Source organism: Paenarthrobacter sp. MSM-2-10-13, from assembly GCF_011605365.1.
In the GTDB taxonomy this organism is placed as follows: domain Bacteria; phylum Actinomycetota; class Actinomycetes; order Actinomycetales; family Micrococcaceae; genus Arthrobacter.
On record NZ_JAAOXO010000008.1, the window covers coordinates 1 to 57,536 of the forward strand.

The 57,536-nt window shown below is 61.6% G+C and carries 52 protein-coding genes and 1 pseudogene; 24 read left to right on the forward strand and 29 right to left on the reverse strand.

What is annotated here, in order from left to right; all coding sequences use genetic code 11:
• Positions 1–311: 311 nt before the first annotated feature.
• Together HAV21_RS15010 and HAV21_RS15015 are read left to right on the forward strand one after the other, a co-directional pair.
• Positions 312–764 (forward strand): SRPBCC domain-containing protein, encoded by a 453-nt coding sequence (locus HAV21_RS15010; RefSeq protein WP_166842291.1) that lies wholly within the window; start codon positions 312–314, stop codon positions 762–764.
• Positions 765–883: 119 nt separating this feature from the next.
• Complete coding sequence (locus tag HAV21_RS15015; RefSeq protein WP_062068115.1) at positions 884–1,285, forward strand: YccF domain-containing protein; 402 nt, start codon at positions 884–886, stop codon at positions 1,283–1,285.
• 13 nt (positions 1,286–1,298) lie between these two features.
• Here the strand turns inward: HAV21_RS15015 and HAV21_RS15020 are convergent, their stop codons facing one another.
• Positions 1,299–2,960, reverse strand: a complete 1,662-nt coding sequence (locus tag HAV21_RS15020; protein ID WP_166842292.1) for a sialidase family protein — start codon at positions 2,958–2,960, stop codon at positions 1,299–1,301.
• A gap of 59 nt (positions 2,961–3,019) precedes the next feature.
• Here HAV21_RS15020 and HAV21_RS15025 point away from each other — a divergent pair, with 59 nt between their 5' ends.
• Positions 3,020–3,526, forward strand: a complete 507-nt coding sequence (locus HAV21_RS15025) for a hypothetical protein (RefSeq protein ID WP_142937879.1) — start codon at positions 3,020–3,022, stop codon at positions 3,524–3,526.
• 35 nt (positions 3,527–3,561) lie between these two features.
• Here HAV21_RS15025 and HAV21_RS15030 read toward each other — a convergent pair whose 3' ends face one another.
• Together HAV21_RS15030 and HAV21_RS15035 are read right to left on the reverse strand one after the other, a co-directional pair.
• A complete protein-coding gene (locus tag HAV21_RS15030; RefSeq protein WP_166842293.1) occupies positions 3,562–4,431 on the reverse strand; it encodes a DUF4031 domain-containing protein in 870 nt (289 codons plus the stop codon).
• 132 nt (positions 4,432–4,563) lie between these two features.
• Positions 4,564–5,898 carry an FAD-binding oxidoreductase gene (locus HAV21_RS15035; protein ID WP_166842294.1) on the reverse strand — a complete coding sequence of 445 codons (1,335 nt, stop codon included), beginning with the start codon at positions 5,896–5,898 and terminating at the stop codon, positions 4,564–4,566.
• A 286-nt stretch (positions 5,899–6,184) separates the two neighbouring features.
• Here HAV21_RS15035 and HAV21_RS15040 point away from each other — a divergent pair, with 286 nt between their 5' ends.
• From HAV21_RS15040 to HAV21_RS15055, 4 genes are read left to right on the forward strand one after another with little or no spacing between them, the layout of a single operon-like run.
• Positions 6,185–6,595, forward strand: coding sequence for a TOBE domain-containing protein (locus tag HAV21_RS15040; protein ID WP_142937882.1), 411 nt, complete (start codon positions 6,185–6,187; stop codon positions 6,593–6,595).
• Complete coding sequence (gene modA, locus HAV21_RS15045; RefSeq protein WP_166842295.1) at positions 6,592–7,392, forward strand: molybdate ABC transporter substrate-binding protein; 801 nt, start codon at positions 6,592–6,594, stop codon at positions 7,390–7,392. The genes HAV21_RS15040 and modA overlap by 4 nt, the downstream gene beginning before the upstream one ends.
• Before the next feature lie 15 nt (positions 7,393–7,407).
• A complete protein-coding gene (locus HAV21_RS15050) occupies positions 7,408–8,220 on the forward strand; it encodes an ABC transporter permease (protein WP_166842296.1) in 813 nt (270 codons plus the stop codon).
• Positions 8,217–9,290, forward strand: coding sequence for an ATP-binding cassette domain-containing protein (locus HAV21_RS15055; protein ID WP_166842297.1), 1,074 nt, complete (start codon positions 8,217–8,219; stop codon positions 9,288–9,290). Before HAV21_RS15050 ends, HAV21_RS15055 begins: the two co-directional genes overlap by 4 nt.
• 9 nt (positions 9,291–9,299) lie before the next feature.
• On the opposite strand, the gene HAV21_RS15060 is transcribed toward HAV21_RS15055, so the two are convergent.
• The gene (locus HAV21_RS15060) at positions 9,300–9,917 is read right to left on the reverse strand and encodes an MSMEG_1061 family FMN-dependent PPOX-type flavoprotein (RefSeq protein WP_166842298.1); all 618 of its coding nucleotides are present in this window, start codon (positions 9,915–9,917) and stop codon (positions 9,300–9,302) included.
• A gap of 147 nt (positions 9,918–10,064) precedes the next feature.
• On the opposite strand from HAV21_RS15060, the gene clpB reads away from it, so the two are divergent.
• Entirely contained in the window at positions 10,065–12,728 is a 2,664-nt protein-coding gene (clpB, locus tag HAV21_RS15065) for an ATP-dependent chaperone ClpB (protein ID WP_166842299.1), read from the forward strand.
• Positions 12,729–12,732: 4 nt separating this feature from the next.
• On the opposite strand, the gene HAV21_RS15070 is transcribed toward clpB, so the two are convergent.
• Positions 12,733–13,662, reverse strand: coding sequence for a septum formation family protein (locus HAV21_RS15070; RefSeq protein WP_243753315.1), 930 nt, complete (start codon positions 13,660–13,662; stop codon positions 12,733–12,735).
• A 243-nt stretch (positions 13,663–13,905) separates the two neighbouring features.
• Here HAV21_RS15070 and HAV21_RS15075 point away from each other — a divergent pair, with 243 nt between their 5' ends.
• From HAV21_RS15075 to HAV21_RS15085, 3 genes are all read left to right on the forward strand, one after another.
• Positions 13,906–14,130 carry a DUF3073 domain-containing protein gene (locus HAV21_RS15075; RefSeq protein WP_011776148.1) on the forward strand — a complete coding sequence of 75 codons (225 nt, stop codon included), beginning with the start codon at positions 13,906–13,908 and terminating at the stop codon, positions 14,128–14,130.
• A gap of 184 nt (positions 14,131–14,314) precedes the next feature.
• On the forward strand, positions 14,315–15,097 hold the full coding sequence (locus tag HAV21_RS15080; RefSeq protein WP_208096939.1) for a VOC family protein: 783 nt from the start codon (positions 14,315–14,317) through the stop codon (positions 15,095–15,097).
• Positions 15,094–15,864 (forward strand): VOC family protein, encoded by a 771-nt coding sequence (locus tag HAV21_RS15085; RefSeq protein ID WP_166842301.1) that lies wholly within the window; start codon positions 15,094–15,096, stop codon positions 15,862–15,864. Before HAV21_RS15080 ends, HAV21_RS15085 begins: the two co-directional genes overlap by 4 nt.
• A gap of 62 nt (positions 15,865–15,926) precedes the next feature.
• On the opposite strand, the gene purM is transcribed toward HAV21_RS15085, so the two are convergent.
• The 6 genes from purM to HAV21_RS15115 form a co-directional block, all read right to left on the reverse strand.
• Positions 15,927–17,075: a phosphoribosylformylglycinamidine cyclo-ligase gene (gene purM, locus HAV21_RS15090; RefSeq protein ID WP_166842302.1), complete on the reverse strand. Its 1,149-nt coding sequence runs from the start codon at positions 17,073–17,075 to the stop codon at positions 15,927–15,929.
• On the reverse strand, positions 17,072–18,703 hold the full coding sequence (gene purF / locus HAV21_RS15095) for an amidophosphoribosyltransferase (RefSeq protein WP_142937892.1): 1,632 nt from the start codon (positions 18,701–18,703) through the stop codon (positions 17,072–17,074). Before purF ends, purM begins: the two co-directional genes overlap by 4 nt.
• A 136-nt stretch (positions 18,704–18,839) precedes the next feature.
• Positions 18,840–19,172 carry a hypothetical protein gene (locus HAV21_RS15100; protein WP_142937893.1) on the reverse strand — a complete coding sequence of 111 codons (333 nt, stop codon included), beginning with the start codon at positions 19,170–19,172 and terminating at the stop codon, positions 18,840–18,842.
• Positions 19,173–19,261: 89 nt separating this feature from the next.
• Entirely contained in the window at positions 19,262–19,603 is a 342-nt protein-coding gene (gene uraH / locus HAV21_RS15105; RefSeq protein WP_017199951.1) for a hydroxyisourate hydrolase, read from the reverse strand.
• Positions 19,600–20,109, reverse strand: coding sequence for a 2-oxo-4-hydroxy-4-carboxy-5-ureidoimidazoline decarboxylase (uraD, locus tag HAV21_RS15110; RefSeq protein WP_187697097.1), 510 nt, complete (start codon positions 20,107–20,109; stop codon positions 19,600–19,602). Before uraD ends, uraH begins: the two co-directional genes overlap by 4 nt.
• Before the next feature lie 155 nt (positions 20,110–20,264).
• Complete coding sequence (locus tag HAV21_RS15115) at positions 20,265–21,107, reverse strand: phosphatase PAP2 family protein (protein ID WP_166842303.1); 843 nt, start codon at positions 21,105–21,107, stop codon at positions 20,265–20,267.
• Between the two features lie 195 nt (positions 21,108–21,302).
• On the opposite strand from HAV21_RS15115, the gene HAV21_RS15120 reads away from it, so the two are divergent.
• Positions 21,303–22,397, forward strand: coding sequence for an alanine--glyoxylate aminotransferase family protein (locus tag HAV21_RS15120; RefSeq protein WP_166842304.1), 1,095 nt, complete (start codon positions 21,303–21,305; stop codon positions 22,395–22,397).
• 61 nt (positions 22,398–22,458) lie between these two features.
• Here the strand turns inward: HAV21_RS15120 and HAV21_RS15125 are convergent, their stop codons facing one another.
• From HAV21_RS15125 to HAV21_RS15190, 14 genes are all read right to left on the reverse strand, one after another.
• Entirely contained in the window at positions 22,459–22,731 is a 273-nt protein-coding gene (locus HAV21_RS15125) for a hypothetical protein (RefSeq protein ID WP_166842305.1), read from the reverse strand.
• An 8-nt stretch (positions 22,732–22,739) separates the two neighbouring features.
• Positions 22,740–23,825, reverse strand: a complete 1,086-nt coding sequence (locus HAV21_RS15130; RefSeq protein WP_166842306.1) for a C2 family cysteine protease — start codon at positions 23,823–23,825, stop codon at positions 22,740–22,742.
• Position 23,826: 1 nt separating this feature from the next.
• Entirely contained in the window at positions 23,827–24,438 is a 612-nt protein-coding gene (locus HAV21_RS15135; protein ID WP_347877660.1) for a hypothetical protein, read from the reverse strand.
• 112 nt (positions 24,439–24,550) lie between these two features.
• On the reverse strand, positions 24,551–24,970 hold the full coding sequence (locus HAV21_RS15140) for an ATP-binding protein (protein WP_166842307.1): 420 nt from the start codon (positions 24,968–24,970) through the stop codon (positions 24,551–24,553).
• The gene (locus HAV21_RS15145; protein ID WP_142938005.1) at positions 24,963–25,295 is read right to left on the reverse strand and encodes an STAS domain-containing protein; all 333 of its coding nucleotides are present in this window, start codon (positions 25,293–25,295) and stop codon (positions 24,963–24,965) included. Before HAV21_RS15145 ends, HAV21_RS15140 begins: the two co-directional genes overlap by 8 nt.
• Positions 25,285–27,261, reverse strand: coding sequence for a glycosyltransferase family 2 protein (locus HAV21_RS15150; protein WP_166842308.1), 1,977 nt, complete (start codon positions 27,259–27,261; stop codon positions 25,285–25,287). Before HAV21_RS15150 ends, HAV21_RS15145 begins: the two co-directional genes overlap by 11 nt.
• A gap of 19 nt (positions 27,262–27,280) precedes the next feature.
• On the reverse strand, positions 27,281–28,399 hold the full coding sequence (locus HAV21_RS15155) for a SpoIIE family protein phosphatase (RefSeq protein WP_166842309.1): 1,119 nt from the start codon (positions 28,397–28,399) through the stop codon (positions 27,281–27,283).
• A gap of 146 nt (positions 28,400–28,545) precedes the next feature.
• Positions 28,546–29,013 (reverse strand): thioredoxin-dependent thiol peroxidase, encoded by a 468-nt coding sequence (gene bcp, locus HAV21_RS15160; RefSeq protein ID WP_166842310.1) that lies wholly within the window; start codon positions 29,011–29,013, stop codon positions 28,546–28,548.
• An 81-nt stretch (positions 29,014–29,094) separates the two neighbouring features.
• Entirely contained in the window at positions 29,095–29,931 is an 837-nt protein-coding gene (locus tag HAV21_RS15165) for a winged helix-turn-helix domain-containing protein (protein WP_166842311.1), read from the reverse strand.
• Positions 29,932–29,941: 10 nt separating this feature from the next.
• Positions 29,942–31,291 (reverse strand): allantoinase AllB, encoded by a 1,350-nt coding sequence (gene allB, locus HAV21_RS15170; protein ID WP_166842312.1) that lies wholly within the window; start codon positions 31,289–31,291, stop codon positions 29,942–29,944.
• Positions 31,284–32,450 (reverse strand): glycerate kinase, encoded by a 1,167-nt coding sequence (locus tag HAV21_RS15175; protein ID WP_166842313.1) that lies wholly within the window; start codon positions 32,448–32,450, stop codon positions 31,284–31,286. The genes allB and HAV21_RS15175 overlap by 8 nt, the downstream gene beginning before the upstream one ends.
• Before the next feature lie 37 nt (positions 32,451–32,487).
• A complete protein-coding gene (gcl, locus tag HAV21_RS15180; protein ID WP_166842314.1) occupies positions 32,488–34,263 on the reverse strand; it encodes a glyoxylate carboligase in 1,776 nt (591 codons plus the stop codon).
• Between the two features lie 118 nt (positions 34,264–34,381).
• Positions 34,382–35,260 (reverse strand): 2-hydroxy-3-oxopropionate reductase, encoded by an 879-nt coding sequence (locus tag HAV21_RS15185; RefSeq protein ID WP_166842315.1) that lies wholly within the window; start codon positions 35,258–35,260, stop codon positions 34,382–34,384.
• Positions 35,261–35,316: 56 nt separating this feature from the next.
• On the reverse strand, positions 35,317–36,120 hold the full coding sequence (locus tag HAV21_RS15190; RefSeq protein ID WP_166842316.1) for a TIM barrel protein: 804 nt from the start codon (positions 36,118–36,120) through the stop codon (positions 35,317–35,319).
• A gap of 925 nt (positions 36,121–37,045) precedes the next feature.
• Here HAV21_RS15190 and HAV21_RS15195 point away from each other — a divergent pair.
• The gene (locus tag HAV21_RS15195) at positions 37,046–37,621 is read left to right on the forward strand and encodes a hypothetical protein (RefSeq protein ID WP_243753316.1); all 576 of its coding nucleotides are present in this window, start codon (positions 37,046–37,048) and stop codon (positions 37,619–37,621) included.
• Positions 37,622–37,795: 174 nt separating this feature from the next.
• On the opposite strand, the gene HAV21_RS15200 is transcribed toward HAV21_RS15195, so the two are convergent.
• From HAV21_RS15200 to HAV21_RS15215, 4 genes are all read right to left on the reverse strand, one after another.
• Complete coding sequence (locus HAV21_RS15200) at positions 37,796–38,887, reverse strand: DUF4041 domain-containing protein (RefSeq protein WP_243753317.1); 1,092 nt, start codon at positions 38,885–38,887, stop codon at positions 37,796–37,798.
• Positions 38,888–39,162: 275 nt separating this feature from the next.
• Positions 39,163–40,407 (reverse strand): hypothetical protein, encoded by a 1,245-nt coding sequence (locus HAV21_RS15205; protein WP_243753318.1) that lies wholly within the window; start codon positions 40,405–40,407, stop codon positions 39,163–39,165.
• A 1,340-nt stretch (positions 40,408–41,747) separates the two neighbouring features.
• Complete coding sequence (locus tag HAV21_RS15210; protein ID WP_166842318.1) at positions 41,748–44,366, reverse strand: toll/interleukin-1 receptor domain-containing protein; 2,619 nt, start codon at positions 44,364–44,366, stop codon at positions 41,748–41,750.
• Positions 44,366–46,990, reverse strand: a complete 2,625-nt coding sequence (locus HAV21_RS15215) for a hypothetical protein (protein WP_166842319.1) — start codon at positions 46,988–46,990, stop codon at positions 44,366–44,368. The genes HAV21_RS15210 and HAV21_RS15215 overlap by 1 nt, the downstream gene beginning before the upstream one ends.
• A gap of 286 nt (positions 46,991–47,276) precedes the next feature.
• Between HAV21_RS15215 and HAV21_RS15220 the strand changes: the two are divergent.
• The 11 genes and pseudogenes from HAV21_RS15220 to HAV21_RS15270 form a co-directional block, all read left to right on the forward strand.
• A pseudogene (locus HAV21_RS15220) lies at positions 47,277–47,710 on the forward strand (DDE-type integrase/transposase/recombinase); the annotation flags it as partial.
• Between the two features lie 139 nt (positions 47,711–47,849).
• Positions 47,850–48,404: a TIR domain-containing protein gene (locus HAV21_RS15225; protein WP_166842320.1), complete on the forward strand. Its 555-nt coding sequence runs from the start codon at positions 47,850–47,852 to the stop codon at positions 48,402–48,404.
• A complete protein-coding gene (locus HAV21_RS22500; RefSeq protein ID WP_166842321.1) occupies positions 48,394–49,299 on the forward strand; it encodes a DUF4231 domain-containing protein in 906 nt (301 codons plus the stop codon). The genes HAV21_RS15225 and HAV21_RS22500 overlap by 11 nt, the downstream gene beginning before the upstream one ends.
• Positions 49,300–49,601: 302 nt before the next feature.
• A complete protein-coding gene (locus HAV21_RS15235) occupies positions 49,602–50,576 on the forward strand; it encodes a TIR domain-containing protein (protein ID WP_166842322.1) in 975 nt (324 codons plus the stop codon).
• Positions 50,577–50,585: 9 nt separating this feature from the next.
• Positions 50,586–51,581, forward strand: coding sequence for a LacI family DNA-binding transcriptional regulator (locus tag HAV21_RS15240; protein WP_166842323.1), 996 nt, complete (start codon positions 50,586–50,588; stop codon positions 51,579–51,581).
• Positions 51,582–51,780: 199 nt separating this feature from the next.
• Positions 51,781–53,094 (forward strand): ABC transporter substrate-binding protein, encoded by a 1,314-nt coding sequence (locus tag HAV21_RS15245; protein ID WP_166842324.1) that lies wholly within the window; start codon positions 51,781–51,783, stop codon positions 53,092–53,094.
• Positions 53,095–53,096: 2 nt separating this feature from the next.
• Positions 53,097–54,038 (forward strand): sugar ABC transporter permease, encoded by a 942-nt coding sequence (locus HAV21_RS15250; RefSeq protein WP_166842325.1) that lies wholly within the window; start codon positions 53,097–53,099, stop codon positions 54,036–54,038.
• Positions 54,035–54,934 carry a carbohydrate ABC transporter permease gene (locus HAV21_RS15255; protein WP_166842326.1) on the forward strand — a complete coding sequence of 300 codons (900 nt, stop codon included), beginning with the start codon at positions 54,035–54,037 and terminating at the stop codon, positions 54,932–54,934. Before HAV21_RS15250 ends, HAV21_RS15255 begins: the two co-directional genes overlap by 4 nt.
• A gap of 38 nt (positions 54,935–54,972) precedes the next feature.
• A complete protein-coding gene (locus HAV21_RS15260) occupies positions 54,973–56,076 on the forward strand; it encodes a Gfo/Idh/MocA family oxidoreductase (RefSeq protein ID WP_018778751.1) in 1,104 nt (367 codons plus the stop codon).
• A gap of 1 nt (position 56,077) precedes the next feature.
• Complete coding sequence (locus HAV21_RS15265) at positions 56,078–56,827, forward strand: ThuA domain-containing protein (protein ID WP_166842327.1); 750 nt, start codon at positions 56,078–56,080, stop codon at positions 56,825–56,827.
• A gap of 96 nt (positions 56,828–56,923) precedes the next feature.
• Complete coding sequence (locus HAV21_RS15270) at positions 56,924–57,334, forward strand: hypothetical protein (protein ID WP_166842328.1); 411 nt, start codon at positions 56,924–56,926, stop codon at positions 57,332–57,334.
• Positions 57,335–57,536: the final 202 nt, after the last annotated feature.

The window sequence follows — 57,536 nt, forward strand, 5'->3', positions numbered from 1 at the left end:
AACCGCCGAGCCGGCGGCATACCACCAGCCAAAGCCCACACCAACTACCAAACCCGCGCCCAGCAACCCCTGGCCGCCTAACCAAAAACAACAACGAGACCTGTCTCAAAAACTTGACGACCGCAGATCGGTGGAAACCCGCGATTTAGTGAGAGAGGATCGGTGGAAACCCGCGATTTAGTGAGAGAGGATCGGTGGAAACCCGCGATTTAGTGAGAGAGGGTCTGCCTGTCGCGGGCACCCCCTAGACTCACTTCCAAGAGCACGATTAACCTCGAAACTTCGAACCCACGGAAGCCAGGAGTCACGCAATGAGCACGGAACAGTACACCCTGACCATGAGCCGCGAATTCGATGCTCCGCGCGAGAAGGTTTTTGAAGCCTGGATGGAGCCGGACAAACTCACCCAGTGGTTCGGGCCCGTGGAAGTGGATGCTCCCCGCGATCAGATCATCGTTGAGCCCCGGGTTGGCGGCGTTTGGCAGGTAGTCATGGTGTGGTCGGATGAGGACGGCGAGCAATCGGCGCCCATCGAGGCCACCATCACCGAGCTCAACAGTCCGGCTCTCTTGGTAGCGCAGGCCAAAGCTGCTCCCGACGCTGATCACGAGTACGAGGAAATGCACCTCGAATTCGAGGACCTCAACGGACGCACCCGGATGAATCTCACCCAGGGGCCGTTTGCGTCCGAGGAGTGGGTAGAGATGACCCGCGACGGCTGGGCTACCTCGTTCGACAAGTTGGACGGCGTCCTGGCCGGCTGAGTCGATGCCCTGTGGCGTGACACAGGAGTACGCGCGCCACTGGGCGCCGCTGGAAGTCAGGGAAGATTCAGGGCAGACCCCTAGGCTTTTTGTCGGGCCTGCAGGGGAGAATGAAGACTATGAAAACGCTCCTTAACATCATCTGGCTTGTCTTCGGTGGGTTCTGGCTGGCCTTGGGTTACTTCGCGGCAGGCATCATTTGCTGCGTACTCATCGTCACTATCCCGTGGGGCATCGCTTCGTTCCGGATCGGTGCTTACTGCCTGTGGCCCTTCGGCCAAATGGTGGTTGAGAAGCCGGGCGGTTCCGGGGTGTTTGCGCTCTTGGGCAACGTGATTTGGCTTCTGGTTGCAGGTATCTGGATTGCGATCGGTCACGTGGTCACGGCAGTTGCCATGGCCATCACCATCATCGGAATCCCGCTAGCCATCGCCAACCTGAAACTGATCCCGGTATCGCTGATGCCCCTCGGTAAGCAGATTGTGCCCACCAGCCAGCCGTTCGTCAGCACCTACCGCTAAGCAGCACTTACCGCTAAGACGCAACCACTGCGCCGGTGAGTAGGTCGAACCGGAAGGTGCGCTCCGAACGCACCCTTCCGGCGTCGGCCTCTGCCGTGAAAGTGAGGTCCAGCGTTTTCCGGGCCAGATCGGTCTCCGTGATGGTGTACGTCGGGGTGAAGTACAGCGCGTGTTCGCCGGGTTGCAGGTCCGTTGGCGGGAAATTGTCGGGGTTGTTGTGCGGTCCGAGAAGCACGACGCCGGCAGCCGGCTCGGTGCCGCGGTTGCGGATGCGTCCGGTGAAAGCCAAGATGTCCCCGGCCTTGTAGCCAGCGATGATGGGGCCGTAGTTGAGGTCTTGGGCTTCGCGGGTGCCAAGGACCTGGTTACCGGCGTAGCCTTGGCCGATTTCCTTCCAAGTCTGCACGTCCCATTCGCCGTCGCTGTTGGCCGGAATCACGTGGTAGTCACCCGCGTTTTGCCATTCCGCGGGCCTGCCCGGAGTGATGGACCGCAGCTCCATGTCGAAGACGAGCCCCGCAGTGTCCGAAGAGTCCTGAACCGCTGCAGCTCGGTGAAGCTGCCTCGTCAGTTGCCCGGCAGGGATCGACGCGAACACGATCTCGCGGTAGCCGTGCCGCTCGTACAGCACCCCGATGTTTCCATTTGGCAGCCGCGTAACCGTCGAGTAAGCGGAACTGTCCTCGCACAGCAACAGCTTGGCCGGCCAGGTGGCGCCGTCGTCGGGGGAGAGGCTCAGGACCGTCTTCCGACGAAGATGAGGGTCCTGATTGTTGCTGGCGATCAGCCACTTGGACGTCGCAGGTGTCGCGTGGGAATCAACACTGGGAAGGCCGTCGAAACGCGCCACGGAGCCGTTGTCACTGGGGTCGGGTAGTTCCGGGATGGCCTGCAGCGGGCTCCATGTCTGACCGCCGTCCTCGGACACAGCAGACAACCTGCACGGCGTTGCCCGCGAATGCAGGAGCAGCCGGCCATCGTCCAAGCACACAACCTTGTTTTCGTTGGGCCCAATGCCGCCGGGACCGGTTCCGATCATGTCTCCGAGGGACCAGGTCCCGCCGTGGTCGTCGCTGTATGCGGACGCCGCCATGATGGCTCCGTCTGCCAACAGCACATACTGTTGCACCAGCCGGCCTGCAAAAGGGCCGGTGTGTATCTGGATTCCCTGACCAGCCGCGGCGAACAGGCCAGTGACGGCACCGTGCTTGAGCTGTCCGGTGAGCCGGCGGTGTTGCCAGGTGTCGCCGTCGTCGTCTGAGAAGCTGACGTCCGCATGCTGCACCTCGTCCTCGGGCTCCAAGCCGGTGACGGCTTCGAAGAAGCCCGCATGCGTGCCTGCGGCGTGGAACATGAAAATCCGCCCGGTTTCCGTGTCGACCAGCAAGCTTGGATCGCCGAAGCCGTGGAGCCCCGAGCCCGTGCGCACAAGCTGCTGAGGCTCCCAGGTAACTCCGTTGTCGTAGCTGCGGCGCAGGAGAAGATCTATGGGATTGGGGAGGTCGTCCAAGTTGGGTCGGCCGTCGTAGGCAGCCAGCACGGTTCCCCGAGTACTGACGGCGAGGGCCGGGATGCGGTACTGGCGGTAGCCGCCCACGCCGCGGACAGCCAGGACGTGTTCGACGTCGGGTACAGCCAGCGGGAGTTTGGGGGAATCCAGGAGGTAGGAGGTCACACCTCCATGGTAGCCCCGGCCGCAAAGACCACCAGAAACGTTGTGAGTAATCTTGGCGGGTGACCACCAAAGCCCAGCCCAGCGCCCAGCACCGAGCCGAAGCACTTAAGGAGCGGGTCTATGTGACCTTCACCGGGCTGGCGGTTGTCCTCGCCCTGCAGTCGCACGCGGAGACACTCACTCCAGGGGAAGCCGCTTCGACGCTTGCCATCACAGTGGTGGGAACATTGCTGGCGGTGTTCGTGGCCGACTTCGTCTCGCACCTGGCCGTGCATGCGAAGACCCCCAGCCGTTCTGAGCTGGCGCATATGGCGCGGACCAGCTTCGGCGCCTTCGGGGCGATTGTTCTCCCATTGATCTTTATCGCGGTGGCTGCCATGGGCCGGTGGAGCGTCGAAACCTCATTGCGCGCATCAACCGTCGCCCTGATTACTGCCCTGGTCCTCATCGGCTATCTGGCGGTTCGACGGGTGAAGATGTCTTGGTGGAAGAAGGTGATTGTGCTCGGCGCGGAGTTCCTCCTGGGCTTGGCGGTGGTAGGACTGGAACTCCTCGCGCACGGCTGAAGCGCGGAACTCGCGCGGGGCGTCGAGCGAACCGCTCACCCGAGTTCGCCGGTGAGGTTCCGTCGCGCGGCCGTCAACCAGAGTGCCTTGGCGCGTTCGCTGTGGAACAGGGGATCCAGCCTTAGGAGGTCACGTACGACGGCGGCGCGCCCCTTCGCGAAGTCGTCGTCACTGACGTGGGCGTAGTCTTCGCGGACGGCGGCACGATAGCGGGCATAGGACTGCTGGTCGCTGCCGAGCACCGAGAGGTCTGCGTCGCACAACATTGCACCCGCGTAGTCGCCTGTCTTTGGACTGTGTGTGGCGGTGAGTCGGACCAAGCGTGCCACCTCGGTCACCTCGTGGGGAGGCAAACCAGTGGACGTGAGCCGGTCCTCTGCCAAGCGTGCGGACTCTTCTTCGTCCTGCCCTGCGACCCCTTCATAGACGGCATCGTGGAACCACGCTGCCAGCAAGACGGTCCGGGCAGGCTGGTCCGGTTGGGCCAGTACATCCAAGGCCTCAAGGACTGCCAGGAGATGTGTCCGGCTGTGGTACTTCCTGCGGTTCTCTCCCCAGCGTTCCAGCAACTCAAGGCCCAGCTCCTCGTGGCCGGGATAGGTGCTGTTCCATCGTTCCATCAAAGGTATAGTCAAGGCCTTGCTCCGTTCACGAGCGGGGATGCGGAGTCCGCTGGCTATGAGTTTGCGGACCAGGATGCGGGCCTCCACAGGGATGGCGCCCGCGGATACGAGGTCGTCGTATCGTCGTTCGGGGACGTCGTAGTGGTCTCCGTCGAAGGCTCGTTCGGGAACGCCGGCGGAGGCTGCGAACGAGTGCAGCTCTTCCAGCGACGTGTCCGAAACCAGGTGTGAAAAAACGGTTCCATGCGCTGGCCACAAGGGCGGATCCACGTAGATGGCCATGGCCAAAGTGTAGTCCCGGACGATCCTTCCCAGTTGCCGGCCATCGGGACGTCTACCGCCGTGCTACCGTCCCGGAAGTACAGGCTTCACTGCCCGCGCTGATCACGGCAACTGGGAAGGAGTGCAGGAAACTCAGCGCTCGGCCGGCAGGATGTTCTGGTTGCCGCGGAACACGTTGTCGGGGTCGAACTCGCCCTTCACCAAGGACAGCCGGCGGTAGTTCTGTTCGCCGTAGGCCGCCATGATCCGGTCTTGACCCTCGTCACCAATGAAGTTCAGCCATACGCCGCCCGTGGTGTGGGGAGCGATGTCCTGCCGGAACTGTTTGACCCAAGCCTTGGCTTCCTGCCCGCCCTCACGGGTCTCGGACAGGCCGAACGGGTGGCTGACCCACGAGGCTCCGCGGTGTTGCAATGGTGTGTTCGCGGCAGCCGGTCCGCCCACGGCTCCGCCCCAACGAGCCACCAGCTGCTGCGAGTGCGGGCCTGGAAGGCGCTGTGCCGAGTCCACCAGGAGGTCCAGGGCAGCATCGGACAGTTCGTCGTGGTAGTCGGCGCTCCAGTAGTTGTAGAGGTCCGGAGGGTCATCGATCATGCATTGGAAGTCCGCGTATCCCATGGGTGAAACCAGGTCCACCGAGGGGCCGAGGTCCTTGAACGGCTTTGCATGCTCCTCGCCGGCCTCAAGATCGCCCGCGTAGATGTATGCCATCCCGACGGCGAGCTTGCCCACCATCTCTTCGGGGACGAACTCTTCCGGCGGGGCGGTGAGGTACACCAGTGCTGTCCCCACGGCGTCGGGTGCCTCCAAAGCAATCTGCCGGTAGGCGCGCGACAGATCCGGTGCGTCGTCCCCGGGGAACAGCATGAGGCCGGCCACCACCGAAGGTCCGAGGTCGTGGAGCTGGAACGTCAAGGACGTAGCCACGCCAAAGTTTCCGCCGCCTCCGTGGAGGGCCCAGAACAGCTCCGGATTCTCGTCCCGGCTGGCGGTCACGCGATCGCCGGAGGCTGTGACGAGGTCTACCGAGAGCAGGTTGTCGCACGCGAATCCGTATGAGCGCTCCAGCCATCCGGAACCACCGCCAAGTGTGAAGCCCGAGACTCCCGTGGTAGAGGCGCGTCCGCCCGTCACGGCCAGCCCGTACTGCTGGGTTGCGCGGTCGAACTCGCCCCACGTGAGTCCAGCGCCGGCCGTGGCGGTCTTGGCATCGGGGTCCACGCTGATGGACTTCATGGGGCGGACGTCAATGACCAAGCCGTCGTCGTTGGTGGACATGCCGGCCACCGAGTGCCCGCCCGAGCGCACAGCGACGTCCAGATTATGGTTGTGCGCATAGCGCAGCGCTTCGGCAACCTCGCCGGAATCCGAGCATTTAGCGATGACAGCCGGCCTGCGGTCGATCATCGCATTGAAGAGTTTTCGGGCGTCGTCGTAGTCCGGGCTGTCCGGCCGAATCCATTCCATGGGACGTTCCTTCGGATATGAAACTCTCCCCTAGAACAGGGTACGGCGGCCGGTCCCCGTGGACCATGGGTAACGCAAAGAAGTACGACGACGGCGGCGCACCACTTTCCGCCATGCGCACCAGAGGTTACGGGAGCGTCGGGCGGCATCGGGCGCGCCAAGAATGCAAAAGGGTGGGGGCGACGGAAAAGGGTGCAGCCAACGGGCGGCCCGCTGTCCGCGGTCATCTTTTGTTTGCGGATCATCAGGTGCCTCAGATCCGCAAATACGGCACTATGATGCATTTATGCCGCACATACGAATTTCCGAAGCCGCGCGTTTCCTAGGTGTCAGCGACGACACCGTGAGGCGCTGGACGGAAAATGGAACTCTCACTGCGCTCAAGGACTCAGCCGGGCGGCTCGCGGTGGATGGACTGGAACTGGCCACCCTTGCCCGCGGGCAGTCCCATCTCCCTGATGATCCTTCCCGCGCGGCAAGCTCAGCACGTAACCGCTTCGTCGGCTTGGTCACTGGCATCACCGCGGACAAAGTGATGGCCCAGGTTGAGCTTCAATGTGGCCCGTTCCGCGTGGTGTCGCTGATGAGCAGCGAAGCCGTCCGCGAGCTCGGCCTTGAACTTGGCTCGGTGGCCACGGCCGTGGTGAAGGCCACCACAGTCATCATCGAAACACCGCAGGGAAAGAGCGTCATATGAGCATCCTCCGCAAGCCTCTTGCCGCACTTCTGGTTGCAGGTGCGGTCGCGGCAAGCTTGGCGGCCTGCGCCTCGGGCACCACACGTCCGTCCACAGGCTCGGCCAACCCGGGGTCGTCCATGTCCGGAGAGATCACCGTTTTCGCTGCGGCATCCCTGAAAACCACCTTCACCCAGTTGGCCAAGGACTTCGAAGTTCAGCACCCGGGCACCAAAGTGACTCTCAGCTTTGCGGGCTCCTCAGATCTGGTCACGCAGATTACCCAAGGCGCTCCCGCGGATATTTTCGCTTCGGCCGATACAAGGAACATGACCAAGCTCGCCGACCAGGACCTTGTGGAGGGCACCGCAACCAACTTCGCCACCAACGTCCTGGAGATCGCCGTCCCGCCCGGCAATCCGGCGTCGATCTCTTCTTTTGCGGACCTTGCCAAGCCTGGCGTCAAAGTGGTGACCTGCGCCAGCCAGGTTCCCTGCGGCGCTGCAACGGAGGCCGTTGAAAAGGCCGCGGGAACAACGTTGAGCCCGGTGAGCGAGGAATCGTCAGTGACCGATGTCCTGGGCAAAGTCACCTCGGGAGAGGCTGACGCTGGCTTGGTGTATGTCACAGACGTCAGGGGCGCCGGCGACAAGGTCAAGGGCATAGCATTCCCGGAATCGGGCGAGGCCGTCAACACTTACCCGATTGCCACGGTTGGCACTAGTAAGAACAAGGAACTCGCAGCCGCCTTCATCGCAAACATCACCAGTGAAGCAGGCAAGAAGGTCCTCAGGGATGCCGGCTTCGGAACGCCGTAGCGGAGGCCACGGGGAATGATCAGGCATAGCGGCTACCACGGCGTCCCGCGCTGGATTTATGTGGTCGCGGCCGGGGGCGGACTTTTGATGGTGCTTCCCTTGGCGGCGATGGTGTTGCGGGTGAACTGGCCACAGTTCATCCCGCTCATTACCTCCGAGTCCTCGCTGGCCGCGCTTGGCCTGAGCCTGCGGACCTCGGCAGCCAGCACCGTTCTGTGCATCGTGCTGGGTGTACCTTTGGCGTTGGTCCTGGCGCGTGGCGATTTTCCGGGCCAGCGGTTACTGAGGGCGTTCGTCCTCTTGCCGCTGGTACTGCCACCGGTGGTGGGGGGCATTGCGCTCCTGTACACCTTCGGCCGGCAGGGTCTCCTCGGCAAATCCCTGGAGCTGGTGGGAATCCAGATCGCCTTTTCCACTACCGCAGTTGTACTGGCTCAAACGTTCGTGGCTTTGCCGTTCCTGGTGGTCAGCCTGGAAGGCGCGCTCCGTTCAGCTGGAAGTAAGTACGAGGCCGTCGCGGCTACCTTGGGCGCACGGCCCACCACCGTTCTTCGTCGGGTTACGCTGCCGCTGGTTTTGCCCGGGCTTGCGTCCGGAGCAGTGTTGTCATTCGCTCGCAGTTTGGGCGAGTTCGGCGCTACCTTGACCTTCGCCGGCAGCCTCGAAGGGATTACCCGCACCTTGCCGTTGGAAATCTACTTGCAGCGCGAGACCGACGCCGATGCCGCCGTCGCACTTTCCTTGGTGCTGGTGGCGGTGGCAGTGGCGGTGGTTGGGCTGAGCTACGGTCGCCGACGAAACAATAGTCACGTGGAGGTGCAGCCATGACTTTTGAACTGCAAGCCAGCCTCCACTCCAGAAATTTCGAGATGTCCCTCAGCCTTAAAGATGGCGAAACCGTGGCCGTCCTGGGACCCAACGGCGCGGGCAAGTCGACGCTGCTGGGGGTCATTGCCGGATTGCTGCGGCCGGACACCGGTTCGGCACGCATCGGGGATAGGGAGCTCTTCAGGCTCGACGGCGGAACCCGCCTGTGGAGCCCGCCGCACCTTCGCGGGACTGCGCTTTTGGCCCAGGAAGCGTTGCTGTTTCCGCATTTGACCGCCCTGGACAACGTGGCTTTTGGGCCGCGCAGCTCCGGCATTTCGAAGGCAGCGGCCAGGGAAACTGCGCGCCACTGGCTTGCTGAGGTGGACGCCCTCCCGTTGGCTGACCGCAAGCCTGCCCAGCTGTCTGGTGGGCAGGCTCAGCGGGTGGCGGTTGCCCGGGCCTTGGCCGCCGATCCCGAACTCCTGCTGCTTGACGAACCGATGGCCGCGCTGGACATCCATGCTGCCCCGTTGCTGCGCCGTGTGCTCAAGCGGGTCCTCAGGGATCGCAAGGCCATTGTTGTCACGCACGATGTCCTGGACGCCTACATGCTGGCCGACCGCGTGGTGGTGGTGGAGGGTGGCTGCATCACCGAAGAAGGGCCCACGCGCCAAGTGCTTGAACGGCCACGAAGCCACTTCGCCGCCGGACTCGCAGGGCTGAACCTCGTCACCGGGATCATCACCGAGGAAGGAATCACGACGCCGGATGGCCGGGTTTTCGCTGGCCAGCACGATCCTGACTGGTTACCTCTGCCCGGCCAGGCAGGCGTGGCCGCGTTCCCGCCGTCGAGTGTTTCCGTCTTTTTGGGTGAGGTGCACGGAAGCCCGCGCAACTCTTTTCCCGTGGTCATCTCTGACCTTGAACCGCATGGTGATCAGATCCGGGTTCGCGCGAGGACCGGAGATCCCGTCCCGGCTTTGTCCGCCGACATCACTCCGGCAGCGTCCGCTGACCTGGGCCTTGCGCCGGGCATGGAGGTGCGGTTCGTGGTGAAGTCCGCGCTGGTGTCCGTCTACCCGGCCTAAGCCCAAGGATTATTCCCGGTACATCCTCTCGGCGTAGGACGGCCCGTAGTAGGTCTCGAGCTCTTCCAAGGGAGTTTCGGGCTGGGTGTAAGTCTTTGCGAGCGCCGCGATGCTCGGCAGGCCGTCGGCATCCCAGGTTTCGGGCTGCCACAGACCGCTGCGCATGAACGCCTTGCCGCAGTGCGTGAACACTTCCTCCACCGAAACCACGACGGCGGCGCGCGGCCGGTGTTCTTTGACCACCATGAGATCGAAGAAGTCGGCATCGCGGACAATCTTTGCGGTCCCATTGATCCGGAGGGTGTCGGTGCGGCCCGGGACGACGGAAAGGATGCCGACGTTCGGGTTTTCCAGGATGTTGTGGAAGCCGAACACCAGCTTGTTGCCGGGCCGCTCCGGGATGGCGATGGTGTGCTCGTCCAGGACCTGGATGAAGCCCGCGGGATCGCCCTTGGGTGAGGCATCCACGCGACCCTGCGCGTCCGTCGTCGAGATCACGCAGAAGGGGCTGGCTGCCAGCCACTGGCGGTCGAAATCGCTGAGGACTGTGCGCACCTTTTGGCGCACGCGATCGAGGGGCAATCCGATGAGTTCTTCAAGTTCGGCCGCGGTTGAAATGGTCTCCATGGCCCCAGCCTACCCACACGATTCCCGCGGACTCTGGACACTGGTTTCGCCGTGGGCAAACATGGAACACAGTGGGCCAAAATTAAAGTTGAGCGTAGTAGACTCAACTTTGAAAGTATTGGTTCAACTCCAGAAAGGGAGCACTCTTTGGACGTCAAATTCACCACCAAAAGCCAGGAGGCCCTTTCTGCGGCCGCCATGAACGCCTCGACTGCGGGCAACCCGCAGCTCGAGCCCGCCCACCTGCTGAAGGCCCTCATGGACCAGCGCGAGGGCGTCGCTGTGGCACTGCTGCGTGCTACCGGTGCAGACCCTGATGCAGTGAGCGTACAGGCCAGCTCGGCCATCAAAGCGCTTCCCTCCTCCTCGGGTAGTTCGGTCCAGCAGGCGCAGTTGTCCCGCCAGTCCATGCAGGCCATCCAGGCGGCCCAAGCTGAGGCCGACAAACTCGGTGACTCCTTCGTGTCCACCGAGCACTTACTGCTGGGGCTCTCGGCCGGAAGTGACGCCGTCGGGAAGCTAATGCGCGACGCCGGTGCCTCCCATGAGGCGCTGCTCGCCGCCTTGCCGGGTGTCCGTGGCGACAGGAATGTGAACTCGCCCGATCCGGAGAACACCTTCCAGGCCTTGGAGAAGTTCGGCACGGACCTCACTGCTGTGGCCCGTTCCGGCAAGCTGGATCCCGTCATCGGGCGTGACAGCGAGATCCGACGCGTCGTCCAGGTGTTGAGCCGCCGCACCAAGAACAACCCCGTGCTGATTGGTGAGCCGGGCGTTGGCAAGACGGCCGTCGTCGAAGGACTAGCCCAGCGCATGGTGGCCGGAGACGTGCCGGAAAGCCTGCGTGGCAAGACCCTCATCGCCTTGGACCTGGCCTCCATGGTGGCCGGCGCCAAATACCGCGGCGAGTTCGAGGAACGACTCAAGGCTGTCCTTGAGGAAATCAAGAACTCCAACGGTCAGATCGTCACGTTCATTGATGAGATCCACACGGTGGTGGGGGCTGGCGCCACAGGTGAGAGCGCCATGGATGCCGGCAACATGCTCAAGCCCATGCTGGCCCGCGGCGAGCTGCGCCTCATCGGTGCCACTACTTTGGACGAGTACCGCGAAAACATCGAAAAGGACCCTGCGCTGGAGCGCCGCTTCCAGCAGGTCTACGTGGGCGAGCCCAGTGTTGAGGACACCATCGGTATCCTCCGCGGCCTGAAGGAACGCTACGAGGCACACCACAAGGTAGCAATTGCTGACTCCGCCCTTGTGGCCGCGGCGACTCTGTCCAACCGGTACATCTCCGGCCGCCAGCTTCCGGACAAAGCAATTGACCTCGTTGATGAGGCCGCGTCCAGGCTCCGCATGGAGATTGACTCCGCGCCGGAAGAAATCGACCAACTCCGCCGTGCCGTGGACCGTTTGACCATGGAAGAGCTGGCCCTCCAAGGTGAGACGGACCCTGCCTCGGTGGAACGGTTGGCAGCGCTCCGTGCGGACAAGGCCGATAAGAACGAGGAACTGAGTGCCTTGAACGCGCGCTGGGAAGCCGAGAAAGCCGGGCTCAACCGGGTTGGCGATCTCAAAGCGAAGATCGACGAACTGCGTTCCGTAGCGGACAAGGCCCAACGCGAGGGCGACCTCGAGTCGGCGTCGCGGATCCTTTACGGAGAGCTGCCTGCCCTCGAACGGGAGCTGAGCGCCGCTGCTGAGGAGGAGTCGGCCCGGAGCGATTCAAAACCTGAACTGATGGTTGCCGAGGACGTGACTGCGGACGACATCGCTGAAGTCATTTCGGCGTGGACGGGGATCCCGGCCGGTCGCATGCTCCAAGGTGAGTCGCAGAAACTGCTGCACATGGAAGAGGAACTCGGCAAGCGACTCATCGGACAGACCAAAGCCGTCCAAGCTGTGTCCGACGCCGTGCGCCGTGCCCGTGCTGGCATCAGCGACCCCAACCGTCCTACAGGTTCCTTCCTGTTCCTTGGGCCCACTGGCGTAGGTAAGACCGAGCTGGCCAAGGCACTCGCGGACTTCCTCTTTGACGACGAACGCGCCATGATCCGGATCGACATGTCCGAGTACAGCGAAAAGCACTCGGTGGCGCGCCTGGTGGGTGCCCCTCCGGGATATGTCGGCTACGAGGAAGGTGGCCAGCTGACCGAGGCTGTCCGCCGCAGGCCGTACTCCGTAGTGCTGCTGGACGAGGTGGAAAAGGCCCACCCGGAAGTTTTCGACATCCTCCTGCAGGTCCTCGACGACGGACGCCTCACCGACGGCCAAGGCCGCACCGTGGACTTCCGCAACACCATCCTGGTGCTGACGTCCAACTCCGGCAGCCAGTTCCTGGTGGACCCGACCATGGATGCCAAGGCGAAACGTGAAGCTGTCATGGCTGTGGTCCAGGCATCCTTCAAGCCGGAGTTCCTGAACCGCCTGGACGAGATCGTGCTGTTTGATCCGCTGTCCGTGGAGGAACTGGCCCGGATTGTTGAGCTGCATGTGGCCGAGTTGGGCAACCGGCTCCGTGAGCGCCGCCTGAGCCTGGAAGTCTCCGATGGCGCACGTGCGTGGCTGGCCATGTCCGGCTTCGACCCCGCCTACGGTGCACGCCCGCTGCGCAGGCTGGTCCAACGGGAGATCGGCGACCGCCTCGCCAAGGAGATCCTTGCAGGCGAAATCAGCGACGGCGACACCGTGCTGGTGGACACCGCCGCTGACCTGAACGAACTCACCGTGGAAGGCTTTGAAGCGCTGACAGGTCCCGACGGCGGCACTCCCGCCGGTACGGGCCTCACGGTCCGCAGGAAGCAGGGATAGCGGGCTACTTCTTGAGGAGATCTTCCTTGATGGTGTTGCCTGAATCCACCACGATGAAGCAATCAACGCGGCGGTCGCCCCGATCCCAACTAGTGGTGCTCGGGTAGACGTTCTGCTGGAGCAGTACGTAGTTGTCGGCCGCCTCGTTGAGCTTCACGTCCTTGCAAACCTCGCGTCCTTTGTCCCTCAGGGCGTTGGTTCCCGGGAAGGACTCATCAGCCGCGTAGCTAAAGACGGCACCCAGTTGGGCGGAGTGCTCCGTGTCGCAGGCAACGGTTCTGGCTTTTGAAGAGTTGGCATCAAAGTCTGAGAAGCAGTCGCCCACTTGGAAGTCCTTGGCCTCTGCGTCGCGGGGGAGCGGCCCGGCTGTGGGGGCTGCGCTGGGCGTAGACACGGCCGCTTCAGGGCGCGTCCCCAGCAGGTTGAGCAAAACCCAGATGACAACACCAATAAGTATGAGAACGCCCACGACGATCCCGCCGATCACCAAACGTTGGCGCTTGATGGGGTCTCCGTGAGGTTCCGGCTGCCCATCCGGGGCCGGCCATTGTTGTCCTGGGTAAGGTTGCTCGCTGGTATACGGCTGCTGGCCTGAATAGGACGGCTGTGCGTACGGCTGCTGGCCCTGGTAAGCCTGTGAGCCCGGCTGCTGGCCCTGGTAAGGCTGTGAGCCCGCGTAAATGGGTGCGGCGCCGTCTTTGCCTGAGTCTGCATCCGTGGGTGGCAGCGCGGGGTCGGGCTGCTCTGCCGGGTTGGGCACAAAATCCGGGTCAAGCTCAGGGGCGGGATCCGGTTGAAGGCCTGACGGCGGCGCCCAAGGAGCTGCTGGCGGTTGTTGGCTTGGTGACGGCGGCGTTTGGGGCGCGGAAGGTACTCCATCCTCGCCTTGATCGCGTGGTGAACCATCGCGGGGTGAAGTGTTGTCCTGGCTCATATTCCGGGGTGTGCCTTCCTGCTGTGGAGCCGCATTGAGGCCGACTCTACCCAATTTTCGCCTCTCTTGGAGGTGCATCGGCGTGGTTTCGACTGTAGTCGGCCCGGGCGCGGGCTCCCGGTGGCGCGCAGGCACCCTCGAAAGCATGTAATCTAGACATACGACAAATTGACCAAACATTCCGGGGCCTCACCGATAGCCAAGGTGACCACCTCCGGTCCAAGTACAAAAGGGGGTCACGCCATGGGGCGCGGCCGTCAAAAGGCAAAAGCTACCAAGCAGGCTCGGGATATTAAGTACTACTCCCCGAACACTGACTATTCGGCACTTGAGCGGGAGCTCACGGGTCCGTCCAGTCGTGTAAAGAGCCACTTCCCCGACGATCCCCCGGAGCCGGACTATTCGGCCTACGAGGATAAGTACGCGGAAGATGACGACGACGAGGTAGACACCCGTCGGATCGGATAGCTGTCGCAACCAACAGGTGCCTTTGGCGCTGAGTTGCGGACCGCCGTCGTACATTACGGTCATCGCGCATTTTTGAATGCCGTATTTCTTTTAAAAAGGTCCCTCAGGCCACGCCGATCATTGGCGTACCCTGGGGGTCCTTTTTTGCGTAGGCTGGAGTCCGGGCGCGTTGAAAGGGTAATCCATGCCGGAGGTCCAGAATTATCAGCAGGGAACACCGTGTTGGGTGGACCTGTCCTCCACCGATATTGATGTCTCCAAGGCGTTTTACGGAGACCTCTTCGGCTGGGAGTTGGACGCCATGGATGCCGGAAATGGCATGACCTATTACATGGCCAAACTCCAAAATCGCTACGTCGCCGGAATGATGCAGCAGCAGCCTGATGCTCCAGAGGGAATGCCCTCATATTGGGCAAATTACCTTGCCGTTGATTCCGCGGACGAGGCAGCCCGGAGAGTAGAGGCAGCTGGCGGAACCCTTCTTTCTCCTCCGGATTCGGTTCCTAACGGCAGCGGCCGTATGTTCTTCGCCACAGATCCCACCGGTGCTCAGATTGGTTTCTGGGAAGCCGGCAGCCATCCCGGGTCGGGTCTGGTCAATGAGCCGGGAGCCATGATTTGGAATGAACTGCAGACAAATGATGTCCCCAAAGCCGTAGCCTTCTACGAAGCTGTGACCGGGTGCAGCAGCGAAACCGGGCCAGCCGGTGAGCTGCAGGAGTACACCAGCCTGCTGGTGAGTGGGAGACGAATTGCCGGTGCGCTCAAGCTGCCCATTGAGGGGCTGTCCCCGTTCTGGATGACGTACTTCAACGTGGTGGATATTGACGCCACGGTGGAGCAGGCCGTTGAGCTGGGGAGCCACGTGATCGCCCCGGCCTTCGACGTAGCGGGAGTTGGACGAATGGCAGTTCTCATGGACCCTGCGGGCGCAGCGTTCAGCATCATGACAGGTTTGACGGCATGAGCTCCCGCAAGCATTACGCCAGTGGTGAGCCGTGCTGGGCCGACCTTCAGACGAGGGACGTCGCGGCAGCCAAGACCTTCTACGGGCAGGTGTTCGGCTGGACCTTCAAGGACCTGCCCACCCCGGACGGCCGCAGCTATGCGCAGGCGTTCGTCAAGGATCAGCTGGTGGCCGTCATTGCGCCGCAAAATCCGAGGCAGGAGGCCGCTGGCACGCGTGGCCAGTGGAACATCTATTTATCGGCCACTGACACCGACGAGATTGCCGAGGACGCGGTCCACGCTGGTGGCAAGCTTCAGTTCGGTCCCGAGCCCGTTGCGGACACGGGAGTCCTGGCGTTCATTGAACCTCCGGGCGGTGGGACCACCGGGATCTGGCAAGCCGGAACCCACACAGGTAGTCATTTGTTCAACGAGCCAGGGGCGTTGGCGTGGGCTGAACTATTGACGCCTGAGCCGCAGGCCGCCGTCGCGTTTTTCCAGCAGCTTTTCAGGCACGAAGTCACTGAATATCCCCAGGACGACGGCGGCAGCTACAGCACGTTGATGGTCAACGGTGACGAAGTGGCCGGCGTTGTTCCTGCCGATGAGGGCGATGACGCCGGCTGGCAGATTTACTTTGGAGTAGCGGATCTGCGCGCAGCAGCTGAGGCGGCCGTGGAAGCCGGGGGAGAGCTTCTGGTGGAGCCGGAAGACAAGCCTGAGACGGGCTCCCTCGCTACCATCCGGGATCCGCAAGGCGGGGTTCTGAGCCTGATTCAGGTCTAGGAAGAGCAAAAGAGCGGCCGGGCACACTGCCCGGCCGCTCTCTTTACAAAGCCATAACGTGCTTAGGCGTAGGCGTTCACCAAACGGACAGCGCCGCCGTCGACGCCCTTGGCACCCTGGACGTAGTCCGGGCCGGTCTTGTCGATCGAGTCGCTGTCAGCAGATACGGTACCCATCACCCAGGACGGCAGGCCGCGGTCGTTGAGGCGGGCCACTGCGGCGTCTGCTGCTTCGGCCGAAACAATGGCAACCATGCCCACGCCAAGGTTCAGCGTGCGCTCCAGGTCGGCCAGCGGGACGTTGCCCAGCTCGGAAACCAGCTTGAAGATGGCGGGCAGTTCCCAGGTGTTGCGGTCAACCGTGGCCACCATGCCCTGCGGGAGGACGCGTGCGAGGTTGGCTGCCAGGCCACCACCTGTGACGTGGCTGAAGCCGTGAACAGCGTTGGCCGAGTGCACCGGGAAGGCGCGGGCCAGGTCCAGGCAGTCGGCTGCGTAAACGCGGGTGGGCTCCAGGAGTTCTTCGCCCAAGGTGCGTCCGAGTTCGGACACCTGGCGGTCCAGGGCCCAACCGGCGTGGTTGATGACGCGGCGGACCAGGGAGTAACCGTTGGAGTGCAGGCCGGAGGAGGCCATGCCGAGCACCACGTCGCCGGCGCGGACACGGTCCGGGCCCAGCAGGGCGTCGGCCTCCACGATGCCGGTAGCGGCACCTGCCACATCGTATTCGTGCTCACCCAGGAGGCCCGGGTGCTCAGCGGTTTCGCCACCCACCAGGGCGGTCCCAGCTACGGAGCAAGCAGCAGCGATACCGCGGACAATGTCAGCGATGCGCTCCGGGACAACCTTGCCGCAGGCGATGTAGTCGGTCATGTAGAGCGGCTCAGCACCCACCACAACGATGTCGTCCACCACCATGCCCACCAGGTCGAAACCGATGGTGTCGTGAATGTCCATGGCCTGGGCAATGGCCACCTTGGTGCCAACACCGTCAGTGGACGTTGCCAGCAGCGGCTTCTTGTAGGTCAGCAGCTTTGAGACGTCGTACAGGCCAGCGAAACCGCCGACGCCGCCAATCACCGAGGTGTTGTGGGTCGCCTTGATGGCGCCCTTCATGAGTTCGACGGCGCGGTCTCCCGCTTCGACGTCGACACCCGCGGAGGCGTAGGTGATACCGGAGTTGTTCTCAGCGGCGGGTGTTGCGGAGCTCATACAGACTCTTTCTTGTCGGCGTCGGTCAAACGATCAGCGTCGGTAAGCAGGTTTTCGAATTCAGCGTCAGGTCCGGGATCGCAACCCGTGGCACCCGGCTTGTCGGCAGGGTCCTCGGTATCGTCCACTGACTCGGTCTGGGCGGCCGGTTCCAGGCCACCAAGATCGGTGCGCTCCAGCAGGTTCTTGCCCAACTTGTCCGCGTGCGGCAGTTCGATGGGGTACTTCCCGGTGAAACAGGCCGTGCAGAGGCGTTCGCGCGGCTGCTGGGTAGCGCCGATCATGCCGTCCTCGGAGATGTAGGCCAGCGAGTCAGCGCCGATAGCCTGGGAGATCTCCTCGATGGTGGCGCCGTTGGCAATGAGTTCCGCGCGGGAGGCGAAGTCGATGCCATAGAAGCAAGGCCACTGAACCGGGGGTGAGGAGATCTTGACGTGGACTGCAGCAGCACCGGCTTCACGGAGCATCCGAACGATGGCACGCTGCGTGTTGCCGCGGACGATCGAGTCATCAACTACAACAATGCGCTTGCCACGGATCACGGATTCCAGGGCGTTGAGCTTCAGGCGGATACCCAGCTGGCGCAGCGTCTGCGAGGGCTGGATGAAGGTGCGGCCCACGTACGCGTTCTTGACGAAGCCGTGCGCGAACGGGATGCCGGACTGCTCAGCGTAACCAACAGCCGCGGGGGTACCGGACTCGGGAACCGGAATGACCAGGTCAGCCTCGTGAGTGTTCTCGCGGGCCAACTGGCGGCCCATCTCCACGCGGGCCTCATACACGGAGCGGCCGGCAATGGCAGCATCCGGGCGGGCAAGGTAAACGTATTCGAAGACGCAGCCGGCGGGAGTTGCCTCGGCGAAGCGCTGCGAACGGACGCCGTCCTCGTCGATGGCAATGAATTCGCCGGGCTCGATCTCACGGATGAAGCTGGCGCCAACAGTAGCCAAGCCGGCTTGCTCAGAGGCGACAACCCAGCCGCGCTCCAGGCGGCCCAGACACAGCGGGCGGATGCCGTACGTATCGCGGGCTGCGTAGAGGGTTCCTTCATCCATGAAGACGAAGCAGAAGCCACCCTTGATCTTGGGCAGCAGCTCCAGTGCGGTCTGCTCCAGGGTCTTTCCCTCTTCGCCCTCAAGGAGAGCGGTCACCAGTGCGGTGTCCGAGGTGTTGCCCTGCTTCATTTCACCAGTCAGCTGGCCGTCGTTGCGCTCCAGGATCATTTCCCGGAGTTCAGCGGTGTTGGTCAGGTTGCCGTTGTGGGCCAGGGCAACAGTGCCTGTTGCGGTAGCGCCCAGGGTGGGCTGCGCATTGGCCCAGTGGCTTGCACCGGTGGTGGAGTACCGGCAGTGGCCAACGGCCAGGTGCCCGGTCAGGGTGTTCAGGGTTGTCTCATCGAAGACCTGGGACACAAGGCCCATGTCCTTATAGACATTGATGCGCTTGCCGTCACTGGTAGCAATACCAGCCGATTCTTGTCCGCGGTGCTGCAGCGCATACAGCCCGTAATAGGTGAGTTTTGCTACTTCTTCACCGGGAGCCCAAACCCCAAAGACGCCACAAGCGTCCTGAGGGCCTTTTTCGCCGGGGAGAAGATCATGAGAAAGTTTTCCGTCGCCACGTGCCACTGGTCGATTGTCTCATGATGTAGGCGTGGTACGTTCCCCCGCGGGCTATGTGACCCCGCGAACTGGCGTGTTCCCAAGAAAATGCGGTGTGTCTCACATCCGACGAGCCTCCGAAGAGGCGGGTCAAGCGCCTGACTCAGCGGCCGTCGTCGTGCTCTGGCCCTTCATCCGGAACCGAGTCCGGAACGGGCTCAACCACGGCGCGCTGGGTGCGCTTGACGCTAATGCGGTCCAGGATCAAGGCGAGAATCGAGAAGAGGATGACGCCGCCGCCCGCGCAGACGATCAGGAAGAAGCCGAACACTGTGCCGGCGTCGAAAGCGGGATCGGCCTGGCGGCCATAGGCGATAATTGCGGCCACGATCGCACCAACCACGGCCCCCAAAATCATGAAGGGTACAAACTTGGGTGCCCGGCGAACCGTGATCTCGCGTCGGGCGGAGTTGGGGGTGGTGTCCTCTGAAGCCATGCCTTCAAGCGTACCGTTCCGCGTTTGTGTACCGATAATGCCCCTAAGGAGACTCCTTAGGGGCATTATCTGTACACAAACTCCTGGGGTTAGCTGCCGCGGTATGTGGAGAACGCGAACGGGCTCAGCAGCAGGGGCACGTGGTAGTGCTCGCCGGCGTCGGAGACTGTGAAGTTCAAGTCCACTTCCGGGAAGAATGTTTCCGTGCCCAGGCCTTCGTAGTAAGCACCCGTGGCGAAGTTCAGGCGGTAGGCGCCGCCCGGAATCCGTTCCGGGCCGAGCGTTTTGATGCGGCCGTCGGCGTCGGTTTCGCCCTTCGCCACCAGGGTCCAGTCGTCACCTTCGCGGACGTAGAGTACGACGGCGACACCCGCCGCCGGGCGTCCGGAACCGGTGTCGAGAATATGGGTCGTTACTTGTGAAACGCTCATGCCTTGGCTCCTTCGCTGATCAGTCCGGAGAGGCGCAGCAGTGCGATCTCCCGCAACTGGCCAGCCACGATCGTGTCTTCTTCTTCAGGGGTGTGGGTGATGCGTTCCTGCAGGGTGCTGAGGATTTCCTCGGCGCTGCGACCGGCAGCACGAATCAGGAAGACCCTGCCGAACTTCTCCTCGTACGCCCGGTTGCCCTCGGCGAGTGCGGCTGTTGTGTGATTGTCGCCGGGATCAACTCCTGCCTGCTCCGAACGCGACATGGCCGCCTCGGTGGTCTGGGCTTTGGGGCGTTCGCCGATTCGGGGGTGGTGCGCCATGGCGGACTCCACCTCGGCCGCTGTGAATGGCTCGGCGGCACGCTGGGCCTGCCCCAGCAGTTCGTCGACGCTGGGGTAGGGGCGCGCGTCCACGATGGTCTCCACCCAACGGCTGATATCCAGGCAGGGGGTGAGGGTCCTGATGGCCTGGTCCCGGTCAACACTGTTGAATACTGCAAGCTCCATGCTTGTGTCATCCTCATGCAAAATGCTGGCATCCATGGTGTGGGCTATGCGGAACCCCTGCTGGTGCAGGAGGAAGCCCGTGCTTCAAGCTTCCGCATCATGGAACTGTTATTTCAGCATACGTAATTCAGTTAAGCCGAGTTGGCGGGTCGGTGTCAAGAGGCTACAGCGCTGTGACGCCGAGTTCGCGCTGTGAGGTAGAGGCGATGCGCCGTGATGACCAGTGCCAGCCAAGCGATGCCAATAGCCCACGCCGCCAAGACATCCGTCAGCCAGTGGTGGCCCAGGTAAACCCGACTCAGGCCCATGGTGAAGGCGAACACCGACGCGACCAGCACGGTGATAACCCTCGCTTTGGTGGTCTTGAGCCTCAGGATGATCAAGTAAGCCACGATTCCGGCAATCACAATCGAGTTGAGCGAATGGCCGCTGGGGAATGATGCCGAGTGCTCGTAGGGTGGAATTGCGTCGACGATGTCCGGGCGGCTGCGGCCGAAGATGGGCTTGCCCAGGAGGGTGATGACCAGAGAACCCAGCCCCGCTGCGAGCATCAGGATCACAGGAGTCCACGACCTCCGTTTGGTGGCGAGGAATATCATGATGCCCACGGCGATGAGGGGCATGCCTACCGTTCCGCCAATGTTCGTATATGCCGTGGCAGCCACGTCCAAGGCGGGGGAGCGCACGCTCTTGGCTGCTGCCAGCACGGGATCATCCAGCCCGGCAACGCCGTCCGCCTCCGTCACGGACTCATAGACCTCACCAAACACCAATGCCAGGGACAAGGCAACGGCAAGTCCAGCAACAAGGGTGATGATCAGTGCTGCGTAGGGGCCCAGCAGGGAGGTGACCTTCTCAGCGCCTCCGGCCAATATCCGTCCAGCAGGGGATTTCCAGCGCGTCAGGTCCTGGCCGGCGACGAACCGGTCCTGGCTGACTTCGCCCGTGACGCCTTGCTCGGGCGCCTCGTTTCCTCCGGCTTTTCCTTCAGTCGTCACTCTCGTCCCCTATCCGTGGCGGCCTCAGTATTGGTGAGTAACCTTAGCAGTTAGGCCTTGGAGGATCGGTTATAGCCCTCTCCCAGAACGTTGCGAGGCCCACTCTGCGCGCTATGGGGGCGTTTTAGCGTGCAGAGCGGGCCCCGCAACGTTGGGTGGGGCAGAATGACCTCAAGCAACTGAAGGAGTTCGCACATGCCCGAGATTCTGACGTCCAGGTTCCTGTTTGGTCCCGGCCCGAGCAATTGCTACCCCGAAGCCATTGCCGCCCTGGCCTACCCCGTGCTGGGCCACCTCGATCCCGTGTTCATCGAGCGGCTGGACCGCACCTGCGAGGGCCTCCGCACCGTCTGGGGTACGGCCAACGCGCGGACGCTTCCGTTGAGCGCCACCGGTTCCGGCGGCATGGAAGCGGCCTTCGTGAACACAGTGTCCGACGGCGACGTGGCAGTGATCGCTGTCAACGGACTTTTTGGGGTGCGGATGTGCGAAGTTGCGCGACGCTGTGGGGCCACAGTGGTCCGGGTTGATCACGAATGGGGTCAGCCCGTGGATGCCGAGCGGGTTCTCTCGGCGCACCCTAACCCAAAGGTGATCGCTGCCGTCCATGCCGAGACGTCGGTGGGGGTGCTCTCCGACATCGCCGCATTGGGTGCCGGCAAAGGGGATGCCCTGCTGATCACCGACGCCGTCACCTCCATCGGCGGTTTGGAGCTCCGGGCAGACGACTGGGGGATCGACGTCGGATATGCCGGCACCCAGAAGTGCCTCGGTGTGCCGCCGGGCTTGTCTCCCTTCACGGTGTCTGACCTTGCTTTCGACCGTCGCATCAAGGACCCGCGCTCCTGGTACTTGGACATTGGGCTGCTCGGCGGGTACGTCGGCGCGGCCAGCGGCGCACGGACCTACCACCACACCGCGCCGGTCACCATGATCGCGGGCCTCGAAGCCGCGCTGGACCGCATCCTCGCCGAGGGGCTGGATGTTGTCCAGGCCCGGCACCGGGCGGCTGGTACTGCTTTGCAGGATGGGCTGCAGGACATGGGGCTGGAACTGTTCGCCGCCGAGGGTTCCCGGTTGCCGAGCCTCACCACCGTCAAAGTGCCCGACGGCGTCAACTCGGCCGCCGTCCGCGCTTACCTTTTAGAGAACTTCAGTATGGAAATCGGCTCGGGTGTGGGGGAGTTCGCGGACACTGTGTGGCGCATCGGCATGATGGGCCCGAACGCCAACAGCGCCTCCGTGACCCTGGTGCTCGGCGCGCTGAAAGAGGCCCTCGCCAAAGCCTGATCCTCTCTCACATCCCGGGCGTTTAACCGGATCGCTCTCTCACCCCGTCCGGCGCCGACGCTCAATCGGTGACGTTACCGGCGTCGTACGTTAAGGTCGCCGATGCGGCGGTGGTTCCTTCCGCGGGTTGGATCGACGTGACCGTCAGCAGGCCAGCACCCGGAAGGGTGACCGACTGGCCCTCCCGGAAGGCCTGCTTGCGTTGCTGTTCGGCGGTCCGGATCCAGAATTGGATAGCGGGAGCACCATCAGCTACCCCGATCTTGACTACTCCCACTTTGACGCCGTCGAAGGTGGGCTGCATGCCTTGCTTGACTGTTACCAGCTGTTCCACGGCCATCCTTACTTCACGTCCACGGAGTATACGGAGTCAAAGTTTTCCTTGTACTCGTCCTCGGTCAGTTCCAGCGTGCCGGACTTGAGGTCGTCGTCGCCTTCCATGTAACCGCCGGAGGGGCCCCACGGGTTGGCCAGGACGATGACTTTCTCACCGTCGTCGTTGGTTTTCACATCAACCACAACGTACGCATGGTTGGGCACGACGTCGGTTCGGTTGACTTCGTCGGACTCCCAGACCCAGTCGAAGTCGTCGTCCTTGACGTCCTCGGTGCCAACTGAGATGGCCTGGCCGTCCGCGAGTTTGTCCTCAATGTCATCGAAGTTCAGCTCTTCGTCCTTGTCGGCGGACTGTCCGGTCATCAACTCCATGGCTTCGTTGCTGAAGCCGCCGTCGATGTCGTCATAGGACCCGCCGCGGTGCTCGGCTGCCGCGCGTTCGTAGATGGAGAGCCAGTTGGGTTCGCCGTCGGCGCCGCGGACTCCGCCGTCAACCGACTTGGCCTCCACAGTGACCTCCACGGGTTCGCCGTCCTCGTAGAGGGTGACCACCCAGTGTGTGGGCGGGTCGCCCACTGGACGCATGTGTTCTTCGAGGAATTCGTCGAGTTTGCCTTCGCGCTCCAGCACCTGGGCCACCGAACCGATTCCTGCCAACAGCCAGCAGTCGCCAATCTGTCCTTGATTGATATCGCTGGGGTCCCCCGCATCAGGGTCATTGCGCACATCGCCGGGCACATCGACGTCGGGTTTGTCCGGGTCCAGCGGGCCGGGGTCGCCGGGAGGGTTCGAATCTCCCCGCCCGGAGTGATCCGCACCAGAGGACCCCGAGCTGGATTTGTCCTGCTCGTCGGCGTTGCGCGTCAGTTCAGTGGCTTGATTCTGCAACTCGCTGGAGATTTTCCTCAGCATGGGACGGTGCTCGGAGTCCCAAGCGGTGCGGAACATCACGGCGTCGCGACCATCCCACGGCGCGTTGCTGATGAGGTTGCCCAGTTCCATGGACAGCGAGGTCATCCGTTCGGACTGCCTCGACATCGTTTTGGCGAGTGCCCGCAATTGGGCAATATCAGCACCGTAGAATCCCGCCATTTTATCTGTCCCCCTGAGGAATTTCGTTGGAATCGCAGTTCTCGGACTGAACCGGAACCGATATTCGCAGGTACGCCGGGCTCTTGGATTCGATGGTCACCGTGGCCCCGGAGCCATTCGTGCTGCGCGTGACCACCCAGCCGCCCGGGACTGGATCTGTGCCGTCGAAGGCAGGGAATCCGTGCTTTTCCAGGACGGGATCGGCTGCGGCGAAGACGTCCTCAAAGTTCTTGGAGGGCTCCACGATGTCTGCGCTGCTTTTCATGCTTCGCGGCGAGAGCATGCACCTGCCGTCTTGGGTGCGGCTCATCCTTGCCGGATCATCCACGGTCCAGGTGATGGCCGGCATCTTCGCTTCCAAGGCTGCAATGAGGTCAGCGGTCAGTGCGTTGTACCTGGCGGCGCTTTCGGCCACGGGCGCGGGCTCCACAGTTACGGCCGGAGCGTTGCTGGGTTCCCGTTTTGGGTCGTTAGGGGTGTTGCTGCAGCCAGCAGTAACGGTCACCACCGCCAGGGCAGCAACCAGCGCCCAAGGTTTGCAGTGAATGCGGCGGTTCATTTCTTCCCCGGTTTCAATAAGTGCTCGACGGCGGATCTCACCGAATGCTGTCACGCTGCGTTGCGCTTGGCTATGGGTAGAACAACCCGTTGCCCTTCAGGGGTCGGCTCAAGCGGGTGGGATGTGAGAGAGGGTTCGGCTCAAGCGGGTGGGATGTGAGAGAGGGTCAGGTGTTGCGGGTCAGGATCCAGGTGTTGGTGCCGTCCTGGCGTTCGAAGGTCACTGTGGTCACCAAGGCTTCGATGAGCGCCAACCCGCGCCCGGACTCCGCCTCCGCATCCGGCATGGACGCCTGCATGTCATCCGCGAAGGGCTCCCGGGCGTTGTGGGCGCTGACCCGGGCAATCAGCCGGGAGGGCTGGACGCTGATGTCGACGTCGATCTCCACGGGCTTCTCTGCCACCGGCTCCGCATGCTGCACGATGTTCGCAGCGGCCTCGATCACGGCCGTAGCGAACGTCATCCGGTCCATGTCCGGCACGAAGGAGGCGTCGTCCCAGAGGGCGTCCAGCTCGTTGTGTATGGCATCGATAGCCTCCTCATTGGACGGCCCGTGGAAGCCCCGGCGGGCAATGACTTCAGTCATCGCCGAACGCCTCCTCGGCTGAAGGGTAGGCCGTGAGTACCCTGTCCATGTTGGTCAGTTCCAGGACCATCTTGACCTGTGGCTGAACGCCGGCGATCCGGAGGTCCCCGCCGGCTTGTCGGGCGGCTTTGAGGCAGCCGATCAGGGCGCCGAGCCCGGAGGAATCCATGAAGTCGGTCTCGGCCAGGTTCACCACAACACGGCTGGACCCACCGGCCACAACCTCGTTCACTACTTCGCGCAGCTTGGGCGCAGCAACCATGTTCAGCCGGCCCACGCTCTTCACCTCCGCGTAGGAGTCTTTGACCTCGTAGCTAAACTGCATCTGCATTCCTCTCCTCGGGGCGCTCCGGCCCAACATCTTCAGGCTCAAAACCCTTGTACAAAACTGCCTTGACCAGAACGCTCAGGACCACAAGGTCGAACGCAACCCATGCCACGTTTACCAGTGTGCCCAAGGGCTCGGACATTCCGGCAAGAAGCCGGATAAGGCCAACTACCAGCGCTATGGCAAGCAGCACCGCCACAATTATCTGGGGACGGATGAGGCTCCAACTGGGTCCACCGCTCTGGCGGGCCTTGGGGGTGACCGCGAACCCGAGGGGACGTCCGAACCAAACGTTCCGTGCCGCCGTCGTGCAGGCCTTGATCCATGTGGGAAACAGCGCGAGGCTGTACTGCTGCCCGCGCCAAGTGGGAATCCCGTGCCCGGCCACAAGGAACAAGAGTTGGTTGACCACCATGAACGGGATGAAGCGGATGAAGAAGTCGTAGCTGAGGCTGCTCACCGGGAGGATGCCGAGCGTCAGGTAGATGATGGGCGCGGCGAAATACACCACGGCCGCGAATCCGCTCAGGTAGCTCCACATGGTGGAGAAGTACATCAGCCTCTGGCCCCACGTGAGCCGGCGTTGCACCAGCGGATTCTCGCGGAGCAGCACCTGCATGGTGCCTTGGGCCCAACGGAGGCGCTGGGTGAGCATGGTTTTGAGGTCCTCGGGCGCCAGGCCGTTGGCCAGGATTTCGTGGTGGTACACGCTCTTCCACCCCAGGCCGTGCAGGCGCATGGCGGTGGCCATGTCCTCCGTGACTGAGATGGTGGCCAGCGGCATGATCGGCTGGGCTTCGTCGGTGCGTTCCACTGAGATGGCGTCAAGGACGGCGTGTACGGATTCGAGCGCACCCAAGGGGGACCAGTCGCGTCCGGACATGCGGTCGACGGCGTCACTCGCCACGGTGGTCACACCGGACTCGCCCACGTGGGCCAGTTCCATGGCCGCGATCTCTTCGAGGTCGGATTGGAGTGCGGAGAAGTCGGCGGCCACGAGGGTGCGCACAGCGTCATCCACTTGGCGGCGGACCCGGTAGGTGATTTCGCTGAGGGATGCCCCGGCTTCGAGTTCTTTCTGGGCGGATTCCGTAGCAGCCTCAACCTCGTTGAGCATCTGCTCCACCAACGGGTTCTCCGCCTCGGGCGACCGCCGGGCCTTCTTGATGGCGGTCCGGGATGCAGCGAGGGCACGCCGGATACTCTTCTCCGTGGCTTTGACGTAGCCCACCAGGCCCAGTTGCATGAGGGCTTCACGGCGGAGGATCGCGTTGGAGCCGCAGAAGAACGCGGCGTTCCACCCGTCCTTGCCCTGCTGGATGGGTCCGTAGAACAGGGGTGCCTGGCTGCCCAGGGGATCGTCGGCGGGGACGTTGATGAAGTATTGCGGGGTCTGGACCAGTGCCACTTTGTCGTCGTTGAAGTAGCCCAGCGTCTTGTCCAGGATGTCCGGCTCGGGGATCTGGTCGGCGTCGAGGATCAACAGGTACTCGCCCGAGGTGAGCATCAGCGCGTTGTTCAGGTTGCCCGCCTTGGCGTGCCGCGGCATGTCCGGGGTCCAATCGGCGGTTCGCGTCACGTAACCGATCCCGTTCGACTCGGCGAGTTCGCGCATCTCCGGGCGGTTGCCGTCGTCGAGAATCCAGGTGCTGTGGGGCCAGCGAATGTCCTTGGCGGCCAGGGCGGTGGTCATCACCAGGTCAAGGGGCTCGTTGTAGGTGGTGATGAAAACGTCCACTGTGGCAGTCTCGGGGGCCGGAGGCGGTGGCTTGCGGAACTTGATGTTCCACACCGTCAGGCCGAACAGCATCACGTCGATCAGGCTGTATGTCTCGGCCAGCACCAGCGGGACCGCGATCCACCACGCGTCCCAGTTCAGCGAGGCCATCCAGCGCCACGCAACATAGTTGACGCCCAAAATGACTGTGAGAAGAACGATCAGCCGAGTCCAGAAACGTGTCACAAATCCCCCCTTTTGTTCTCTACAGTTCTGCGTGTGGTTTTCGGCGTACGACGACGGCAGTTACGTCATCTTCAGCGGTTGACGCCGGTGCCAACTCCAGCAGGGCGGCGCACACGTCGTCCGACGTAGGCCCGGTGCGCGCCACTTTCTCCACGTTCCGTTGGAACTCCTCCAGGGAATCGTGTGCGTCCAGCACTCCATCGCTGACGATCACCAAGGAATCGCCCGGCTCCAGTTGCAGCTCCGAAGCCGGCCACAGTTGGTCGTCCAGGATCCCCACAGGCGGACCCGCAGAAACCAAGCGGCGAGCCGCCCCCTCAACAGGAACGTGCAGCGCGAGGCCGTGACCGGCGTCGATGTAGCTCATTGTCCCGCTGGCGCTGTCCAGCCGCGCGTGGAACATGGTGACGAAGGACCCCGACTGGTCCAAGTCAGAAGTGATGGTGGCGCTGGCTGAGCCAAACGCGGCGTCAATGGCCGGGGTGTCAGCTACCGAGCGCATCACTGCACGGACCGTTGCTGCGATGAGGGCGGCTCCCATTCCTTTGCCCATGGCGTCGGCGAAGGTGAGGTGCATGCCGTCGCGGGTCTGGTACCAGTCGTAGAAGTCCCCGCCCACGCTGCGCGAAGGGCGGAAGGCGCCTGCGACGTCGTAGCCCTTGAGACGGACCGTTTCGCGCGGCAAGAGGCTCTGCTGCACCACCGCTGCGCGGGCGAGCTCGTCCGTTTGGCGCTGGTCCTCGGCGGGTGCGGCAGGCGTGCGGGCCCGGCGGAACAAGGCGCGGATACGGGCCTGGAGTTCCTTGGGGCTGAAAGGCTTGTTGATGTAGTCGTCGGCGCCTGTGTCCAGGCCGTTGAGCCGGTCAATCTCATCGGCACGGGCCGTGAGCATCAGGATGTATGCGTCCGAGAATTCGCGGAGTCGGCGGCAGACTTCCATGCCATCGATGTCCGGAAGGTTGATGTCCAGCGTCACCAATTCGGCGTTGGTTCTGCGGACAGCCTCGACGCCGGAGAGACCGTCAGGTGCCTCTGTCACCACGAAGTCGAGCTGCTCCAGGACGAGAACAAGAAGTCCGCGAATGTCAGCGTCGTCTTCGACAACGACAGCGTGGCGCACGGGCGTGGGAGAGACCATGGCTCCATTAACTAATGCTGCTGGGTATTTGTCACGTTTAGTCACGACACATGAAACGCCCGCTCACAAAAGTGGGCGGGCGTTACACGATTTGTGCAGTTATGTGAGAGAGGGATTCGCTCAAGCACGCGGGATGTGAGAGAGGGTTAGACGCCCAGCTCTTCCTTGAGCGCCTGGACGTGGCCCTGGGCGGCAACCTGGTACTGGGTGAGCTTCACGGTGCCTTCGCCGTCCACCACGACGGTGGAGCGGACCAGGCCTTCGTGGATTTCGCCGTCAACCAGCTTCTCGCCCCAGGCGCCATATGCCAGGGCAACCTTGTGGTCTTCGTCGGAGAGCAGCGGGAAGGTCAGCGCAAAGTCACCCGTGAACTTGGACAGTGCCTCCGGGGCGTCGGGGGAGATCCCGATGACGTCGTAGCCTTTGCCCTGCAGGCTGGCGAGGTTGTCGCGGAAATCGCAAGCTTCGGTGGTGCAACCGGGGGTGGCTGCCTTCGGGTAGAAGTACACAATGACGTTGCGTCCGCGGTAATCGGACAGCGAGACCTTAGTGCCGTCGGCGTCGAGAAGCGCGAAATCAGGTGCTTGCGTTCCGACGAGGAGTTTCTGGGTCATGGCGATCCTTTACGTTTCACCGGCAAACAGCCGGCATTCATCATTCAAAAAACGGATTGTCTACAGGACAGAACAGCGAACTTAGATGCTGTATTCCGCAGGTCCGCGCACTGTGGCATAGGGGCCTGGCACGAACTGGTAGCCGCCACCACGGACGGTGGCGACGGTGTGTCGGGCGGAGCCGAGCTTCCGCCGCACCCTTCCAACATAAACGTCGATCGAGCGAAATGCCGCGCCGGGGAGGTCAAATGACTCCAGGAAGCGTTGCAATTCTTCACGTGAAATGGCGCGCGAGCAGTTCACCACCAGGTAGCGGAGCAGCTTGTATTCCATGCCAGTAAAGGCAACCGGCTCGCCGTCCAGCAGCACTACTTCAGCGGCGAGGTCTACCGCAAGTTGGCTGCGGCGGCTCGCCAACGTTACGGGCTCGACGGCGGTGCTGCCGCCCGTTTCGGTCTGACCCCCTCTTCCGGTTTCGGTGCGTCCCCCTCTTCCGGACAAATCACCCTCGCGTGCGCTGGTGAATTGTCCGGATGAGGAGGAATTTCCGGCAGCGCGGGCGTCCGAACGGGCGTCCGCGAGGGCATCGGCGAGTGACAGCGAATCGTTGGTACCGGCGTCGGCGGCTTCCTGCGGAGTGCCGCCCCAGGAAGTGTCGCCGACGCCGGAGTGCTCTGCCCCGGTGGCGGGCCAGATGCGGACTTCCGCCTCCGGGGCAAGTTTCATGGCACGGGCCAGCACAAGGCGTGCCGCCCGTTCCCAAACTTCAGGATCGATCTCGTCGCCCTCGGCCGGGTTGACCCAAAGGGCCAGGCCGTGCGCGGCCATGCCGCGCGCGTTCACGCCAGGCCGCCGCGCGGAGGAGCCGCGTGCTGCGGGTCCTCGCGACGGCGGTGGCCCGTAGGCATTGACTGCCATGACGGTTGACCTAAACGTTGCCGCGGCGGAGCAGCTTGCCGCCGGGGTTCTGGCCGTCAATGGGGGTGCCGCGCAGGTAAGTCTTGCGGACGACGCCGGCCAGGGGACGGCCGTCGTACGGCGTGATCGGGTTCTTGTGCTTGAGCTTGGTGACGTCGACAACGAAGGCTTCGTCCGGGGCGAAGATGGAGAAGTCGGCGTCGTAGCCCAGTGCGAGCTGGCCCTTGTTGTGCAGGCGGGCCAAGGCAGCGGGCTTCTCAGCCATCCAGGAGACCACCTGTTCCAGCGGGATGCCGCGGTGGCGCGCTTCGGTCCAGATCAGGGACAGGCCAAGCTGCAGCGAGGAAACGCCGCCCCATGCAACAGCGAAGTCGCCGTTCTCCAGGTCCTTCAGGTCCAGTGTGGAGGGGGAGTGGTCCGAGACGATGCAGTCGATGGTGCCGTCCTGCAGGCCCTTCCAGAGGAGCTCGCGGTTGGAGGCCTCGCGGATGGGCGGGCAGCACTTGTACGCCGTGGCGCCGTCGGGGATTTCTTCGGCCATGAGCGTCAGGTAGTGCGGGCACGTCTCAACGGTGAGGTTGACGCCGTCGCGCTTGGCTGAGGCGATCATGGGCAGCGCGTCCGAGGAGGAGAGGTGCAGGATGTGGGCGCGGGCGCCGGTCCAGCGTGCGCGTTCGATGACCTCGGCGATTGCCTTGTTCTCGGCACCGCGGGGGCGGGAAGCGAGGAAGGTTTCGTAGTGGTCGCCGCCGGGGTGCGGGGCGCGGTCAATAGCGTGGGAGTCCTCGGCGTGCACGATCATGAGGGAGTCGAAGGACTTGAGCTCAGCCATGTCCTCTTCCATCTCGTCTGCATCGAGGTGGGGGAACTCGTCCACGCCGGAGTGCAGGAGGAAGCACTTGAAGCCGAAGACGCCTTCGTCGTGCAGCGGGCGGAGGTCGGCCTTGTTGCCCGGGATGGCACCGCCCCAGAATCCGACGTCCACGAATGCCTGGTCCTTGGCGACCACGCGCTTCTGCTCCAGGCCGTCCACGGTGGTGGTGGGCGGGATGCTGTTCAGCGGCATGTCGATGATGGTGGTCACGCCACCGGCAGCTGCGGCACGCGTGGCGGAGGCGAAGCCTTCCCACTCGGTGCGGCCGGGCTCGTTGACGTGGACGTGGGTGTCCACCAATCCGGGGAGGAGCGTTTCGTCGTCTGCGAGTTCGATGACCTCGTTGCCGGTCAGGCCGTTGCCGAGGGGTTCGATCGCGACGATGACGCCATCGCGGATGCCAACTTCGCGGGCTGCGATGCCTGCGGTGGTGAGGATGCGCTGGCCCCGGATAACGAGGTCATAGGCGCCGATTGCTTCAGACATTGAGGTACTCCTTGTTTTCGGTCCGTTCCGCCAGGTACACGCCTATGTGCTTACCTAATTGTTCAAGCAACGGACCTGCTTCTGCGATACATTTTTGGACATCTTTTTCCAGATCGGTCAGTGCGTGGACCGTGTGGAAGCCGGCATCCGTGAGTTGTTCCCGGCTCAGGGTACTCCGGCCGCACACTGCGATCACGGGAACCCCGTTCCTCTGCGCCGCGCGGGAGACGCCCATGGGGGTCTTGCCGAGCAGGCTTTGCTCGTCCAGGCTGCCTTCTCCGGTGATCACCAGATCGGCGCCCTTCAGGCGTTCTTCCAGCTCCGTGAATTCAAGCACGACGTCGATGCCCGGCCGCCGCTCTGCCTTCAGTGCCGCGATGGCAATGTAGCCAACGCCGCCTGCCGCTCCAGCGCCTTCTGCCTTGGCAGCGAACTTGGCCTGTTGTCCGGTGGTGGCTGCGAGGACGTCAACGAAGTGGCTCAGTGCCGCATCCAGCGAGGTGACGTCGTCCGGCGTCGCGCCCTTCTGCGGACCGAAGATGGCTGGGGCTCCGCTGGCCCCCAAAAGGGGATTGTCGACGTCGGACGCCAACACGAACTCCGTTGCTTCGACGCGGACGTCGAAGTTGGAGAAGTCGATGGTCTCGATTTCGGCGAGAGTTGCACCGCCGCCCGGAAGCTCGTTGCCGTTCCCGTCCAGGAAGACGGCGCCGAGGCCCTGCAGGACTCCTGCGCCGGCGTCGGTGTTGGCGCTGCCGCCGACACCCAGGATGATCTTGCGGCAGCCGAGGTCCAGCGCGGCGCGGATGAGTTCACCCGTGCCGATGCTGGTTGCGGTTTTGGCCGTCTGGGACGTGGGGCCGTCCGGGAGGAGGGCGAGACCGGAAGCCGCCGCCATTTCGATGACAGCTTCCTGATCCCGCACCGCGAAGTCGGCCTTCACTGGCTCGCCGAGCGGGCCAGTGACGGTGGTGGTCCGGCGGGTGAAGCCGGAGCCGATGGCGGCGTCGATGGTTCCTTCGCCGCCGTCGGCCACCGGAATGCGTGTTGCTTCAATGCCTTGGCCGAACCCCGCCAGCAGTCCTGTTGCCAGGTGCTTGGCGACGTCGGGCGCGGACAGTGAGCCCTTGAATTTGTCCGGGGCGATGACAACACGCATTCCGGTGCCTCCTTACTGTTGTTGTGCCGGCAGACGCTTACGCTTTGGTCAGGATCGCGGTGGGTGCGTCCGCCGCGGTCTCTGCCAACTCTTCGAACTCGTTCACGCCGTTGATCTCAACGCCCATGGAGATGTTGGTGATCTTTTCCAGGATCACTTCAACAACCACGGGAACCTTGAACTCGCCCATCAGTGCCTTGGCCTTATCGAAAGCGGCAGGCAGATCGTTCGGGTCCTCAACGCGGATGGCCTTGACGCCCAAGCCCTCGGCAACCTTGATGTGGTCCACGCCGTAGCCGTTGGTCTCCGGGCTGTTGATGTTCTCGAAGGCCAGGGAAACGTTCTGTTCCATGTTGAAGCCGCGCTGGCTCTGACGGATCAGGCCCAGGTAGCTGTTGTTCACCACAACGTGGATGTACGGCAGGTTGAACTGTGCGCCTACGGCCAGTTCCTCGATCATGAACTGGAAGTCGTAGTCACCGGACAGTGCAACAACGGTGGCGTCCGGGGTTCCACGAACAACGCCCAAGGCTGCGGGAGCGGTCCAACCCAGCGGGCCTGCCTGGCCTGCGTTGATCCACTTGCGGGCACCGAACACGTGCAGCATCTGGGCGCCGGCGATCTGCGACAGGCCAATGGTGGACACGTAGGTGGTGTCGCGGCCGAAGGCCTTGTTCATCTCCTGGTACACGCGCTGCGGCTTAATCGGCACGTTGTCGAAGTTGGTCTTGCGGTGCAGGGAGCCCTTACGCTCCTGGCACTCGGCAACCCAACCCGAGTAGTCCGGCAGGGTGTTGGCAGCCTGGCGTTCGCGAGCCAGCTCCAACAGACCGTCCAGCGCCGCACCGGCGTCGGACGCAATGCCCAAGTCCGGCGAGAAAACGCGACCGATCTGCGTCGGCTCAATGTCGATGTGCACGAACTTACGGCCGGCCGTGTAGGTGTCCAGGCCGCCGGTGTGACGATTGGCCCAACGGTTGCCGATGCCGATCACGAAGTCGCTCTGCAGGAACGTCTCGTTGCCGTAGCGGTGCGAGGTCTGCAGGCCAACCATGCCAGCCATCAGCTGGTGGTCGTCCGGGATGGCGCCCCAGCCCATCAGGGTGGGGATCACCGGAACGTTCAGGATCTCGGCCAGCTCAACCAGCTGGGCCGAAGCACCTGCGTTGATGATGCCGCCACCGGCAACGATCAGCGGGTGCTGGGATGCGGTCAGCAGGTCCAGTGCCTTTTCCAGCTGCTTGCGGGAAGCCTTGGGCTTCTCAATGGGCAGGGGCTCGTAGGCGTCGATGTCGAACTCGATCTCGGCCATCTGAACATCGATGGGCAGGTCCAGCAGGACCGGGCCCGGACGACCCGAACGCATCAGCTGGAAGGCCTTCTGGAACGCACCGGGAACCTGGCCCGGCTCCAGGATGGTCATGGCGAACTTGGTCAACGGCTTGGCGATGGACTCGATGTCCACAGCCTGGAAGTCTTCCTTGTGCAGCTTGGCTACCGGAGCCTGGCCGGTGATGCAAAGCATGGGGATGGAATCAGCCTGGGCCGCGTACAGCCCGGTGATCATGTCCGTGCCAGCAGGGCCCGACGTGCCGATGCAGATGCCGATGTTGCCATCAGCTGCGCGGCTGTAGCCGTCGGCCATGTGGCTGGCGCCTTCAACGTGGCGGGCCAGCGTGTGGCGGATGCCGCCGTGGGCACGCATTGCTGAGTAGAAGGGGTTGATCGCTGCGCCGGGCAGACCGAAAGCTTCGGTTGCGCCTTCCTTTTCCAGGATGGCTACGGCCGCATCAACGGTGCGCATCTTTGCCATGGTGTACTCCTTGAAGTCTATTTTTGGGTGTGCTGAAGCGAGTTTGTGTACAGATAACGCCCTTTAGAAGGTGTTTTCCGGGCGTTATCTGTACACAAACTCTTAGGTGCTTAGTGCCTTACTTCCGGCCGCTGAGCTGGAGGACCTGCTTGAAGAGGCCCGAGTGGTCGAGGCCGCCGTCGCCCTGGTTGACGGTTGCGGCGACGAGCTGGGCGACAACTGCGCCGAGCGGGACAGCGACGTTGGCTTCGCGGGCTGCGGAGGTGACGATGCCGAGGTCCTTGTGGTGGAGGGCCAAGCGGAAGCCGGGGTCGAAGTTGCGGTCGAGCATCTTCTGACCCTTCTGGTCGAGGACCTTGGAGCCGGCCAAGCCGCCGCCCAGGACCTTCAGTGCTGCGTCGGTGTCTACGCCGTAGGCCTCGAGGAAGGCGATGGCCTCGCCGAGGACCTGAATGTTGACGGCTACGATCAGCTGGTTTGCTGCCTTGACGGTCTGGCCGGAGCCGGACGGGCCGACGTGGACGATGGTCTTGCCCACTGCGTTGAGGACATCCTGTGCTGCCTCGAAGTCTGCTGCTTCGCCGCCGACCATGATGGACAGGACGGCGTCGATGGCGCCCTGCTCGCCACCGGATACGGGAGCGTCGAGCGGGCGGATGCCGGCTGCTACTGCGTCTTCGGAGAGGCGCTTGGCGACGTCCGGGCGGATGCTGGATGCGTCGATCCAGAGGGTGCCCTTCTTCGCGTTGGCGAAGACGCCGTCCTTGCCGCTAACAACACCCTCAACATCGGGGGAGTCCGGGACCATGGTGATGACGACGTCGGCGTCCTTGACGGCGTCAGCGATGCTCGTGGCACCCTGGCCGCCTTCGGAGACGAGCTTGTCGATCTTGTCCTGGCTGCGGTTGAATCCGGTGACCGTGTGGCCGGCCTTGACGAGGTTGATGGCCATGGGGAGGCCCATGATTCCGAGTCCGATGACTGCAACGTTGCTCATTGTGGTTCGCTTTCTGAAAGTCTATTTAGCTCAGGTGTGCTTGTTGAGCTGGGTGCTTAGTTGGCGTTGGCGCGCTGGCGGATGGCCCAGCTAAATGCCGTCTCCTGCGGTTCCTTGTATTCCAAACCGATGTAGCCCTCGTAGCCGAGTTCGCGGCTGCGGGCGATCCATTCGCCGAGGGGGAGCGTGCCGGTTCCGGGAGCGCCGCGGCCGGGGTTGTCGGCGATCTGGATGTGGCCGAAGTCCTTGGCGTGGTTCTCGATGACAGATTCGACGTCGTCGCCGTTGACTGCCAGGTGGTAGAAGTCGGCGAGGAGTTTGATGTTCTGAGCGCCGGATTCTGCCTTGACGCGGGCGATGACCTTGAGTGCGTCTTCGGCGGTGAGGAGCGGGTACTTGGGTGCGCCGCTGACCGGTTCGAGGAGGACGGTGCCGCCGATGCGGGCGACGCCTTCTGCTGCTGCGGCGAGGTTCTTTGCCGCGAGTTCGTCCTGCTCTTCAGGGGTGAACTCGTCCTGGCGGTTGCCGTAGAGGGCGTTGAAGGCCTTGCAACCGAGGCGCTCACCGATGCCGGCTACGACGTCGATGTTGTCCTTGAACTCCGAGCAACGTCCCTTCCAGGAAACCAGGCCGCGGTCGCCGCCGGGCATGTTGCCGGCGTTGAAGTTCAAGCCCGTGAGCTGAACGCCGGCGTCCTTGATGGCTGTTTCAAACTCGGTTACTTGCGCGTCGGTGGGGACGGAGGTTTCGAAGGGCCACCAGAACTCGACGGCGTCAAAACCGGCTGCCTTCGCGGCGGCGGGGCGCTCGAGCAAGGGCAGCTCCGTCAGGAGGATGGAGCAGTTCACTGTGTACGTCATCGTAGGTCCTTCCGAGGAGGGGCTTTGATCTATCTTCCTCTGTGCTTCGACTGGGCCTTGGTGCTTGGCCTCAGTTTCCGCTTTGTGGAATTTAGATTCTGCTTTATGAAAAGTTTAGGGAAGGTGGGGATGGGAGTCAAGGGGGTGGGTGGGCAGGTGGGGGTTTGGGATACCAAGTGTGGCCTAGCTGAGGTGTGTCGCCGCTTTGCATGGCGGGTCGTTGCTCCAGTCGTGCAAAATACCTTCGCGGGATTTCAGGCCGACGATCAGGGAGGGAAAGCGCTGATTAGCCTTACTTCCTGCGTGCCTGGGTGGTCCGTAGGATTGCCATCGTGTCAGAAGAACTTCAGCCGTCCCGCCACGTCCGCTGGGCGTCGGAGACATCGTCGTTGGTCCGAATGATCTCGTCGGTGAGTGGGTGGGGGCCCAAGTCACGAGTATCGATCCAAGTTGGAAAAAGGTGGGTGTCCTTAACCTGGATTGGTCAGGTCCGGAGCCATCATCAACCGATGACTTGGACGTCATTGAGCCTCTTGTACTGACGCACAATTCGTGGAATGGCCGATTGTCCTACGTCAATTGCGACTAGGTGCTTCCTCGAAGCTTTCGCGTCTTTGGCAGTCTGCCGCTGATTCACGACCAACCGTCGAATAGCTACACCAACAGCTGGAGAGTGGGTTATCAGCTGGCCCGGCAACGCGCTTGGGACAGGGGCGAACGTGAGTGGAACGAACCAGGGGAACTTGTAATGACCCCCGCAGACCTGGACTGTGCCCTCGCCGAGGGAGCGCCCGTTCAAAATGATGTGCGCAGCCTGAAGGCAACTGGGTTGTCCGAAGTGGACTGTCTTCGGATAGCGTCTACGTTTCCCAACCTGAAGAGACTGACTCTCGGAGGCAATCTCGGACAGGTCACAAACGCTGGAATGCTTAACAGGCTCGGCCGGCTCCAGGACCTCTTCATCTCCGACCTGTTCGGCATAACGAAGGCCGAATGCTTGCTTCCTATCGAAGTTCCCAACCTCGAGTACCTCTACCTAGACAGCGTCCCTCATGAATTCGCCTCTGCGATGCGGAGTCGGTGGCGGTCTGAGGCGGCCAACGGCACAAGTGTCAGCATCACCAAGGCACGCAAGCCTGAATGGGTTCAAGAGAATCTTGAAAACCCGCTTCGTGACTGGGACGGACGCGAGCACATTAGTTCTGGTCGGTTCAAGAAAGCTGTGGCGCAATTCAAGAAAACACGAAGCGAGGTGCTCGCAGCGCTCTCAGGGGAGTCCGACGAGTCCACCGTGGGACGATTGGAGGACGTTGGGCGTGATTACGCCAGCGCCTTCAATCGCCTCGACGGACGGTCCCCATTCATTGAGACAGAGGAGCGCGGGGAATTGTTCGATGCGCTCGACAAGGTCATGGCTGAGTCTGAATTGGAGTTGGGTCGTTCCCTCGCGGCCGAGCGGCTGGCCCTTTTGTCGGGAGTAGAGGCCGCACGGGACTGGTGAGCCTTGCCTTGCCCCGGGGATCGGCCTACGATGCACTTCGTCAAGAAGCTCGAACCGCCAGCCCTGTTCAAGGTCCGTCGCGCTGGTCCATCTGCTGAGGTGCCCCGGCTTTTACACGACAGATGCGTCGTTATAGGCCCTTTGAAAGTGCTGCGCTGGCCATAGGGATAGCACTCAGCTCTGTTCGGTGAGTTGGTTATTGCCTCGCTGGGGCCAGTAACCGACAGACTGGAAGTATTCGGTTGAGTCGGCATGTTCTGTGAATTCGAGCAGGTTGCCGATCTTATGCTCCAGGACATCGCGTACCTCGGCTGGTGTAGCGAAGAAGAACTCTTTTCGGAGATTGGACTGGTTCAGGGCGCGGGCGGCGAAGTGTTTGTGGAGTTCGTTCTCAAGAGTGACGGCATCTTCGGAGAAGTACAGGGTGTGGATGTCGAATCGGAAGGGGACGGATGCACCACTGAGTTCGGCTACGCGTTGTTCTGGCTCCAGCCTGCGTGTGAGACCGATCTTCACGACCCCCTCGCCGAAGGCTCCTCGGTTTGAGATCACGTAGATGTACCCGGCCCTAATATTGGCCGCACGGAAGTCGTTCTGGGCGATGGCCTCGTCGACTTCTCTAAGACGCTGTTCAAGTTCTTCGTCGTGTTGGCCGGAGGCGCCGAGGGCAGCAAGGGCATTGAGGAGGTGTGAACGTTCTTTGTCCAGTCGAGAGCGTTCCTCGGCGAGTTCCCTTTCGACGCGTTGTTCTTCGCGTAGGCGGGCGCGCTCTTCACGTTGCGCTTCTTTTTCTTCCTGCTTCTTCATCAGCCAGTCGGCTGTAAGCTCAATCTCTTCGAGTCGGAGGTCATGGAATTCATCGCTGATGTACATTTCCATTAGTGCGCCCAGCTTGGCGATGGCCACTCGTGACGCTTCCAGACGCCGTTTGGCGGTTATGACGTTGCCGAGTTTGAGTGACCTGATGCTGCTGTCTGCTTCGGCGTTGTATGCCCTGAGCATGAGCTTTGCCAAGTCCTCGGTCATCCGTCTGCCCTTGGCCAAGGAGTTGTCAAAGGTGAACATGTTGGACTTGATGATGGCGCCACCGGCCCGTACCAGGTCGGCGATGCGTGTTTCGATCTCACTTAGCCGGTCACGGTAGGAGGCTGCGTTCTCGAGTGGGTGATGGTAGCGGTAGATGCCGACCTCTTGAAGTACCAGTCCGTCGTTGAGTTCAACATACGACGCTGCGGCAGTCGGGGTCTGTTCAAGACGTTGCTTCAAGAGGCTGTTTTCTGCCTCGAGGAACTCGATCCTGGCTGATTCTGAAGACTGACCGCCGGAGGTGCTAACGACCGGTTGGTCTTGCCTGTCGACCGCCGCTGGCGGCGTTTGAGTTAGGTCATCCCCGTCAGTGTTGGCGGGTAGCCATAATTGCCAGCCCTCGGGTGGGGCCGGCCATGTTGGATCGGGCGTCCACCCGGCAGGAGGGCGCCACGAGAGCGGGGGCTTGGGCCACCCGGGCGGGGGATTGAAAATCATTGTTTGCTCAGCCGACATCAGGAAGTACGCACTCCAGAGACATTGGCTGGAACCAGACCGAGCGGATTCTTCGAGACTGAAGCCCCAAGATGCTCAAGAGTGGCGGACGGTACGACGGCTGAAAGATCAATGTCGGCGAAGGCGTCGCGTGGGACAGCTACAGCAACGAACGGAATGTAGGTGTCGCGGCCAGTCGCCGGGTTGATGGTATTCGTTCCCACTTCCAGAGAGATGCTCTGGATCAAACCGCGCCGGTCCGCTTCAAAGACCTCGTGCAGTGTACGCAACGCGACTTGGTGCACAGCGCCGGAATACCGGTCCTTTGAGTCCTTCTGAGACAAAGCAACCGGCGTGATTTCATCCGATGCTTTGACGTACTTGTAGGACTTGATCGTTGGGACACTGTCCGGGCCCGGTACGAGCGTTCGCAAGGCAAGCTCAGCAGTCGCAGGATCGAATTCGGATTCGTGCTCCACCTCGAAAGCTTCGGGGTACACGGAGTTCGCGAGCACGATTCCAACGTACTCCTGCACTGCGTCGACGACGCCATAACCCAAGCCCGCGATCAACTGATCCAGGGAGGCGTTGTGTTCGGCGACTTCTGTTTCGCGAGCGGCGCACTCGGCCTCGTAGACCTTGCGCGCTTGCGCAAGTTGCTCTTGCCGTCTCGTCTCGGCTGCCGCATGACGTTCCGCGAGTTGACGACGGCGCTCGGGCAGCCGCTTCATCTCAACCTCCCAGGCACCACGGGCAGCTGCGTACTCTGCTTCAGCCTGGGCTTGCGCTTCAGCTAGCTTCTTCTTACGGCCAAACAACCCAGCCGGGGGAGCAGGAGGCTGAAATATTGGCTCCTCGGGATCCAAGAGGACAACGGGGGGAGGCGTCGGAACCTCGAGTGACCGATCAAAAGGAGGATGCTTTGCTGTCTGCCGGAGTGATTCAAGATCCACGTAGTCGTCAACGTTGAGAGTTGCTTCCAGAAGAGAATCGACTTGGTCGTATACGGCAATAAGCTCGGCGTTCAGTTGCTCCACTTCAGCCTGTTTGGCAGCGACGTGGGCATCTGCGGCTTCCTTCTCCAAACGCTTCCGCTCAGCCTCTGAAGCCCGCTGGAACGCAGCAGTTGCTCGTTGTTCCGCCCTAAAGGCTTGCTCTGCCCGCCGGGCTGCGGCCGCCTGCTCACGGACTGCGGCCCGCTGCCGCTGTTCAGCCAGCCGCGCCTGATGCTGCATTTCTGCGAAGAATCCCCGACGACGCCCCATTACCAACCTTTCACTGAATTTTCGTTCACCATATCAAGGGGGTACGACGTCTCTTGTCCGAACTTCGAGAAACGACGAACAAGGGACAGAAATAGTGGTCTATGCCATTAAGAAACAGCCTCTAGCGTTGGGACATGAGCATGGATGTTTTCAGATCGACCTTGTCCTACTGTGTTTGCGAAACCGGGGAGCGGTCTTCGCAAGCGCTGCACGAAGGCCCGTCTCCTGAGAGAGGACGGTGCCCATGTGACAGGCTCCACGTTTGAACTTGCCCTATTCAACGCAAGCCAGCACCGCCGGAGACCGATGCCAAGTGCGCCCAGGAAATTGCCAACTGGCCGACCGTAAACTGCACGATCACGGTGGGAGACTTTGCTGTTAGGAACGAGCGGAGATGGGGCATCGGACCACGTTGTGATGCGGGTGCTGCCCGGTCAAAAGCAGCTCCGATTGGTGTGTGGAGCGGTCGCTGCTCTGCGGGAAGCGGTTCCTGACGTGCCAACCGCTGGAATGCTGGGCTTGGCACTAGTCTTTGCACAGTAGTGAGAAATCAAAGGAGGGGCATGAGGTCTGGGAGATCACGCTGGATGGCTTGGCGGTCTGTCGGCATGGGGGGCGTTGCGATCCTGCTGTCAATGATGCTGAGTTCCTGTAGTTCGTCGGGCGGGTCCGCGACATTGCCTGTCCCGACATCGTCGAATGATACGGCGACCTTCAAAGACTCAGAGATGGGGCTTAGTTTTAACTACCCTTCCGTGTGGTCGGTGACGAAACCTTCAGACCCCCGGATCAAGACGGGGGCCGAAGTTCGCGACTCCTCAGGCAGATCTATAGCGGTACTGAATTTCGATACGCCACTCGATTTTCAGCCTTGCGCAACGCTCAAGCCCTATCAGCTCCTTGACTCCACGCCCGCAAACATCCCGGGAATGGATACATCAGCCGCGCCGACAACCATAAAGACAGAGATAGTGAATGTGGGGTCGGACGCATCCTACTACCCAGACGGTAAGCCGCTGCGATTGGGCATTTCTCTGTATTCGGGTCCTGGGCAACCTGTGGGGACTACGAAGGTGTGCAACTTGGCAGCCTTTTTTCAGTCGAACGGAAAGTATGGCTTCTTTTCGGCTGGCCTTGGTTTTAATACGATGCACGAAGTAACGGAATACACTACAACGAGCGAATACGCACAGATTCGGGGGATGCTAGCGTCACTTCGGTTTTTCTAGGTCTAAAGCTATAAAATGAGACTTCTTTGCTTACGTGTTGCCCTCTGTTCCATAATTAAGTGCTCAAATGAACACACAGACCCTTCGTGCGGAAAATGGTGTTTAGTTTTTTCACAAGATGGTCCGCACGATGCGTGCTGGCTCGTCTGAAGATGCCGTTGGTGGAATAAGTTGTACGACGGTGTGACCGTCCGGGCTGATCTTGACCAGGCGAGCGTCGGCCTTGGTCGCAACTTTGGCAATGGGTTGAAGGTTTTCACCGTCTACGACCCACACAGAGAAACTTCCTGTGAGAGCAACCAACAGCGTGTGACCGTCTTCGGATACTTGTATGTCAGCGGCCATAGGTCCAAACATCTGTGAGTTGAGAAGTTGCAGGTCCTTCGTATATTTGTTGATGCGTCCGCTTCCACCGACAACGACGACGGTGTGATCCGGAAGAACTCTCGCATGGGTAATTCCAGCGACGCCAGTGGCTGCGCGAGCAATGATGTTGCCGACACCATCTACCACGAGGACATTTCCAAAGGAAGTGGCAAGGATCTGGCGGCCTTCGTCCAGCACGACGGAGGACACCAATTCTCCATTTGAAAGCTTTGGCAAGGAAATCTCCTGCGCCGGGGTCGAGAAATCTAGGCTGAGCTGAGCAACGAAGCCCGATCCGGAGACAATGACAGAGTTTCCCTGATCCGCGGTTCTCATAGTGCTGATAGTTCCGGGCATCTTTGGCGATGCTCTTATGCCATCAACTGTGATGGCAAAGACCCTGTCGCCAGCTGCAACGTATGCGGTACCCCCATGTGTAACCGTCCATGGGGACGGTGCGGACTCGAGGCTACCGAGGCTTGAGCTGCCGGCACTATTAACTAGTTGCGCTTGGCCCGACGAAGTCACCGTCACAACGCCGTCACGAATGGGTACTGCAACGACGGCGTTAGCCACGGCTGAAGCCCACGGAACTGACTTGATGGTGAGTAAGTCGACTCGACCATCGGCGTGGACAACTATGGAGTGGCTGCTGTCTGCAGAGTTCGCGATGACGACTCGAGTAGAGCGGTCGCGTTCATCGATGCCGTCGGCGGGAACGGAACCACCGCTAGGTAGAGCTTGCGGTCTGGCGTCCAACATCGGAACGCCCCAGGCCTTGCCGTCGGGCGCGCATCCGAGGCCATTCAGCTCGGTACCGACGAACTTTTTACTGACGGGTTCTCCCGCTAATGACAATGCGACGTGGGCGCTGGTCTTTAGCGGGCCCTTAAACCCGGCGACAACATGAACTACTTCGCCGCATTGAAAAAGCCTATTCGTAGATGCACTGTCAGGAGTGGTCGTGTTACGAGAGGAATCGCTGTCCGCTGGGACCAAGCCGACGGTGATTTCCTTAGACGGAGGACCAGCAGTTGTGGCTGAAGGTGCAAATTTCCTCACGTGGACAACACCATTAGTAGTAAGCGTAAAAATGTTTGCGGGGGAGGCTGTGATATGAAATGCCGCCACAGAGCCGAAGCCGCTCGAGACTGGCCGCGAAGCCTCAGTCGGGCACCCCATTGACCGGAAAAGGCTTCCATCGGCGTTAATCCACCATAAGCCACCTGTTTCATCGACATCAATTGCAACGACTTTGGTCTGCACAGACTCCGTAATCCGATGATCAGGGACATCGATGCAGCCCAGCGCTCCCGAGGTGCTAATCCAGAAACCGAACCGTCCATCGGGACTTATCGCGAGAGGAAGTGAGGATCCTGATGTGAGGGGCAGCGTCGTTACCTGCCCGGCAGCCACGTCAGTTACGTAGAGAGAAGAGCCCTGAATGACTAGCGCGGATCTTCCATCGTTGGAGATAGCAGCGGATGATGCTGTACCGGATGGTACAACAACGGTTGAGCGGTAGGTTCTCGCGTTCACAGCCTTGAGGGCCGCTCGAGTGGCGTCGTTATTGTCGAGGTCGTATCCGCGCTGGGCCAACTGGACCGAGTCAGATGTCGTCTGTGCTTGCATCGCTTGTTGCGCCAACTGCAGAGACGCCGTGTAATTGGCGCGGTTAACTGCAGCCGCGCTGCTTACACCAGCCTGCTGGCTCGCCACGGACGCCACAACACTTAGCGTTGCTAACGTCGCGATGACTACGGCCAACGAAATACCTAGCCATCGTCGGCGTCCCCGCCCGACTTTAAGGAGCTTGTCCACTCGCGCTGTAAGCTCACTGTCCTTCGCGAGGCCAAACTGTGGTAGCTGAGCCATAGACAGGAGTTGCGCATCCTTTATTTGTAGACGCCCGAATCCAATTCGGGGGGACGTTCCTGAATTCAGTTCTGCCACCAAACGTGCATGGGCGGCCGCTACGTTGTTGCCCTCAGAGAGTTGCGGCAGGAGGTCTAGGGGCTGATGCTCCGGCGCCCTGGCAAAGACCTCAAGCGGTTTTTCTTCGATCCCATCCCCTAGGGCTGCAACACGTTTGCCCATATCCTTTGCATGTTGATGCTCATCAGCGCAGTACTTCGACTGATGCCACGCCGCGGTCTCCAGGATAAGGAACGTAGAGGCATCGTCAATTGCAGCTTGGATGATCTTCCAGTGTTCCTGTCCACCTGGAATGCCGCCCCGGATGAGTCCCCCGGCGTCGGTTGCCTTGTCCATCCAAACGCTGTGCCCACTTGATCGGAGGGTTTCGACAACCTGCTGAGCACGATTTCTCTCGACGGATGCGTAAGAGATTACGAAGTCGGCCATCAGCCAGCTCCTGTGGTGATCACAGTATTCTTAAGAGAAACAGCCTCTTCGCCCGATAGTTCTCGCGGTGAATCCCGTTCCAAGGTCTGGAGCAGCTGATCTTCAGTAGAGAGGTTCAGTTTTTGGAATCCACCGTCTGCCCTCAACAACCAGACCGTACCGCCGTCAATCACCAAGTCACGGATGACCGCAAACCGTGCTTCCTGAGGAGTGAGGTCTAGTAGCACATGTCCATCCACAGGATTCACTACTGCCCCTCCAGACAGGCCTATGACGGCAACTTGCGAGCCATCGTTGGAGACTCGAAGTGCAAAAGCCCCCAACCCGGCGTCGAGTTGCAGGATCTTTCGCAACTCTCCATCGGATTCTTCCGCCAGCGTTCCGTTAGTGCCGATAGCAAAAATGCTACCTCCAGGGGCAGCACCAGCTGCGGCAACCGGCGAGCCGAGCTCTGCCAACGAAATGCTGGGTGCATCGTCGCGAAAAATCCTTCCATCACTTAGGACCGTCGCCGTCGAGTCGTCAGTTACCCCAATCCAAACCGGTGTTGCCGTCGAGTTGAAGGATGTGGTGTGGAACGAACCATCAGCTCCGATCGTAACCATCTCAGTGGACGTAGCGAATCCGACGCGGGTGCCTTTATCGTTAGCAGCGGCAACTAGTGGATCGAACGAGTCACTAACCTTGGTGCGCCACAACACCTGTAATTTTTGTACGTCGATGACAGTGAAGACATGGTCCGGCACGTAATGGAGAGTGACTTTTCCGGGCAGAGGTATGGTTGCGGACGGACTGTTTCCGACGAACATACCGGCGATCTTTCTGAAATCAGATGAGTCAAGGATCGCGGCTGTTCCATTGGACGCATTTGATGCGACGATGGCAGTTCCATCAGTCGAAAGAACTGCTTGAGGTCGGTCCATCGCCCTCTTTGAGGGAGCAGCCCGCGAAAACAAATCCGAACGAAGCTGATCGCTGCCGTTTGGATATGCGATCGATGGGGGCGATTCCCAGAGCCTCAAATACCCGTCAGCCCCAATTGTTGCTGTCCGTCCATTCGGTAAAGCGCCAATTCCAACGACTGGACCACGGTGCGACACATAACTGCTAAGAATTGTGCCGGAACTAATTCCAATCTGAGTCGTCGGACGTACGTTGTCGCCAATTGCCCAAGTCGTGCCGGTGCTCACGACCATGCTCCCGCTTCCACGGACATCCACGGAGGTTAGGCCGGCATCAGTTCGTTTGAAGCCCTTCGCGCCGTCTGACAGCGCAACATAGACCAGGGTCCCGTCATCGCTGGTAGCGAGGTCACGACCGCCGGTAACATCGATGGTTTTTGTGGCCATTGCTGTTCCGGTTGTTAAGTCCACTGACAAGAGCTGGTTTCCGTCTAGCACCGTAGCCACCGGCACATGTGCCGCCGTCGAGAAAATTAATTGCTCTGGATTGTTGATGGAAACCTGTGTTTGAGTCACAACGCCTGCCGGGATATCGCGGATCCCCAAACGGCCGTTTTTTAGGAACACGGCTCTGGAGTCGTTGGTCCAGCCGCAGAAACTGCCGTCTACCTCATCGATTGTGTTCCCAGTTCCACTGTCAACCAAGCGCGTTCCTAGGGCAAGGAGCTTTCCGCCAGGTGCCAAGGCTACGCCGGGTGAGTCCATCGGGTTTGAAGGGATGGAACGGATGAGTCGACCATCGTCACCACGTCGAATTTCAGTGATTCCGTCGACATACTGAACAGCGATTGTTCCCGACTCTCGGTCAGTGGACAGAAAACGCGGAAGGGCTTGGAGACGGACGCTCAAATGGGTCGGAGCGCTTTGAACTACACGGCGGGCCGCTGCTATTGCTTCAGCAGTGTTGCTCTGGTGGAGAGCCTCTTCCGCAAGCAACCACGGCAGATCTGGATCCGTTCCGATAAGACTCGTGGCAAGACCAGCCAACCGCACGCTTTCCGCGCCGGCAGTTCTGTTATTGGCCAGAAGGCGGGACGCATCAGCCTCGTGCTGTTGGATCAATGCGATCCCGGATGCAGCAGTCAAAGCCGCCGCGACAACTCCGGAGATCCATGCCAACAGGCGGTTTCTGCGTTGCCGTCTGTCAACGCCGGCCCTGACATAAAGATTCACGTTCCTCGTGGCTACGGATGAAGCCTTACTGAGTACCCGGATTGCTTCATCAACAGCTGCTCCTCGGAGGAGGTGGCTGGGTGCCTTGTCAGCCACACTCCATTGGCGTGCCTTGTCCTCGAGAAGTGTCAGAGCCGCGAGCGAACCGCCACCGATGCTCCAAACAAGCATGATGTGGTCAGCAACGTGCTCGACTCCTAACTCACCGAGGTAAAGCTGGGAGAGGTCGCTGAGTACGGGGGAGGCGTCTAAACCTTCGACGACGGGAAGGATCCGACCCTGAAAAGGGCGTAGGGCGTCAACTTTGATTTTTGAGTCCCCAGAATGCCGGCTGATGGCAACTACAACGACACCGCTCGTACGCGTCGGAATGTTCGTAGTGGGTCCCGTCACCACGACACCTCGAGATCTGAGTTCCTGTGCGAGATGCTCAAAAATATCGGCGGGATCGCCAGCGCTATAGATCCAGATGGGTTCACCTTGCGGCATGAGCAAAAGGTTACTAAGCCAATCGGTCACACCATGTGTGAAGGGCCGTGTCGGCGAATTATGAAGCCTTGTAAGAAGTGGCGACTACGCGCCAAAAGGACAGCCAGCAAGACAGCTTTCCGGAGGTGGTTGCGATTGCGGTTCTGGACGGCATGACTTGGCTAGCTTGTCCGGGCGGGACTTCTAGGGTAGTGCGGACAAACGATCCAGTGACCGAGCCAGTCCAGCGATATGGGGCGGACCACTCCTGCCATATGGGCCGGGTGTGCCGTCGAGGCAAGCTCTCCTCTGCGCGTTGAAGGACGTCTATTCCGGAATGATCGTCGGGTCCTAGATGGACAGCGGATGAAGTCCTCGCTCGCCGTGGCCGCACTGGAAATCGCCGCACGGGGCGGCAAACCTGCAGGAAATGTAGGGCGTTCGGACCGCGGCTCCCAGTTCAGGACACGCCGGTTCGTCGAATCGCTTCGTCACCACGAGCTCACCGGATCGATGGGCAGGGTCGGTGCGGGCGCGGACAGCGCCGCAATGGAATCGTTCTTCTCGCTGCTGCAAAAGAACATCCTGGATGTAAGCGGTGGCTCACAAGACAAGAACTCAGACTGGCCGCCACAATCTGGATCGAAGGGACCTACTCCCGCCGACGAAGGCAAAGACGGCGGGGAGCTCACGCCCATCCAATATGAAACAATCAACCTGACCGTGCTCACAGCGGCCTAGGACCCCGAGTCAAAGAAAGCCGGGGCTTTTCCTTCGTCTGATGACTAGCCCTCATAAGCGGGCTAGCTTGCGCTCAGAACCGTTCAATGTCATCACGATTCGCTAGAGTCGAAACAACCTATCGGAAAGGCCCTTCACCATGGCGAGTATCCTCAAGTCATTTACGCGTCACAAGACCTTCGTCTCCTACCATCATGCCGACGAAGCTGAGGTATCGACTTTCATCGACCACTTCGATCACGACCACGACGTATTGATTTCTCGCGGCATCGGCGCATCCATGGCTGGTGATGTTATTAACAGCACCGACGCTGACTACATCAAGCAGCGAATTCGGAGCCTATACCTCCGGGACAGTTCGGTCACGCTCGTGCTTGTTGGAGCCGAGACGTGGGGGCGGCGTTTCGTTGACTGGGAGATTGCAGCTTCCTTGCGGAATACATCCACATCGTCGCGCAACGGCCTCCTTGCCATAACACTTCCATCAGTGGCGAACCTCACTCGCCAACTTCCTTCCAGGCTCGCGGACAATGTTGATTCGTCCGATGTTGACCTTGCCTACGCTCGGTGGATGAAATATCCATCAAATGCGGCCACTTTAGCTGAGTGGATTGATGCAGCCTACAAGCGCCGTTCGACCCACGATCACTGGGTCAACAACAGCCGCCCTCTCCGACTGCGCAATGCAAGCTGAGAAACCGCACCTCAGTGATGAGCAGCTTCCGGCATTCTTTCTCGCCTCCGACGCAGCTTCTGGAAAGGCTCAACGAGCAGCCTTGAACGCAAACCGTGTCAGGCTGATTGGCGCGATCGGCGCGGCAGTAGGTGGCGCCTTTTCTCTTAGCATTGGACACTTGGATTTATGGGCGCTGGTCGCCCTTGTCGGTTTCATTGCAGCTTTCAGTGCTGAACTATATTTGGCGTCTCAGCAACCAGAGCGTGACTGGTACCAGGCCCGTGCTGGTGCGGAGTCAGCTAAGACTCTGAGCTGGAGGTACGCAGTGTGTGCTGACCCCTTCTTCGTAGACCTACCAGCTAAGGAAGCCGATAACTTATTCCGAGCCAGGATTAGTCAGGTTGCGAAGCAGGTCTCCCCAGCCGTTGCGCTGCCCTCGGGTGACGGGAGTTCCCCAACCCCGGCTATGAAACTTGTCCGAAATCTAAGCCTCGGAGAGCGTCGGGAGATATACCTTACGGGCCGAACACGTGCCCAGCGCGATTGGTACACGCGGAAGTCTGCAGCCAATAAGAAAGCGGCTGCATGGTGGCGTGGAAGCCTGCTTGTTGCTGAGGTAATCGCAGTTACACTCGCCGCAGGTCGATTGTTTGGCGGGTGGGAGCTTGATCTTGCTGGCGTATTGGCTGCAGGAATCGGTGCAGGAGCGGCCTGGTTAGCTTTAAAGCAACATACTGTGCTGCGCTCCGCATATGCACTCACTGCTGCCGAACTCGAGAAGCAGGTTGCCACTCTAACTGCGGCGGAGGACGCCAACTGGTCCGAGTCTGTTGCCGATGCCGAGGAAGCGATAAGTAGAGAGCACACCATGTGGCTTGCCTCTCGTGGCGAAGTTAATGAGGTGACTGGTTAGAGAATTCGTTTGGTTCGGGCGTAATGAGTGCCGCAGAGCAGGCTCTAACGTCCCTGATTCTTGATCAACAGGACCTCAAACGACAAAAGCGGACTATCTTCCCAATCCGTGGACGCAAGAGATGAAACCACGGTGAGAGTCGCTGGACAACGTCCTACCAGGGGGCATCCGTAAGTCGATAAATACGAGTGAGGGGCTAGTCTCAATCGGTTCGCCGTAGTGGAATGTTTCACTGCCAAATCGAGATCCTGTCGTCTGGACGAAAATCGTTGTCTAGCCAGGTCGGACCGTATGATTCAAGCATGGTTCGACCCGATCCCCTGCAAGCCGCTGCCAGCTACTACACCGCAGAGCGGTGGCAAGAACAGGAATGGCGTCAATTCGGTCGAGAGACCGGTACTTCTGACATTCTGTCCTCACACCCTCGGCTGTACCGGTCCCTTTCTTTCGGCGACGACGATTACCCGGACGCAGCCGGGGAAATTGTTGCTCGGATTCTCGACGAGGGTGTTAGCGATAACGCCAATGAAGCCGAACGTATGGATCTAATCGCCGACGCAATGCCCGACTTACCGACGTGGACAGCTGAGCACGCGCCCAGCCGGACTAAGCGCCTGTTTCAGGATTACCTCGATGCCAGAGATCCTTCTGAGATTCCACCGTCGTGGTTAGACACATCCACACAAGGAGCCGACGTCTCACCGATCGAGCAGACTTTCTCTCAATCAGGCTCACCAGAGAGCTTTTGGGTGACGCCGGCGGAGAAAGCCTGGGACCCGCCGCGATTCGACACGATGTCGCCCCCTACAACCACGGGCTCACCAGCAGAACAACCCTCGGAACGACGTATTTTCGTGGTGCACGGCCACGATGAACCGGCACTGCACTCAATCCAGGTCTACGTGCACCGGGAGACGGGCATCATGCCAATATCCCTCGCGCAGGAGGCTGGCGCCAGCATGACCATCATCGAGAAATTCGAGAGTTACGGAGAGAAGACGTCATATGCGATCGTCCTGCTCACCCCGGACGACGTAGGCCAAACCCTTGGCGATCACAGCGCAGGGCTTCCACCCAGTCCGCGAGCACGTCAGAATGTGGTGCTCGAACTCGGTTACTTCATCAGCGCCCTTGGGCGAAAAAACATTGTCGTAGTGAATGCCGGAGTTGAACGCCCATCTGATTTGGCGGGCGTTGGTTACGTGCAGTACCCGGGGACTAACTGGAAAGATGACCTGCGTAAGGAGCTTGTAACGGCCCGTCTCACTATGCGCTAGGAGGTTCTAATGGCTCGGCCGACAGTGCAGGACGTCGCCAGGACTGCTGGCGTGTCTGTAGGGACGGTGTCGCGCGTCTTGAACGGGAGCCCGGCTGTCAGCGAGGCGGCCAAGGAGAAGGTCAACGCGGCCATCCGGGAGCTCAGCTACCGTCCCCTCGCCTCAGCAAGGGATCTCCGAAGAGACCGCACGATGCGCGTCCTGGCCCTTGCCAAGAACCTGGATTCTCTCGTCATCAGCGAAGTCTTCCGAGGTGTCGGGGATGCTGCGGCGGATTCCGGCTACGTCAGCCTCATCGCAGCCACCGACGGGGACTTGGACCGCGAACAGCAACTCGTGGATATGCTGCGCAACGGCTCCGTGGACGGCCTAGTGATCTTTTCGCCGACGATGCCGGACGACGAAGTGAACACAGTCGCCGAGCAACTCAGCGTCATCCAGGTCTGTGAAATTGTCGATGCCGAAGCAGCATTCGGCGTGTCCATCGATGACCGCCAGGCTGCCTACGACATCACCAAACACCTGATCGACACAGGTGCCAGGAAGCTGGCCATGCTCGCGCATAGAGGCGCGCGTTCGGGCCGGCTCCGCGAGGAGGGCTTCCGTCAGGCGCTTGAAGAGGCGGGCTTGGAGTCGGACCAGATCCTGTTGGGCGATGGCAACTTCGGCTTCCACGCCGGCCGTACGCTGGCCAAGAAGCTTCTCACAGCAAAAGACCTCCCGGACGCGGTCTTCTGCGGCACCGACGTAGTCGCAGCGGGGTGCGTTCGGGAACTCACGGATGCCGGACTTAGGGTTCCCGACAACATCGCCGTAGCCGGTTTCGATGACTCTGCCCAAGCAGAAATGTGCGTCCCGGAGCTGACCACGGTGAGGCAGCCGGCCTATGAAATGGGCCGAGTCGCATTCGCTGAACTCCTGGAGCGAATGACCGTCGAGGGCTCACATCGCAAGGGACGAACCTTCCTCCCGCACGAACTCGTCATCCGAGACTCCACCAAATAAAGAGGGTTGACAGCCCTCAGTGGTCCCTGTCACACTACTTTGGAATCGATTCCACGGCCGCAAGGCCGATTCCTTTGAGCACATTTGGAATCGATTCCATGGATCGCAAGCACCACCGGCAAAGAAGCCACCCTCAGAACGCGGGACAGCCAAAACGCGCCCTGAACCCCACCGCCCACAGCCACCAAAGGAGCCACTTGTGGACTTGAACCGACCTGCTTCCCCGCTCCAGAGCCAGAACAAAGCCAGAAACCGCAAAGCCCTAGCCGCAACCGCCATAGCAGCGGCCCTCCTCCTCAGCGCGTGCGGCGGGGGAGCAGCACCCCAAGGTGCCGAGCAAGCGGCAGCTGCCGATCCGGCGTCGGGCGCTAATGCCAGCGGTGCCGTGAACATCTGCGGCGTCAAGGACGCGAGCGGCATCTACAAGGGCACAGCGGAGGCGTTCACGAAGGCGAACGGCAAGGTCACGGCCAAGTACACCGAGATCGGCGCCACCACGGATGAAGCCCGCACGCAGATCGTGCAGCGGCTCGAAGGCAAGTCCACGGAGTGCGACCTCTTCGTCACGGACGTCATCTGGACCTCCGAGTTCGCCTCGCAGGGCTGGCTGCTGGACCAGACCAAGCTGGTGGAAGCCAACAAGGACCGGCTCATTCCCTCCACTGTGGAAACCACCAAGTACCAGGACAAGTACTGGGGCTCGCCGTTCTTCACCAACGCCGGGTTGATCTACTACCAGAAGGACAAGGTGGCCAAGCCCGAGTCCTGGCAGCAGCTCTACGCGGAAGCAGCCAAGGCTCCCGGCAACGGGTACGTCTACCAGGGCAAGCAGTACGAGGGCCTCACGGTGAACTTCCTCGAGATGCTCTACAGCGCAGGCGGCGAAGTCCTCAACGACCAGGGCGACGTCACAATCGACTCCAAGGAAACCCGCGATGTCCTGAACTTCATGAGCGAGGGCCTCAAGAACGGTTCAGCCGACCGCGCCGTCCTCACCTACAACGAAGACCCGGCCCGCCTCGCCTACGAGTCCGGCGACTTCGGGTACCAGCGCAATTGGCCGCACGTCTACCGCCTGCTCAACGCGACACCGCTGGCATCCAGCTTCGCGGTCGCGCCGCTGCCCGCATGGGAAGGCGGCAAGGCCTCCGGCGTGCTGGGCGGCTGGAACCTGGCGATCTCGGCCCACTCCACCAACCAGGCCGGGGCTGTCGCGTTCATCGACTTTGCCACCACCCCGGACTGGCAGAAGCACGTAGCCATGGACTACTCGCAGGCCCCGGTCAACGAAGCGGCCTACTCTGACCCGGCGGTTCTCCAGAAGATGCCGTTCGCCACGGAACTCCTCGCCTCGGTGAAGGGTGCCAAGCCGCGCCCGATCTCCCCGGTCTACCCGCAGATCTCGCAGGCGATCTACAAGAACGTCTACGCCGTCCTCTCCGGCACCGCCACCACTGAGGAAGCCGTGCAGAAGATGGCCGAGGAAATCACCGCCGCCAAGGCGAGCTTCTAGTCATGGCCATCAAAACAATCCCGCCAAGCCGCGGCCCAGCGAAGACAAGCGGCCGCGACCGCGCCGAACGCAAGCTCGCGTTCCGCATGACCGCGCCGTCGCTGGTCATCATGGCGCTGGTTGCGGCGGTCCCCATCGGCTACGCGATCTGGCTCTCGCTGAACCAGTACAGCGTCCGCACCGCCGGCCTGTCTCGTTTCGTCGGCCTGGAAAACTACATCACCGCCCTCGCAAGCCAAGAATGGTGGGCGGCGTTCGGCCAGACCTTCCTCTTCGCGGGCCTCTCCGTCAGCCTGGAACTCGTCCTCGGCACGGCCATGGCGCTCCTGCTCAATCTCGCGTTCAAGGGCCGCGCCGTCCTGCGCACCGTGGTTCTGCTGCCGTACGCCATCATCACCGTGGTCAGCGCCATCACCTGGCAAACGATGTTCCAGCCCAACATGGGCTTGGTCACCAACGTCCTTTCCACGCTGGGGCTGCCGGGCGGCGACGTCGTCTGGCTCGGTGAGCACGGCTATGCGATGGCCGTGATCGTCATGGCCGACGTCTGGAAGACCACGCCCTTCGCGGCGCTCATCATCCTGGCTGGCCTGCAGGTCATCTCCGCCGAAACGTACGAGGCCGCGGAACTCGACGGCGCCAGCAAATGGCAGACCTTCGTCAACATCACCCTGCCGCTGCTGCGCCCGGCAATCGTCCTCGCCGCGATCTTCCGCACCATGGATGCCCTCCGCGTCTTCGACCTGCCGTTCGTGCTCACCCGCGGCGCCAACGGCACCGAATCCATGTCCATGCTCGCCTACACGCAACTGCGCGAAAACCGGCTGGTGGGCGAAGGCTCGGCGCTGTCCATCCTGACCTTCCTTACCGTCATGGTGGTCTCGGTCATCTACGTCCGCTTCGCCGGCGGCAACATCCGCGACGTCGCGAAGGAGGAACAATGAGCACGCTGATTGCAGAACGCCCGACGGCGGAACTCGCCACGCGCACCAAGGCGCCGAAGCGTCGCTTGCGTGGGGAATCGAAACTGCACCCCTTGGTATGGGTGTTCGTGGTGGCCGTCATGGCCTTCTCGCTCATCCCGTTCTACTGGCTGGTCAACACCTCCTTTAAGAAGGGTGCGAGCCTGTCCCAAGGCGAGCTCTTCCCGAGTCAGCCGACGCTCGAGAACTATCTGGTGGTCTTCCAGAACCCCGAGTTCCTCCTGGCCTTGCGCAATTCGGTGATTATCGCCGTCGTGACTACAACCGTGGCGCTGGTGTTCGCGTCCTTCGCCGCCTATGCGCTGGCCCGGTTGAAGATGCGCCGCAAGGCGATGATCCTGACGCTGATCCTCTCGGTCACCACGTTCCCGGCTATTGCCATCGCGGCCCCAATGTTCTCCATCTGGCGCGAGATCGGGCTGTACGACACTCTGCTGGGCCTCATCATCCCGAAGCTGACGTTTGCGTTGCCGCTGGCGATCTACACGCTGACGTCGTTCTTCAAGGAGATCCCGCGTGAGCTGGAGGAATCCGCGTACATGGATGGTGCCACGCCGTTTGTCGCCTTCCGCAAGGTGATCCTGCCGCTGGCTGTCCCCGGCCTGGCCACGACGGCGATCCTGGTGTTCATCTCGGTCTGGAACGAATTCCTCCTGGCCGTCACGCTGACCACCTCGCCGGAAGCCCGTCCAGTGCCGGTGGCGATTGCGTTCTTCAGCGGCACCAGCGAGTTCGACCAACCCCTCGGCACCATCAGCGCCGCGTCGGTGATCATCACTGTCCCGCTCGTGATCCTGGTGCTCGTGTGCCAGAAGCGAATTGTCTCCGGCATGACGGCCGGCGCCGTCAAGGGCTAACCCCAAAACCTAGTAACCACAGAAAGAACAGGAACAACGTGAGCATTCAGCAGCAGGCCCCGTCCACAACCCTCAAAGTGGGAGTTGTGGGCATCGGTTGGGCCGGCCAGCAGCACCTCAAGGCGTACAGCAATATCGACGGCGTCGAGATCGTCGCCGTCGCGGGCATGGAAGCTGACCTTCTTGCCCAGCTGAAGGAGGAATACAGCATTCCCCACGCGTTCGCCCGCTGGGAAGACATGATCGAGCTCGAAGGCCTCGACGCCGTCAGCGTCGCCGTGCCGACGTTCCTGCACGCACCCATCGCCATTGCGTCGCTGGAGCGAGGGCTGCACGTGCTGAGCGAAAAGCCGTTGGCGCGCAACGCCGTCGAGGGTCAACAGATGGTGGACGCCGCCCGCAAGGCTGGCCGCGTCTTGGACGTTGCGTTTAACCACCGCCGCCGCGGCGACATCCAGGCGCTGAAGGAAGTGATCGACGCCGGGACGCTGGGTCGCCCGTACTACGCCAAGGCATCCTGGCTGCGCAGGCAGGGCATTCCGATGCTGGGCAGCTGGTTCACCAACCCGGAACTCGCCGGCGGCGGCCCGCTTGCCGACATCGGCGTGCACGTCCTGGACTACTCGCTGCACCTCCTGGGCGAGCCCAAGGTGCTGGCCGTCTCGGCGTCGACCCATTCCGAACTCGGCCCTCGCGGCCTCGGCGGGAACGCCCGGTACACGGCGTCGAACTCCAGCCACAAGTTTGAAGTGGAAGACTTCGCTTCCGCGTTCATCCGGCTGGAAGGCGGTGGGACCCTGATCCTCGAAGCGGGATGGGCCACGTACCGCGACGAGCGGGACCTGATGGACTTCACGGTTTACGGGACCGACGGCGGAGCGGACTTGCGCTCGGTCGGCGCCTCCGAGAACCCGGTCGCGGACGTCCACGTTTTCACCGAGAAGGACGGCGAAAACGCCGACTTCGAAGTGGTGGCCGAACCCGGGCGAGCCCACCAGGCCGTCGTCGACGATTTCATTGCTGCCGTGCGCGGCGGCGAAACTGTATGGGGAAGCCATGATGGTTCACTGGCCCTCAGCCGGGCCCTGGTGCTCGATGCCTGCTACAAATCCGCCCTCGAACAACGTGAAGTGGTGCTCTGAAATGTCTGATGCGAAATTGAAGATTGTCGTCTGGAACGAGGCCGTGCACGAGGCACGGAACGAGCCTGCCACGATCGGCGAGATGTACCCCGAAGGCATCCACGGTGCCATCGCCGCCGGGCTGCGCGGCTTCTACCCGGACTCGGAAATCACGACGGCGACACTCGCCGATCCCGAGCACGGACTCTCCGAAGAGGTGCTGGAGCAGACCGACGTGCTGCTGTGGTGGGGGCACATCGCACATGGCGAGGTCAGTGACGAGGTGGTGGAGCGCGTGCAGCGCCACGTCCTAGGTGGCATGGGTTTGGTGGTGCTCCATTCCGGGCACTTCGCCAAGATCTTCACCCGGCTGCTGGGGACCACTTGCTCGCTGAAGTGGCGCAACGAGGGCGAACGCGAACTCGTGTGGACGGTCAAGCCGTCACACCCCATCGCAGCCGGCATTGAGAGCCCCATCGTGATTCCGCAGCAGGAAATGTACGGCGAACTGTTCGACATTCCGGAACCCGATGACCTGATCTTCATCAGCTCGTTTGAGGGCGGCGAGGTGTTCCGCTCCGGCGTGACCTTCTCCCGCGGCAAGGGCCGGATCTTCTACTTCAGCCCCGGGGACCAGGAATACCCGGTGTACCACCAGCCGCAGATCCAGAAGGTCATCGCCAACGGGGTTGGCTGGGTGGCGCAGCCCGGCGTTTTCCGGGAAGCGCCCGAGGTCTCCAACCCGGCGCGGGGCTGGTTCGAGGAAGCCTAGCGCAGAGGGCTTCCACTCGTGAATCCTCTGTTCCACACTGGATCTATCTGCTTGTACTGAGCGGTGGATCGGGGCGGGCCGAATCGAGGGAAGGCTATGCAGAAAGCGCGTGTGGCGGCCGTGCTGACCTGGATTTATGCGGCGGCGTTCGGGATTCCTGCGATACCTGTCAGCATCTACCTCCTCCAAAACGGGTATCTGCCGATGTTCATGGACCTGTTCCCGATGTACGCGGGACCGTGGGACGGCCTGGAAGGCTGGGTCTTCGTGTCGCTGCTGATGGCATTCCTGGTCGTGGTCTTGGTGGCGTCCTGCGCTGCTTGGCTCGCATGGAAGGGACGCCGGTCCGGGCTTGTTCTTGGGCTGGCTCTCCTACCTGTCGAAGCGGTGTTCTGGTTGGGCTTCGACCTGCCGTTCCCGTGGTTGTTCGGCGTGGCCCGGGGGTTGCTGTACGCGCTCGCTGTGATGTCCTTGCGTCAACGTCCGGAGGGGCGGCTGGTGGCGTAAGTGCGTTCACTCATGCTCTCCCGCGATTAGCCGTTGCCTTCGGCGCAACCCAATAAATCGATCTACTGCGACTGCAATGGCCATCACGACGAGTCCTATTCCGAAGGCGGTCATCGGGCCATATATTGGCCAGAATATAGCGAATGTGAAAGTGATTTATACGCACTCATGAATCGATTGAGGCACCAAGGATTAGCCACCT

Coding starts and splice junctions, on each gene's coding strand:
- HAV21_RS15010 (WP_166842291.1), top strand. CDS start 312: ATGAGCACGGAACAGTACACCCTGACCATGAGCCGCGAATTCGATGCT.
- HAV21_RS15100 (WP_142937893.1), bottom strand. CDS start 19,172: ATGGCTTCAGAGGACACCACCCCCAACTCCGCCCGACGCGAGATCACG.
- HAV21_RS15185 (WP_166842315.1), bottom strand. CDS start 35,260: ATGAGCAACGTTGCAGTCATCGGACTCGGAATCATGGGCCTCCCCATG.
- HAV21_RS15265 (WP_166842327.1), top strand. CDS start 56,078: ATGTCTGATGCGAAATTGAAGATTGTCGTCTGGAACGAGGCCGTGCAC.
- HAV21_RS22500 (WP_166842321.1), top strand. CDS start 48,394: ATGCAAGCTGAGAAACCGCACCTCAGTGATGAGCAGCTTCCGGCATTC.
- HAV21_RS15250 (WP_166842325.1), top strand. CDS start 53,097: ATGGCCATCAAAACAATCCCGCCAAGCCGCGGCCCAGCGAAGACAAGC.
- HAV21_RS15190 (WP_166842316.1), bottom strand. CDS start 36,120: ATGACGTACACAGTGAACTGCTCCATCCTCCTGACGGAGCTGCCCTTG.
- HAV21_RS15255 (WP_166842326.1), top strand. CDS start 54,035: ATGAGCACGCTGATTGCAGAACGCCCGACGGCGGAACTCGCCACGCGC.
- modA (WP_166842295.1), top strand. CDS start 6,592: ATGAGCATCCTCCGCAAGCCTCTTGCCGCACTTCTGGTTGCAGGTGCG.
- HAV21_RS15225 (WP_166842320.1), top strand. CDS start 47,850: ATGGCGAGTATCCTCAAGTCATTTACGCGTCACAAGACCTTCGTCTCC.
- HAV21_RS15145 (WP_142938005.1), bottom strand. CDS start 25,295: ATGCAGTTTAGCTACGAGGTCAAAGACTCCTACGCGGAGGTGAAGAGC.
- purM (WP_166842302.1), bottom strand. CDS start 17,075: ATGAGCTCCGCAACACCCGCCGCTGAGAACAACTCCGGTATCACCTAC.
- HAV21_RS15155 (WP_166842309.1), bottom strand. CDS start 28,399: ATGGTCTCTCCCACGCCCGTGCGCCACGCTGTCGTTGTCGAAGACGAC.
- HAV21_RS15215 (WP_166842319.1), bottom strand. CDS start 46,990: ATGCCGCAAGGTGAACCCATCTGGATCTATAGCGCTGGCGATCCCGCC.
- HAV21_RS15140 (WP_166842307.1), bottom strand. CDS start 24,970: ATGACTGAAGTCATTGCCCGCCGGGGCTTCCACGGGCCGTCCAATGAG.
- HAV21_RS15080 (WP_208096939.1), top strand. CDS start 14,315: ATGCCGGAGGTCCAGAATTATCAGCAGGGAACACCGTGTTGGGTGGAC.
- HAV21_RS15270 (WP_166842328.1), top strand. CDS start 56,924: ATGCAGAAAGCGCGTGTGGCGGCCGTGCTGACCTGGATTTATGCGGCG.
- HAV21_RS15210 (WP_166842318.1), bottom strand. CDS start 44,366: ATGGCCGACTTCGTAATCTCTTACGCATCCGTCGAGAGAAATCGTGCT.
- HAV21_RS15175 (WP_166842313.1), bottom strand. CDS start 32,450: ATGCGTGTTGTCATCGCCCCGGACAAATTCAAGGGCTCACTGTCCGCG.
- HAV21_RS15015 (WP_062068115.1), top strand. CDS start 884: ATGAAAACGCTCCTTAACATCATCTGGCTTGTCTTCGGTGGGTTCTGG.
- HAV21_RS15085 (WP_166842301.1), top strand. CDS start 15,094: ATGAGCTCCCGCAAGCATTACGCCAGTGGTGAGCCGTGCTGGGCCGAC.
- HAV21_RS15120 (WP_166842304.1), top strand. CDS start 21,303: ATGCCCGAGATTCTGACGTCCAGGTTCCTGTTTGGTCCCGGCCCGAGC.
- HAV21_RS15070 (WP_243753315.1), bottom strand. CDS start 13,662: ATGAGCCAGGACAACACTTCACCCCGCGATGGTTCACCACGCGATCAA.
- HAV21_RS15235 (WP_166842322.1), top strand. CDS start 49,602: ATGGTTCGACCCGATCCCCTGCAAGCCGCTGCCAGCTACTACACCGCA.
- HAV21_RS15040 (WP_142937882.1), top strand. CDS start 6,185: ATGCCGCACATACGAATTTCCGAAGCCGCGCGTTTCCTAGGTGTCAGC.
- bcp (WP_166842310.1), bottom strand. CDS start 29,013: ATGACCCAGAAACTCCTCGTCGGAACGCAAGCACCTGATTTCGCGCTT.
- uraD (WP_187697097.1), bottom strand. CDS start 20,109: ATGGAGCTTGCAGTATTCAACAGTGTTGACCGGGACCAGGCCATCAGG.
- HAV21_RS15205 (WP_243753318.1), bottom strand. CDS start 40,407: ATGGGGCGTCGTCGGGGATTCTTCGCAGAAATGCAGCATCAGGCGCGG.
- HAV21_RS15165 (WP_166842311.1), bottom strand. CDS start 29,931: ATGGCAGTCAATGCCTACGGGCCACCGCCGTCGCGAGGACCCGCAGCA.
- HAV21_RS15050 (WP_166842296.1), top strand. CDS start 7,408: ATGATCAGGCATAGCGGCTACCACGGCGTCCCGCGCTGGATTTATGTG.
- HAV21_RS15240 (WP_166842323.1), top strand. CDS start 50,586: ATGGCTCGGCCGACAGTGCAGGACGTCGCCAGGACTGCTGGCGTGTCT.
- uraH (WP_017199951.1), bottom strand. CDS start 19,603: ATGAGCGTTTCACAAGTAACGACCCATATTCTCGACACCGGTTCCGGA.
- HAV21_RS15130 (WP_166842306.1), bottom strand. CDS start 23,825: ATGGCGGGATTCTACGGTGCTGATATTGCCCAATTGCGGGCACTCGCC.
- HAV21_RS15055 (WP_166842297.1), top strand. CDS start 8,217: ATGACTTTTGAACTGCAAGCCAGCCTCCACTCCAGAAATTTCGAGATG.
- HAV21_RS15195 (WP_243753316.1), top strand. CDS start 37,046: ATGCTTAACAGGCTCGGCCGGCTCCAGGACCTCTTCATCTCCGACCTG.
- HAV21_RS15075 (WP_011776148.1), top strand. CDS start 13,906: ATGGGGCGCGGCCGTCAAAAGGCAAAAGCTACCAAGCAGGCTCGGGAT.
- HAV21_RS15030 (WP_166842293.1), bottom strand. CDS start 4,431: ATGGCCATCTACGTGGATCCGCCCTTGTGGCCAGCGCATGGAACCGTT.
- HAV21_RS15035 (WP_166842294.1), bottom strand. CDS start 5,898: ATGGAATGGATTCGGCCGGACAGCCCGGACTACGACGACGCCCGAAAA.
- gcl (WP_166842314.1), bottom strand. CDS start 34,263: ATGGCAAAGATGCGCACCGTTGATGCGGCCGTAGCCATCCTGGAAAAG.
- allB (WP_166842312.1), bottom strand. CDS start 31,291: ATGTCTGAAGCAATCGGCGCCTATGACCTCGTTATCCGGGGCCAGCGC.
- HAV21_RS15060 (WP_166842298.1), bottom strand. CDS start 9,917: ATGGAGACCATTTCAACCGCGGCCGAACTTGAAGAACTCATCGGATTG.